Annotated in this window: 61 protein-coding genes (2 of these 61 running past the window's edge); 21 read left to right on the forward strand and 40 right to left on the reverse strand. The window is 67.5% G+C overall.

The window, feature by feature from the left end; all coding sequences use genetic code 11:
- The 9 genes from ybgC to ruvC all read right to left on the reverse strand — a co-directional run.
- Nucleotides 1-195, reverse strand: partial view of a tol-pal system-associated acyl-CoA thioesterase gene (gene ybgC / locus IEW01_RS16070; RefSeq protein WP_188529680.1) — the beginning only. 195 nt of this gene lie to the left of the window's left edge; only the first 195 of its 390 coding nucleotides appear in the window; it begins with the start codon at nt 193-195; its stop codon lies off the left edge, out of view.
- A complete protein-coding gene (gene thpR, locus IEW01_RS16075; RefSeq protein WP_188529682.1) occupies nt 192-746 on the reverse strand; it encodes an RNA 2',3'-cyclic phosphodiesterase in 555 nt (184 codons plus the stop codon). The genes ybgC and thpR overlap by 4 nt, the downstream gene beginning before the upstream one ends.
- Entirely contained in the window at nt 743-1363 is a 621-nt protein-coding gene (locus tag IEW01_RS16080; protein WP_188529684.1) for a hypothetical protein, read from the reverse strand. The genes thpR and IEW01_RS16080 overlap by 4 nt, the downstream gene beginning before the upstream one ends.
- Before the next feature lie 81 nt (nt 1364-1444).
- The gene (locus tag IEW01_RS16085) at nt 1445-1792 is read right to left on the reverse strand and encodes an Ivy family c-type lysozyme inhibitor (protein WP_188529686.1); all 348 of its coding nucleotides are present in this window, start codon (nt 1790-1792) and stop codon (nt 1445-1447) included.
- The gene (locus IEW01_RS16090) at nt 1738-2229 is read right to left on the reverse strand and encodes a hypothetical protein (protein ID WP_188529688.1); all 492 of its coding nucleotides are present in this window, start codon (nt 2227-2229) and stop codon (nt 1738-1740) included. The genes IEW01_RS16085 and IEW01_RS16090 overlap by 55 nt, the downstream gene beginning before the upstream one ends.
- Before the next feature lie 22 nt (nt 2230-2251).
- Nucleotides 2252-3280, reverse strand: a complete 1029-nt coding sequence (gene ruvB, locus IEW01_RS16095; RefSeq protein WP_188529690.1) for a Holliday junction branch migration DNA helicase RuvB — start codon at nt 3278-3280, stop codon at nt 2252-2254.
- A gap of 1 nt (nt 3281) precedes the next feature.
- Nucleotides 3282-4115 (reverse strand): GIY-YIG nuclease family protein, encoded by an 834-nt coding sequence (locus IEW01_RS16100; RefSeq protein WP_188529693.1) that lies wholly within the window; start codon nt 4113-4115, stop codon nt 3282-3284.
- Nucleotides 4116-4176: 61 nt separating this feature from the next.
- Nucleotides 4177-4851 (reverse strand): Holliday junction branch migration protein RuvA, encoded by a 675-nt coding sequence (gene ruvA / locus IEW01_RS16105; protein WP_188529695.1) that lies wholly within the window; start codon nt 4849-4851, stop codon nt 4177-4179.
- Nucleotides 4848-5354: a crossover junction endodeoxyribonuclease RuvC gene (gene ruvC, locus IEW01_RS16110; RefSeq protein ID WP_188529697.1), complete on the reverse strand. Its 507-nt coding sequence runs from the start codon at nt 5352-5354 to the stop codon at nt 4848-4850. The genes ruvA and ruvC overlap by 4 nt, the downstream gene beginning before the upstream one ends.
- 222 nt (nt 5355-5576) lie before the next feature.
- Here ruvC and IEW01_RS16115 point away from each other — a divergent pair, with 222 nt between their 5' ends.
- Entirely contained in the window at nt 5577-5783 is a 207-nt protein-coding gene (locus tag IEW01_RS16115; RefSeq protein ID WP_188529699.1) for a DUF1127 domain-containing protein, read from the forward strand.
- A gap of 91 nt (nt 5784-5874) precedes the next feature.
- Here the strand turns inward: IEW01_RS16115 and IEW01_RS16120 are convergent, their stop codons facing one another.
- The 15 genes from IEW01_RS16120 to IEW01_RS16190 form a co-directional block, all read right to left on the reverse strand.
- Nucleotides 5875-7284 (reverse strand): DegQ family serine endoprotease, encoded by a 1410-nt coding sequence (locus tag IEW01_RS16120; RefSeq protein ID WP_229738344.1) that lies wholly within the window; start codon nt 7282-7284, stop codon nt 5875-5877.
- Between the two features lie 289 nt (nt 7285-7573).
- Nucleotides 7574-7768 carry a DUF2065 domain-containing protein gene (locus tag IEW01_RS16125; protein WP_188529704.1) on the reverse strand — a complete coding sequence of 65 codons (195 nt, stop codon included), beginning with the start codon at nt 7766-7768 and terminating at the stop codon, nt 7574-7576.
- On the reverse strand, nt 7768-8640 hold the full coding sequence (gene hflC, locus IEW01_RS16130; protein WP_188529706.1) for a protease modulator HflC: 873 nt from the start codon (nt 8638-8640) through the stop codon (nt 7768-7770). The genes IEW01_RS16125 and hflC overlap by 1 nt, the downstream gene beginning before the upstream one ends.
- Nucleotides 8640-9794 (reverse strand): FtsH protease activity modulator HflK, encoded by a 1155-nt coding sequence (hflK, locus tag IEW01_RS16135; RefSeq protein WP_188529708.1) that lies wholly within the window; start codon nt 9792-9794, stop codon nt 8640-8642. The genes hflC and hflK overlap by 1 nt, the downstream gene beginning before the upstream one ends.
- A gap of 84 nt (nt 9795-9878) precedes the next feature.
- Complete coding sequence (gene gor, locus IEW01_RS16140; protein ID WP_188529711.1) at nt 9879-11237, reverse strand: glutathione-disulfide reductase; 1359 nt, start codon at nt 11235-11237, stop codon at nt 9879-9881.
- Nucleotides 11238-11334: 97 nt separating this feature from the next.
- The gene (locus IEW01_RS16145) at nt 11335-11805 is read right to left on the reverse strand and encodes a hypothetical protein (RefSeq protein ID WP_188529713.1); all 471 of its coding nucleotides are present in this window, start codon (nt 11803-11805) and stop codon (nt 11335-11337) included.
- Between the two features lie 6 nt (nt 11806-11811).
- A complete protein-coding gene (gene rpiA, locus IEW01_RS16150; RefSeq protein WP_188529715.1) occupies nt 11812-12594 on the reverse strand; it encodes a ribose-5-phosphate isomerase RpiA in 783 nt (260 codons plus the stop codon).
- 93 nt (nt 12595-12687) lie between these two features.
- Nucleotides 12688-13647, reverse strand: coding sequence for an extensin-like domain-containing protein (locus IEW01_RS16155; RefSeq protein WP_188529717.1), 960 nt, complete (start codon nt 13645-13647; stop codon nt 12688-12690).
- Nucleotides 13644-14573 (reverse strand): prephenate/arogenate dehydrogenase family protein, encoded by a 930-nt coding sequence (locus IEW01_RS16160; RefSeq protein WP_188529719.1) that lies wholly within the window; start codon nt 14571-14573, stop codon nt 13644-13646. The genes IEW01_RS16155 and IEW01_RS16160 overlap by 4 nt, the downstream gene beginning before the upstream one ends.
- On the reverse strand, nt 14566-15675 hold the full coding sequence (gene hisC / locus IEW01_RS16165) for a histidinol-phosphate transaminase (RefSeq protein ID WP_188529721.1): 1110 nt from the start codon (nt 15673-15675) through the stop codon (nt 14566-14568). The genes IEW01_RS16160 and hisC overlap by 8 nt, the downstream gene beginning before the upstream one ends.
- Nucleotides 15676-15799: 124 nt before the next feature.
- Complete coding sequence (locus IEW01_RS16170; RefSeq protein ID WP_188529723.1) at nt 15800-16195, reverse strand: rhodanese-like domain-containing protein; 396 nt, start codon at nt 16193-16195, stop codon at nt 15800-15802.
- Between the two features lie 179 nt (nt 16196-16374).
- Nucleotides 16375-16995: a 30S ribosomal protein S4 gene (gene rpsD / locus IEW01_RS16175; RefSeq protein WP_188529730.1), complete on the reverse strand. Its 621-nt coding sequence runs from the start codon at nt 16993-16995 to the stop codon at nt 16375-16377.
- Nucleotides 16996-17251: 256 nt separating this feature from the next.
- Nucleotides 17252-18319: a Hint domain-containing protein gene (locus IEW01_RS16180; RefSeq protein WP_188529732.1), complete on the reverse strand. Its 1068-nt coding sequence runs from the start codon at nt 18317-18319 to the stop codon at nt 17252-17254.
- 108 nt (nt 18320-18427) lie between these two features.
- Entirely contained in the window at nt 18428-19372 is a 945-nt protein-coding gene (locus IEW01_RS16185) for a lipid A-modifier LpxR family protein (RefSeq protein ID WP_188529734.1), read from the reverse strand.
- A gap of 32 nt (nt 19373-19404) precedes the next feature.
- The gene (locus IEW01_RS16190) at nt 19405-20316 is read right to left on the reverse strand and encodes a lipid A-modifier LpxR family protein (protein ID WP_188529736.1); all 912 of its coding nucleotides are present in this window, start codon (nt 20314-20316) and stop codon (nt 19405-19407) included.
- 254 nt (nt 20317-20570) lie between these two features.
- Between IEW01_RS16190 and IEW01_RS16195 the strand changes: the two genes are divergently transcribed.
- From IEW01_RS16195 to modC, 4 genes are all read left to right on the forward strand, one after another.
- Nucleotides 20571-20936, forward strand: a complete 366-nt coding sequence (locus tag IEW01_RS16195) for a winged helix-turn-helix domain-containing protein (RefSeq protein WP_188529738.1) — start codon at nt 20571-20573, stop codon at nt 20934-20936.
- 92 nt (nt 20937-21028) lie between these two features.
- Nucleotides 21029-21820 carry a molybdate ABC transporter substrate-binding protein gene (gene modA, locus IEW01_RS16200; protein WP_188529740.1) on the forward strand — a complete coding sequence of 264 codons (792 nt, stop codon included), beginning with the start codon at nt 21029-21031 and terminating at the stop codon, nt 21818-21820.
- A 3-nt stretch (nt 21821-21823) separates the two neighbouring features.
- Entirely contained in the window at nt 21824-22492 is a 669-nt protein-coding gene (gene modB / locus IEW01_RS16205; RefSeq protein WP_188529747.1) for a molybdate ABC transporter permease subunit, read from the forward strand.
- Nucleotides 22492-23595 (forward strand): molybdenum ABC transporter ATP-binding protein, encoded by a 1104-nt coding sequence (gene modC / locus IEW01_RS16210; RefSeq protein WP_188529749.1) that lies wholly within the window; start codon nt 22492-22494, stop codon nt 23593-23595. Before modB ends, modC begins: the two co-directional genes overlap by 1 nt.
- Nucleotides 23596-23602: 7 nt before the next feature.
- On the opposite strand, the gene IEW01_RS16215 is transcribed toward modC, so the two are convergent.
- Nucleotides 23603-23926 carry an ArsR/SmtB family transcription factor gene (locus IEW01_RS16215; protein ID WP_188529751.1) on the reverse strand — a complete coding sequence of 108 codons (324 nt, stop codon included), beginning with the start codon at nt 23924-23926 and terminating at the stop codon, nt 23603-23605.
- A gap of 220 nt (nt 23927-24146) precedes the next feature.
- On the opposite strand from IEW01_RS16215, the gene IEW01_RS16220 reads away from it, so the two are divergent.
- The 5 genes from IEW01_RS16220 to IEW01_RS16240 all read left to right on the forward strand — a co-directional run bounded on the left by IEW01_RS16220 (nt 24147) and on the right by IEW01_RS16240 (nt 26698).
- A complete protein-coding gene (locus IEW01_RS16220; protein WP_229738316.1) occupies nt 24147-24494 on the forward strand; it encodes an AtpZ/AtpI family protein in 348 nt (115 codons plus the stop codon).
- Nucleotides 24484-25230, forward strand: a complete 747-nt coding sequence (locus IEW01_RS16225; RefSeq protein ID WP_188529753.1) for a F0F1 ATP synthase subunit A — start codon at nt 24484-24486, stop codon at nt 25228-25230. Before IEW01_RS16220 ends, IEW01_RS16225 begins: the two co-directional genes overlap by 11 nt.
- A gap of 49 nt (nt 25231-25279) precedes the next feature.
- On the forward strand, nt 25280-25516 hold the full coding sequence (locus tag IEW01_RS16230) for a F0F1 ATP synthase subunit C (protein WP_188529755.1): 237 nt from the start codon (nt 25280-25282) through the stop codon (nt 25514-25516).
- A gap of 86 nt (nt 25517-25602) precedes the next feature.
- Nucleotides 25603-26136 (forward strand): F0F1 ATP synthase subunit B', encoded by a 534-nt coding sequence (locus tag IEW01_RS16235; protein ID WP_188529757.1) that lies wholly within the window; start codon nt 25603-25605, stop codon nt 26134-26136.
- Between the two features lie 4 nt (nt 26137-26140).
- Nucleotides 26141-26698 (forward strand): F0F1 ATP synthase subunit B, encoded by a 558-nt coding sequence (locus tag IEW01_RS16240; RefSeq protein ID WP_188529759.1) that lies wholly within the window; start codon nt 26141-26143, stop codon nt 26696-26698.
- A gap of 57 nt (nt 26699-26755) precedes the next feature.
- On the opposite strand, the gene IEW01_RS16245 is transcribed toward IEW01_RS16240, so the two are convergent.
- A complete protein-coding gene (locus IEW01_RS16245) occupies nt 26756-27868 on the reverse strand; it encodes a CaiB/BaiF CoA transferase family protein (protein ID WP_188529761.1) in 1113 nt (370 codons plus the stop codon).
- Between the two features lie 9 nt (nt 27869-27877).
- The gene (locus IEW01_RS16250) at nt 27878-28438 is read right to left on the reverse strand and encodes a cupin domain-containing protein (RefSeq protein ID WP_188529763.1); all 561 of its coding nucleotides are present in this window, start codon (nt 28436-28438) and stop codon (nt 27878-27880) included.
- Between the two features lie 95 nt (nt 28439-28533).
- Here IEW01_RS16250 and IEW01_RS16255 point away from each other — a divergent pair, with 95 nt between their 5' ends.
- Nucleotides 28534-29748 carry an acyl-CoA dehydrogenase gene (locus tag IEW01_RS16255; protein WP_188529765.1) on the forward strand — a complete coding sequence of 405 codons (1215 nt, stop codon included), beginning with the start codon at nt 28534-28536 and terminating at the stop codon, nt 29746-29748.
- Here the strand turns inward: IEW01_RS16255 and IEW01_RS16260 are convergent.
- The 10 genes from IEW01_RS16260 to IEW01_RS16305 form a co-directional block, all read right to left on the reverse strand.
- On the reverse strand, nt 29745-30686 hold the full coding sequence (locus IEW01_RS16260; protein WP_188529767.1) for a hypothetical protein: 942 nt from the start codon (nt 30684-30686) through the stop codon (nt 29745-29747). The genes IEW01_RS16255 and IEW01_RS16260 overlap by 4 nt on opposite strands.
- Before the next feature lie 57 nt (nt 30687-30743).
- Nucleotides 30744-31613, reverse strand: a complete 870-nt coding sequence (locus IEW01_RS16265; RefSeq protein ID WP_188529769.1) for a C40 family peptidase — start codon at nt 31611-31613, stop codon at nt 30744-30746.
- 169 nt (nt 31614-31782) lie between these two features.
- Entirely contained in the window at nt 31783-32769 is a 987-nt protein-coding gene (locus IEW01_RS16270; RefSeq protein ID WP_188529776.1) for an aldo/keto reductase, read from the reverse strand.
- Nucleotides 32770-32780: 11 nt separating this feature from the next.
- Entirely contained in the window at nt 32781-33995 is a 1215-nt protein-coding gene (locus IEW01_RS16275) for an aminopeptidase (protein WP_188529778.1), read from the reverse strand.
- A 7-nt stretch (nt 33996-34002) separates the two neighbouring features.
- A complete protein-coding gene (deoD, locus tag IEW01_RS16280; RefSeq protein WP_188529780.1) occupies nt 34003-34710 on the reverse strand; it encodes a purine-nucleoside phosphorylase in 708 nt (235 codons plus the stop codon).
- A gap of 127 nt (nt 34711-34837) precedes the next feature.
- Nucleotides 34838-35200 (reverse strand): H-NS histone family protein, encoded by a 363-nt coding sequence (locus IEW01_RS16285; RefSeq protein WP_188529782.1) that lies wholly within the window; start codon nt 35198-35200, stop codon nt 34838-34840.
- A 157-nt stretch (nt 35201-35357) separates the two neighbouring features.
- Nucleotides 35358-36620, reverse strand: coding sequence for an MgtC/SapB family protein (locus IEW01_RS16290; RefSeq protein WP_188529784.1), 1263 nt, complete (start codon nt 36618-36620; stop codon nt 35358-35360).
- A gap of 145 nt (nt 36621-36765) precedes the next feature.
- On the reverse strand, nt 36766-37395 hold the full coding sequence (locus tag IEW01_RS16295) for a hypothetical protein (protein WP_188529786.1): 630 nt from the start codon (nt 37393-37395) through the stop codon (nt 36766-36768).
- 54 nt (nt 37396-37449) lie between these two features.
- Nucleotides 37450-39405 carry a DNA topoisomerase IV subunit B gene (gene parE, locus IEW01_RS16300; protein ID WP_188529788.1) on the reverse strand — a complete coding sequence of 652 codons (1956 nt, stop codon included), beginning with the start codon at nt 39403-39405 and terminating at the stop codon, nt 37450-37452.
- An 83-nt stretch (nt 39406-39488) separates the two neighbouring features.
- Nucleotides 39489-40694, reverse strand: a complete 1206-nt coding sequence (locus tag IEW01_RS16305) for a hypothetical protein (protein ID WP_188529790.1) — start codon at nt 40692-40694, stop codon at nt 39489-39491.
- A 126-nt stretch (nt 40695-40820) separates the two neighbouring features.
- On the opposite strand from IEW01_RS16305, the gene IEW01_RS16310 reads away from it, so the two are divergent.
- From IEW01_RS16310 to IEW01_RS16340, 7 genes are all read left to right on the forward strand, one after another.
- Nucleotides 40821-41723 (forward strand): NAD-dependent epimerase/dehydratase family protein, encoded by a 903-nt coding sequence (locus IEW01_RS16310; RefSeq protein ID WP_188529792.1) that lies wholly within the window; start codon nt 40821-40823, stop codon nt 41721-41723.
- A gap of 190 nt (nt 41724-41913) precedes the next feature.
- Nucleotides 41914-43014, forward strand: a complete 1101-nt coding sequence (locus tag IEW01_RS16315) for a 4Fe-4S dicluster domain-containing protein (protein WP_229738317.1) — start codon at nt 41914-41916, stop codon at nt 43012-43014.
- 1 nt (nt 43015) lies between these two features.
- The gene (locus tag IEW01_RS16320) at nt 43016-43483 is read left to right on the forward strand and encodes a cyclic nucleotide-binding domain-containing protein (protein WP_229738318.1); all 468 of its coding nucleotides are present in this window, start codon (nt 43016-43018) and stop codon (nt 43481-43483) included.
- Complete coding sequence (locus tag IEW01_RS16325) at nt 43470-44306, forward strand: FAD/NAD(P)-binding protein (RefSeq protein WP_188529796.1); 837 nt, start codon at nt 43470-43472, stop codon at nt 44304-44306. The genes IEW01_RS16320 and IEW01_RS16325 overlap by 14 nt, the downstream gene beginning before the upstream one ends.
- A gap of 1 nt (nt 44307) precedes the next feature.
- Nucleotides 44308-45081 carry an NADH-quinone oxidoreductase subunit B family protein gene (locus IEW01_RS16330; protein WP_188529799.1) on the forward strand — a complete coding sequence of 258 codons (774 nt, stop codon included), beginning with the start codon at nt 44308-44310 and terminating at the stop codon, nt 45079-45081.
- Nucleotides 45074-46372, forward strand: coding sequence for a Ni/Fe hydrogenase subunit alpha (locus IEW01_RS16335; RefSeq protein WP_188529801.1), 1299 nt, complete (start codon nt 45074-45076; stop codon nt 46370-46372). The genes IEW01_RS16330 and IEW01_RS16335 overlap by 8 nt, the downstream gene beginning before the upstream one ends.
- 88 nt (nt 46373-46460) lie before the next feature.
- On the forward strand, nt 46461-46904 hold the full coding sequence (locus IEW01_RS16340; protein ID WP_188529803.1) for a hydrogenase maturation protease: 444 nt from the start codon (nt 46461-46463) through the stop codon (nt 46902-46904).
- A gap of 87 nt (nt 46905-46991) precedes the next feature.
- Here IEW01_RS16340 and IEW01_RS16345 read toward each other — a convergent pair whose 3' ends face one another.
- Nucleotides 46992-48350 (reverse strand): phospholipase D-like domain-containing protein, encoded by a 1359-nt coding sequence (locus IEW01_RS16345; RefSeq protein WP_188529805.1) that lies wholly within the window; start codon nt 48348-48350, stop codon nt 46992-46994.
- 217 nt (nt 48351-48567) lie between these two features.
- Here IEW01_RS16345 and IEW01_RS16350 point away from each other — a divergent pair, with 217 nt between their 5' ends.
- Together IEW01_RS16350 and IEW01_RS16355 are read left to right on the forward strand one after the other, a co-directional pair.
- Nucleotides 48568-49374, forward strand: coding sequence for an HAD-IIB family hydrolase (locus IEW01_RS16350; RefSeq protein ID WP_229738319.1), 807 nt, complete (start codon nt 48568-48570; stop codon nt 49372-49374).
- A 3-nt stretch (nt 49375-49377) separates the two neighbouring features.
- Nucleotides 49378-50601, forward strand: a complete 1224-nt coding sequence (locus tag IEW01_RS16355; protein WP_188529807.1) for a glycosyltransferase family protein — start codon at nt 49378-49380, stop codon at nt 50599-50601.
- Nucleotides 50602-50619: 18 nt separating this feature from the next.
- Here the strand turns inward: IEW01_RS16355 and IEW01_RS16360 are convergent, their stop codons facing one another.
- Together IEW01_RS16360 and IEW01_RS16365 are read right to left on the reverse strand one after the other, a co-directional pair.
- Nucleotides 50620-52365 (reverse strand): sugar phosphorylase, encoded by a 1746-nt coding sequence (locus tag IEW01_RS16360; RefSeq protein WP_188529809.1) that lies wholly within the window; start codon nt 52363-52365, stop codon nt 50620-50622.
- A 160-nt stretch (nt 52366-52525) separates the two neighbouring features.
- Nucleotides 52526-53860, reverse strand: coding sequence for a tetratricopeptide repeat protein (locus tag IEW01_RS16365; protein WP_188529811.1), 1335 nt, complete (start codon nt 53858-53860; stop codon nt 52526-52528).
- Nucleotides 53861-54019: 159 nt separating this feature from the next.
- Here IEW01_RS16365 and IEW01_RS16370 point away from each other — a divergent pair, with 159 nt between their 5' ends.
- Nucleotides 54020-54248, forward strand: partial view of a UbiA family prenyltransferase gene (locus IEW01_RS16370; protein WP_188529813.1) — the 5' end (the start) only. The gene runs 1022 nt beyond the window's last position; the window shows 229 of its 1251 coding nt (coding positions 1-229); the start codon lies at nt 54020-54022; its stop codon lies off the right edge, out of view.

Consider the following 54248-nt stretch of genomic DNA (forward strand, 5'->3'; position numbering starts at 1 on the left):
GAGGTAATCCGCCTCGACATGGCGCACGGCGAACACGATCCCCTCCGCCTCGCGCAGCGCCCGCTGATCCACCCCCCGCGCCCGCACGAACTCGGTGCGCCCGCGCTCGATGAAACGCAGGTAGTTGGCATAATAGACGATCCCGGCGGCATCGGTGTCTTCGTAGTAAACGCGCAAGCGGAGGCGGTGGGTCATGTCATCTCCTGATTGCCGAGCGGGAACTCTGCCAGCGGCTCGTGGATGGCGCCTTCCTCGCGCAGGTGGGAGCGGAAGAGCGTGAAGCTTTCGGCGGTGGCCGCCGGCAGGGTCACCGTGCCGTTGAGGGCGAGAAATTCGCCAAGCCGGGCGCGGTCGCGCGCGGGCATTTCGCGGGGCAGGCGCGCGAGGGTCACGTGCGGGCGGAAGCGGCGGCGTTCCAGCGCCACGCCGGCGGCGCGCACGGCGTGGGCCACCTTGTCGTGCAGCCGCTCAAGCCTCTCGCCCCGGGCGGTGATAACCAGGGCTCCGGCATTCTTCCCGCCGAACAGATCAAGCCCGCCGAGCACAAGCTCCACCGGCGGCAGCCGAAGCGTCATGAGCACTTCGGCCACATCGCGCGCCTTCGGCTCGCTGATCTCGCCGAGGAAGGCGAGGGTGAGGTGCAGGTTTTCCTCGGGCAGCGCACGGCCCACCGTCAGCCCCGCCTGCAGCCGCGCCAGCGCGTCGGCCAGCGCCTCGGGCAGGTCGAGGGCGATGAAGGCCCTCATCCTTGCATCCTCGCCCAGAGCCGGAGTGCGTGGGCCGGATCGGTGCTGGCCGGGGGCATCACCGGGTCGTAGCCTGCCCGGATCAGGGCCGCGAACTCGGGGCGCAGCACCGCCGCGCCGGTCTCGGGGTGACTGCCGACCGGCGAGGCCTCGGCGAAGGCCGCCTCGCCCCATGTGAGCATCACCCGCACCGCCTCGCCCAGCGCCAGCGTTTCCGCCGGCAGAGCGGCCATCTCGCCCGACATGCGCAAGAAGGAAAAACAGGCGCGGATCGCCCCGGTCTCGTCGAAGCGGAAAGCGCGGTATTGGCTGGCCCCGGCCCGCTCCAGCCGCGCGACAGTGTCGGCAAGGCCGGGCAGCATCGCGTCGAGGTTGGGCACGTCGATCAGCTCACCCCAGTCGCGCAGGAAGAACAGCATCAGGTTGGCGCCCAGTTCCGGGTCAGTTTCGGCAACCTCGACGCCGGCGAGCGCCGCCACCGCCTCGATCGCACCCTTGATCACCGGCAGGCTCTCGTCCTCGACGCCGAACACCACCGGCACGATTGGCCGCCCCCAGCGCGCAAAGCCGTAGCCAGCATCGCGCGTGAACAGGGCCTGAACCTCTTCGGGCGTCATCGCTTTCCCCCCATCGTGCCGAAATCTGCCGCGCGCAGGCATAGAACCTCGCCCGCGGGCGCGCAACCGGCCCGGATGCGCTTATTCGCCCGCCAGCAGCCCGATGATCGTGCCCGGCAAGGCTCCGCCCGGGCTGCCGTAGAGCCGCGCGCCCTGCTCCGGGCTGGTCAGCACCACGATCACGCGCCCGTCCGCGCGCGAAACCGCCACGGCGCCGCGCTCGCTCTGGCAGGAGAACTTCACGCAGCCCTCCCCCACGATCCAGTCGCCCTCCACCCGGAACGGCGACGACAGGTCAATCAACCGATCCGCCTCGATCAACGCCTCCGCGTCCATGATCGCGGCGAGACGGTCCTGGTAATCGGCCGCCTCGATCAACTCGAACGGGTAACGGCCGATCCAGAACTCGGGGCCATCTCCCGGCGCCATACCCGAAGCCGGGCGCGGCGCGTCTTCTTCCCACACCGGGTGCCATCCCAGAGGTAGGTCACCGGCGGGCGGCCCGGCTCGACGCGCGGCATGGTCACAGCCAGCACGCCATCGTCGCGCGCGCGCACCTCATTGGCCTGGGCGCAGGTGCCGAAATCCGGTGAGAACCGCAGATCACCCGGCGCGGCATGGAACCACACGTATTGGCCGTTGCAGGCATTGCCACCTTGCGAAACGAGGATCAGCACCCAATCGCCGAACTGCTCTTCGAGAAAGGCGAGGAAGGGCTGGGTGGGCAGCGCAATCACCTCACCGCCCGCGACCAGCGCCCTTTCACCGGACGCCCCCTCGACGATCTCGAGCGGCCCCGCCCGCGTGTCGAATGCCGTTGCGGGCGCGGCCAGGATCAGGGCGAGGAAAAGGATCAACCGGCGCATCGGGCCTCCTTGCGGCACGCTGTCATCCCTCGAAAAGTTCCGCCTGCCCCGGCGCGCGCGGTGGTGGAAGGCCGAGGTGGGTCCAGGCCCGCTGCCCCAGCATCCGGCCGCGCGGGGTGCGCTGGATCAGGCCCTGCTGCAACAGGAAAGGCTCGATCACTTCCTCCAGCGCATCGCGGCTTTCCGAGAGCGCGGCGGCGAGGGTTTCGATCCCCACCGGGCCGCCGGCGTAATGCTCCGCCATCAGCCCGAGATAGCGCCGGTCGGCCCCGTCGAGGCCGAGGCGGTCCACCCCGAGCCGGGTCAGCGCGTTATCGGCGATCTCGCGGGTGATGTGGCCCTCACCTTCGACCACGGCGAAATCCAGCACCCGGCGCAGCAACCGCCCGGCAATCCGCGGCGTGCCGCGTGCGCGCCGGGCAATCTCGCGCGCGCCCTCGGCATCGGCCGGGGCGCCGAGCTTCACCGCGTTGCGGGTGACGATCTCGTGCAACTCGTCCTCGGTGTAGAACTCGAGCCGCGTCGGGATGCCGAAGCGGTCGCGCAAGGGGGTGGTGAGCAAGCCGAGCCGGGTTGTCGCCCCCACCAGCGTGAAGGGCTGCAACTCGATCCGCACGGTGCGCGCGGCGGGGCCCTCGCCGATCACCAGGTCGAGCTCGAAATCCTCCAATGCCGGGTAGAGCACCTCTTCCACCACCGGGTTCAGCCGGTGGATCTCGTCGATGAACAGCACGTCGTTGCGCTCGAGGTTGGTGAGGATCGCGGCGAGATCGCCCGCCTTGGCCAGCACCGGGCCGGAGGTCATGCGGAAATTCACCCCCAGCTCGCGCGCCATGATCTGCGCCAGCGTGGTCTTGCCCAGGCCGGGCGGGCCGTGAAACAGCGCGTGATCCATCGCCTCGCCGCGCTGGCGGGCGCTTTCGATGAACACGGCCAGATTGGCGCGCGCCTCGGCCTGGCCGATGAAATCGACCAGCCGCTGCGGCCTCAGCGCGCGGTCGACATCCTCGGGGCGCGGTTCGGGGCGCAAGGTGGGGTCGGGTTCGGTCATATCAATTCTCATTCAACCCGAATTGGCGGGTGTGCAACCGCTCTTTCCATCTGTTTTCGGTCTCGATGACGTCCGACGCATCGAGGCTGGGGTTCAACAGCTCGAGAATCGAGAAGCGGAATGTCCTCGGATCGCGCGCGATCAGCCGAGCGGTGATACCCTTGTCGCGCGCCACATGTCCGCGCCAGCGAGACAGGAGGTTCTCCTCGCCATAGGCCGACCCGACGTAGCGGGCACCGTCACGTTCATCGACGATCAGGTAGACCGCGCGCCATTCTCGCAGTCTGGCCGCCCAGCTTTCCGGCAGCGCCCGAAGAAACGGGGCGTGGACCACCATCGCGTCCCAGCGCGGCGGGGGAGGCATCAGAAGATCGTCGACACTGAGCGCCACGATCTCGGGGTCGAGGTTGGCGGCGACCCGCACATAGGCACGTCCGGGTGGCTGCGCGATCTGGAGCCGGCCGATAAACCCGGAAAGCAGATCGACGGGCTCAGTCTCGAACCGGACCTGATGGGAAATGCGTGCAATGTTGCGACTTGGCGCCGTGTCACTTGCACCATAGACGTCCTCAAGCTCATTGAACCACTCGTCGCCATAGATCTCGGCGGTTGGAAGGTCACGCGCATCCGTAATCCGGAACAATCCGGCGAATGTCTGTCGCCCGCTTGGATGGCGGATGAAACTCGCCATGAAATCGCGGCGCAAAAGGGTCTTGGTCGCGGGTTCGGAATGCACCGATTGATAGGCGGCAAAGAGTTCTGGCCTGTCGTGCACGATCACCGGGAGGAGCGCGCGAAGTTTGGCCGGTTGCGGCGTATGGAGAACGATCGCCACGCGGTCGGCGTCAAGGCCCTCCGCCTCCAGTAGCGCATTGAACCTGAGCCGCGCCAAAGCCCTACCCTTTCGGTGCCAGCAGCCGCAAGGCGGCGCGGATCAGGGCGGCGGTGTCGGCTTCCGGTGTTTCGTTCAGCACCGTGGCGACGGCGGAGGCGGCCTCGCCCGGGGCGTAGCCGAGGTTGCGCAGGGCCGAGAGCGCTTCGGACTGGGCGGCGGCATCGGGTCTGGCTGCGGGCATCGCGGCCGGGGCGGCGGCGGGTGGCACGCCCGGCGCGTCATCCTCCACCAGCGGCGGCGCCTCGCCCGCGCCGGCGCCCGCCATCGCCATCACCGCAGGCGCCTTGTCCTTCAGCTCGTTGACCACGCGCTGCGCCGTCTTCGGCCCGATCCCGCGCGCGGCCTTGATCGCGTTCCAGTCGCCCAGCGCGATCGCCCGGCTCACGCCGTCGGCCCCGAGCGCGCCGAGAATGGCGAGCGAGGCCTTCGCCCCCACGCCCTGCACGCTCATCAGCAGGCGGTGCCATTCCTTTTCCATCAGCGAGGTGAAGCCGAAAAGCTGCAGCAGGTCTTCGCGCACCAGGAGGTCGGTCCAGAGCGTGACCGCCTCGCCCGGCCCGGGCAGCGCGGCCATGGTGCGCTCGCTGACATGGACGATGTAGCCCACCCCGCGCACGTCGATCAGCACGTGGTCGTCGCCCCGGTAGTCGAGCCGCCCGGCGATCCGCCCGATCATGCCGAGGCCCGCCGCAGCGCCTCTTCAAGCTTACCGCCGGCACGGGAAAAATGGGCATGGGTCAGCGCAATGGCGAGCGCGTCGGCGGCGTCGGGCCCGGCGATCTCGACGCCGGGAAGCTGCAGCCGCACCATGTGGGCGATCTGGCGCTTGTCGGCATGGCCGACGCCGACAACGGTTTTCTTCACCTGGTTCGGGGCGTATTCGCCCACCGGTATGCCGGCCCGCGCCGGCACCAGCATCGCCACCCCGCGCGCCTGCCCGAGCTTCAGCGTGCCGGCGCCGTCACGGTTGACGAAGGTCTGTTCCACCGCCGCGGCATCGGGCGCATGGCGTGCGACGACCTCGCTCAGCCCCTCGAACAGGGCAAGCAGCCGCTCGGCAAGCGCCGAACCTTCGCCGTGGAGCACCCCGTTGGCGACATGCGAAATCCGCGTGCCCTCGGTTTCGATCACGCCCCAGCCGAGGTTACGAAGCCCCGGGTCGATCCCGATCACGCGCATGTGCCACCCTGCCCTGTTGGTTTTCCTCCGGTTAGCACGAAAGGCGAACATCCGCCAAGGGAAATCCCGCCACGCCACCGCCGCGCGCCCGCGCGACCCATGCGAAATGCGCATGTGGGCCTTGCGAATCCGGACATTGTGCAAGCGCAGAAAGAGGATCATATGCGCTCGGCAGCCAAGAGGCTGAGCACCCGGATTTCCTCCTATCGAGAAGAGACAGACATGAGCGTGATCGACACCACCACCCCGCGCAGCCACGGCTTCGGCTTTGCCTTCGCCCCGCGCCTGACCCGCGCCATCGCAACCCTGACGGCGCAGGTCGCCGAAGCACGTGAACGCCGCGCCACGCGGCAGACGCTGGAAAAGCTCACCGACCGCGAGCTTGACGACATCGGCCTGACCCGGGGCGACATCCACCGCCGGTTCTGATCTTTCGGGGCAGGACAGCAGGCAAAAGAAAAGGCCGCCCCGAAGGGCGGCCCTTGCAAGGCCCCCGCCAGTCGCGGGGGCTTTTACATTGTCATTCGGCCACGGAGAGCGCGACGAAGCGCGGATCGCCGTCACGACGGACGAGCAGCAGGATGGATTGCCGTCCGCCATCGCGCGCCGCCGCGATCTTGTCTTCGAAATCGGCGATCGTGGTCACGCGGCTCTGCGCCGCTTCCTCGATCACATCGGCCGGGCGCAGGCCCTTGTCCCAGGCTTCGCTGCTGGGGTCGACGTCGCGCACGGCCAGGCCGGTCGCATTGGCGTCGAGGCCGAGCTCGTCGCGCAGCGCGTCGGTGATCTCGGCGAGTTCCAGTCCGAGCACGGTCTTTTCCACCGGCGCCGGCGGCGTCGACGGCGTGCTGCCGTTGTCGGACGCGGCCACGGCTTCCTCGCGCCGCCCGAGCGTCACCCGCAGGGTCTGCGTCGCGCCATCGCGCAGCACCACGACGCGCACGGTCTTGCCCACCGGCGCATCGCCGACGATGCGCACGAGGCCGCGCGTGTCGGGCACATCCTGCCCGTCAAAGCTGATGATGAGGTCACCCGCCTCGATGCCCGCATCCTTCGCCGGGCCATCGGGAACGTCGGTCACCAGCGCGCCCGCGGTGCTGTCGAGCCCCATCGCATCGGCGAGATCCTCGGTCATGTCCTGGATCCGCACGCCGAGCCAGCCGCGCCGGGTTTCGCCGAACTCCTTGAGCTGGGCGACAACCTTGGTCACCACGTTCGAGGCCATCGAGAAGCCGATGCCGATCGAGCCGCCGGTGGGCGACAGGATCGCGGTGTTGACCCCGATCACCTCGCCGGCCATGTTGAACAGCGGCCCGCCCGAGTTGCCCCGGTTGATCGCGGCGTCGGTCTGGATGAAATCGTCGTAGGTGCCGCTGAGCTCGCGCCCGCGCGCCGAGATGATCCCGGCCGACACCGAGAAGCCCTGGCCGAGCGGGTTGCCCACCGCCATCACCCAGTCGCCCACCCGCATCACGTCCGAATCGCCGAAGTTGACGAAGGGCAGAGCCTCGCTCGGTTCGACCTTGAGCAGGGCGATATCGGTGTTGGGATCGGTGCCGATCACTTCCGCAGTCAAGGTGCCGCGGCCGTTGAAAAACTCGATCAGGATCTCGTCGGCCCCCTCGATCACGTGATTGTTGGTGACGATGAAGCCGTCTTCGGAGATCACGAAGCCCGAGCCGAGCGCGCTCGAGCGGCGGCTGCGCGGCTGGTCACCGCGTTCATTGTCCAGGAAATCGCGAAAGAAGTCTTCGAACGGCGAGCCCTCGGGCACCATCGGGTGCGGCTGGGTTTCCTGCGCGATCAGCGTCGAGGTGGTGATGTTCACCACCGCCGGACTGACCCGTTCGGCGAGATCGGCGAAACTCTCCGGCACGCCGCGCGCCTCGGCGCGCAGGGCCGGAACCAGAGCAAGCGCCACGGCCAGCATCAGCGCAAGGAACGCCTGCGACCAGCGGGCGCGGTGGAAATCGGGTATGGATTGAACCTGTGCGGTCACCTGAGCCTCCTTCTTGGCACGCGCGGAGCACATGTTACTCGGCGCTCCGCCTTTGAACATGGAGATAGTGCGGCATCGGCGCAACACAAAGAAACGCAACGCTTTTCACGGACAAGTGAAATGGCGAGGTTTCGCCGGTCGCGCCGCGGGATGCCGCCATGGGGCTGCGAAACGGCCTGTGCGGGCCGCGGTTCGGGTCACGTCGGCGCGGCGCGCCAGCTTACACCCCGAGGCTGCGCCCCAGCCAGACCAGCCCCACGCCGAGCGTGATCGCGATGAGCCCGATCAGGCGGCGCTGCTCCGGCGAGAGCGCGGCCATCATCGCCACGATCCCGTCCAGACGCGAAGGGGCCAGTGCGAACACCAGCCCCTCGATCACCAGCACGAGGCCGAGGCCAAGTGCGATCCAGCCCATCACTCGCGTCCGGTATCAGACTTGAGATAGTCGAAGAACTCGCTGTCGGGCGAAATCACCAGCGTGGTATTCTCGCCCTTCATGCTCTCCTCGTAGGCGCTGAGCGAGCGGTAGAAGGCGAAGAACTCCTGGTCGCGCCCGAAGGCGTCGGCAAAGATCGCGTTACGCTGCGCGTCGGCCTCGCCTCGGGTGATGTCGGCCAGACGCTGAGCCTCCGAAGTGGTCTCGATCACCGTCCGGTCGGCCTGCGCGCGCACCCGCTGCGCCGCCTCACGACCGCGGGCGATCTCGTCCGCCGCCTCGCGTTCACGCTCGGCACGCATCCGCTCGAAGGTCGCCGTGAGGTTCTGCTCGGGCAGATCGGCGCGCTTGATCCGCACGTCGATCACCTCGATGCCGAGGCCTTCCGACTCAAGGCGCGCGCCGTCGCCAATCCGGGTCATCAGGCCCGCTCGGTCAACAGACAGCACTGTGCCGGAATCGACCTGGCCGAGCACCTGGCGCACCTGCGCGTTCAGGATCCGCTCCAGACGCTGGCGCGCGCCCTCGATCCCCGACGCCCCCACCGCGCGGCGGAACTGCGTGGAGTCGACGATGCGCCAGCGCGCGAAGGCGTCGACCACGAGACGACGATCGTCGGCCGGGGTGACTTCCAGCGCCGCGGTTTCGATCGGGAGGATCCGGTCGTCGTATTTTGCGATCTCGTGGAGCAACGGCACCTTGAAGTAGAGCCCGGGTTCACGGATTTCGGCCGTTACCTCGCCAAACCAGAGCCGGAGCGCGCTTTCGCGTTCGTCGACGATGTAGAAGGAATTGAGCCCGAGCACGGCGAGCACAACGGCGAGCCCAAGCAGGATTTGTGAGCGGCGCATCAGTTGGACCCTCCTGAAGTGGTGGTGGACGACGGCGCGCTGCGGCGCAGTTCGTTCAGCGGCAGATAGGGCACCACGCCCTGGCCACCCTGCGCGCCCTCGTCGATGATGATCTTTTCGACCCCACCGAGAACACGTTCGAGGGTTTCGAGGTAGAGACGCTTGCGGGTGACATCTTCGGCCTTGGCGTATTCCTCATAGACCGAGATGAAGCGCGCGGCCTCACCCTCGGCCTCGTTCACCACCTGGGCGCGGTAGCCTTCGGCCTGTTCGAGCAACTGCGCGGCTTCACCGCGCGCCCCGGCAACCACCTGGTTGGCGTAGGCATCGGCCTGCTTTTCCAGCGTGTCGCGGGTCTGCTTGGCGGCCTGCACGTCGCGGAAGGCGTTGATCACCTCCGGCGGCGGGTCGGCCTTGTCGAAGTTCACACGCACGATGTTCACGCCGCTTTCATAGCTGGTCAGGGTGCTCTGGATCAGCGCCTCGACTTCCTGGGCGATCGATTCACGGTCACGGTTGAGGATCGGCGCGAGGTTGGAGCGCGCCACGATCTCGCGCATCGCCGATTCCGAAACGGCGGTGATCGTGTTCACCGGTTCGGCGAGGTTGAAGATGAAGTCCTCGATGTTGCCGATGTTCCAGACCACCTGGAAATCGATATCCACGATGTTCTCGTCCCCGGTCAGCATCAGGCCGTTATCGAGTTGCGAGCCGACGTTGATGATGTTTTCGCGGGTGACCGGGTAGATTTCCTTGGTCACGATCGGCCAGGGCGCGAAGTTCAGACCCTCGGTGCCGACCTTGTAGCGCTCACCGAACAGAAGCTCGATCGATTGCTCCGAGGTATCGACCCGGTAGAACGAGGCGAAAGCCCAGGCCGCGACCAGCGCGAGCGCGATCAGGCCAAGGCTGCCGCGTCCGAACTTCGGCCCGCCGCCGCCGCCTTCACCACCGCCGCGCCGGGCATCGCCGCCGCCGCCCATGAGCACCCGCAGGCGCTCCTGGCCCTTTCTCATCAACTCGTCGATCTCGGGGACCTGCGGCGGCTCGTTGCCATCGCCCGGGCGCCGGCCGCCCCCCCCGCTGCCATTCGTGCCGCCCGGGCCGCCGCGGTGTCCGCCGCCGCCCCAGGGGCCGCCATTGTCGCTGGCCATGTGGTTTGTTTCCTCTCTTCTGGTCTCAAGGGGTTCGGGGCAGAAATGTGGCCCCCGCCCCCGGTTTTCAACCCGCAAGCCGGTTCAGTGGCTGCGGGTGGGTTGTTTCATCAGCACGATTTCCTCGGCCATCGTCGGGTGCACCGCCACGGTGCGGTCAAAGTCTTCCTTGGTCGCGCCCATCTTGATCGCTACCGCCGCGAGCTGGATCATCTCGCCCGCACCGTCGGCGACGATATGGCAGCCCAGAACTTTCCGGGTTGCCTTTGAAACAACGAGCTTGAACAGGACACGCTCGCTGCGGCCGATGAAACTCGTCTGCATCGGCCGGAAGGCGGCGCAGTAAACGTCAATCGGCTCCTGTTCGCGTGCCTGCTCCTCGGTCAGCCCGACGCAGCCATATTCGGGCGTGGTGAACACCGCCGAGGGCACGAGATCGTGATCGGGTTTGGTCGGGTTGCCTTTGAACACCGTCTCGACGAAGGCCATGCCTTCGCGGATCGCCACCGGGGTGAGCTGGATGCGGTTGGTCACGTCGCCCACCGCGTAGACCGACGGCACGCTGGTCTGGCCGTAATCGTCCACCTCCACCTCGCCCCAGCGCCCGAGGCGCACGCCGGCTTCGGCCAGCCCGAGCCCGTCGGTGTTGGGGTGGCGGCCGGTGGCGTAGAGCACCTGGTCGAACACATCCTCGCGCCCATCGGTGCCCTTGACCCAGATCCGCCCGTCGCGCCGTTCCATCCGCTCGACTTCGAGCCCGACGTGCAGATCGACGCCGTGGCCGCGGATGATCTCGGCAAGATGCCCGCGCACCTCGTCGTCGAAGCCGCGCAGGATCTGCGCGCCGCGATACCATTGCGCCACATGCGCGCCGAGGCCCTTGAAGATGGTGGCGAATTCGCAGGCGATGTAGCCGCCGCCGACGATCAGGATGCGCTCGGGAAAAGTATCGAGCGAGAATATCTCGTTCGAGGTGATCGCAAGATCCGCCCCCGAGGTTTCCGGCACGTAGGGCGCGCCGCCGGTCGCGATCAGGATATGTTTCGCGGTGAAGCTCTCGCCGGTGGAAAGCGCCACGGTATGCGGGTCGGCCAGCGTGGCGCGGACATCGTGAATCGTCACGCCGGCGCGTTCGAGGTTGGCGCGGTAGATGCCCTCGAGCCGGGCGAGTTCCTCGTGCAGCTTGGGCCGGAACCGGTTCCAGTTGAAGCGGCCGCCCTCGTAATCCCAGCCGTAGTCACGCGCCGCTTCGGCCGCCGGGCCGTAGTGGCTGGCGAAAACCATCAGCTTCTTGGGCACGCAGCCGCGGATCACGCAGGTGCCGCCCATGCGGTGCTCTTCGGCGAGCGCCACCTTTGCCCCGGTCTCCGAGGCCACGCGCGCGGCGCGCACGCCGCCCGAGCCGCCGCCGATCACGAAAAGGTCGTAGTCGAATGTCGTCATGCCTGCGCCTTCGTCCTGTCCGCCGCCTGACTAGCGCAACCGGCCCCGGTTGGAAAGCGCGGTGCGGATCGGGGCAAGCGGTTGTGAACCCGCGCGGCTAGGGTTTGCGCGCCCTGAGGCTGGGCACCCGGTATTCGATCTGCGGCAGCCGCGCCTCCAGCGCCGCGATCAGCCGCTCGGCGGCTTCCGGCCCCATGTCGCGGGTGGCCACGGGCAGGATGCGCACCCGGGCGTTGCCGCCGGCGCGCAGCACGAGCCCGCCAAGGCCGCGGGCCGGGTCGATCGTATGGGCCTCGATGTCGCTCCATTGGCCGTGCATCTCGCGCCCCGTGGGCAGGCAGACCGACACGCCGGTGGCATCCAGCTTGGCCACGTAGCGCATCCGCGCCAGCGAGATCAGCTTGCCAACCGCCATCCCGAGCAGCAGGCCGGCCAGAACCCAGAAGGCCCAGCCCTGGCCCGTCGCCGCGAGCCAGCCCGCGCCGGCGCCGAGCAGGGCGAAGACCAGCGCCTGGATCGCCTTCAGCCGCTTGCGCGCGGGCAGAACCGGAAACAGTTCCCCGTCCATCGCGCCTCAGAGATCCTTGAAGATGTTGTCGTCGTCGGCGAACTCGATGAGGCTTTCCTGGTGCGTGCCCTCGTTGATGTCGATCACCTCGACGCGCCCGTCCTGGTGGCCGATCACCACCCGGTCGCAAATGTCGATGAACAAGCCGTTCTCGACCACGCCGGGGATCTGGTTGAGCACCAGGCTCAACTTGCGTGCATCCTCGATCCGTTGCAGGTGCAGATCGACGATATGGTTGCCTTCGTCGGTCACGAAGGGCGCCTCGCCGTTCATCCGAAGCGTGCCGCTGCGCCCGAGCACATCCATCGAATCCAGGCTTTCCTCGATCAGCGCCTTGGTGGTCTGCCAGCCGAACGGCACCACCTCCACCGGCAGCGGGAAGGCACCCAGATGCTCGACGTGCTTGGAGGGATCGGTGATCACCACCATCGTGTCGGAGGCCGTCGCGACGATCTTCTCCTGCAGCAGCGCACCGCCGCCGCCCTTGATAAGGTTGAGATCGTCGTCGAACTCGTCGGCGCCGTCGATTGTCAGATCGAGCCAGCGCGCCTCGTCGAGGCTCACCACCTTGATGCCCACCTGCGCCGCCAGCTCCGCCGTGCGCGTCGAGGTCGGCACGCCAACGATGCTCAGCCCTTCCTCGCGCACCCGCTCACCCAGCGCGCGCACCATCCACGCCGCCGTCGAGCCGGTGCCGAGGCCCACGCGCATCTTGTCTTCGACGAAATCGACCGCCTTCTTCGCGGCGACGAATTTCGCGGTATCGATCGGTGAAAGGTTGGATGACATCCCCGGCTCCTTCATGCCCCATTGCGCCGCTTATAGAAAAGTTGCGCGGCAGAGGCGAGTGGCAATTGCGCGCGGCGGCTGGCCGGCGGGGCCTCAGCGGCAATAGGAACCGCCGCGGTAGCGCGCGGTATCGACGTGCAGGTGATCCTGGTGGAAGCGGTCGGAATTCGGCCCGAGGACAGTGCCGAAGGGGCCGCAGGCGGAGCTGTGCATCGCCTTGATGATCCTGCCGAACCGCGCGCTGCGCCAATGCTCGAGCACGGTCAGGGTGCTGCCGTCCTTCAGCGTCACGCCCGAGATGTCGACGGCCCGGCCGAAGGCATGTTCCGAGAGCTTCGCGCGCGTCTGGTTGTTGCGGCCACGGCAGGCGTAATGCGCCACCACGTTGATCCGCGCGACACCGCCGCCGGTGTTGCCCACGGCCGGGATCACACCCTTGCGCACCCAGTCGTTCAGCGCCTTGGCGGTGGTGCAGTCGATCGTCGGCGGCTGGCGCAGCGCCACCCCGGAAACGGAGGTAACCCGCACCGGCGCCTCGATCCCACAGGCCCCCGCGCCGTTGACTGGCGCGATCGCCTCGCCCTTGATCTCGGCCACGCCGCAGACCGAGCCCTTGCGCGACGCCGCGCGCGGCGTGGTCACGGCAGCCGAGGCGAGGCGGACGAAGTCGTTCGGCCGCGGCGCGGGGCGGGCGGAACGCGCCACCGCGAGAGCGGTGGCATCGGACAGCGCCACGTCGGGCACGTCAGGCGCGGCGGCCGCCGCGGCGGGGCGTGTGCCGGTGAGGCTCTGGAGCAGCGCGCCGACCGGGTCGCGCGGCTGCACCGTGGCGGCGACGACGGCGGCCTCGACGGCCTCCGCCAGCGGCGGCGCCGGGCGCGGCTGCGGCCGCAGCGAGCGCCGGGGCGCGGTGGGGCTTGCGGTCACCAACTCCTGGACTCCGAACACCGCCGGGCGCGGCATCGGGCGCGGCGCGCTCTCGGGGGCCTCGGCCCGGGCCGCGAAGGCGCCGAGCAGCATGGCTATTCCGAGACCCCACGCCCAGTGCCTCATCGTGGCCCTCCGCTGCGGCCGAAATCGGGCGCGTCGGTATCCTGCCCGGCCTCGATGATGCTGCGCCGGATTGCGCGGGTGCGGGTGAAATACTCGTGCAGCATGTCGCCGTCGCCCATCCGGATCGCGCGCTGCAGCACGAATAGCTCCTCGGTGAAACGCCCGAGAATATCCAGCGTGGCCTCCTTGTTGGTGAGGAACACGTCGCGCCACATCGTCGGGTCGGAGGCCGCGATCCGGGTAAAATCGCGAAAACCGGCGGCGGAATACTTGATCACTTCCGAGTCGGTCACCCGGCGCAGGTGATCGGCCACGCCCACCATCGTGTAGGCGATGAGGTGCGGCGCGTGGCTGGTCACCGCGAGCACCAGGTCATGGTGATCGGGGTCCATCTCGTCGGTATGGCTGCCCATGGCCTGCCAGAGCGCCTCGACCCGGTCGACGGCCGCGCGGTCGGCGCCTTCGGGGGGCACGATCAGGCACCAGCGGTTGTCGAACAGCGAGGCGAAGCCGGAGCGCGGGCCGGAATGCTCGGTGCCCGCGAGCGGGTGCGCCGGCACGAAATGCACGCCCTCGGGGATATGCGGCGCCACCGCGTCGATCACCGCGCGCTTGACCGAGCCGACATCGGTGACGGTTGCGCCCGGCGCGAGGTGCGGCGCGATCTCCTCGGCAACCGCCTCCATCGCCCCCACCGGCACCGCGAGCACCACGAGATCGGCGCCCTCGACCGCTTCGGCGGCAGTGTCCGTCACCCGATCGACCAGCCCGATCTCGCGCGCCACGTCGCGGGTTTCGGCCGAGCGGGCGGTGCCGACGATCTCGCCCGCGAGCCCGCCGCGGCGCATCGCGTGCGCCATCGACCCGGCGATCAGGCCCAGCCCGATGAGCGCGACGCGGTTGTAGATCGGGACGCGCTCAGTCATCGGCCTGCGCCCCCGCAGCGCCCGCGCCCTTGAACAAGCCGATCAGGTGCGCGACCCGGCGGCAGGACGCCTCGTCGCCCACGGTGATGCGCAGGCAATCGGGCAGCTTGTAGCCCGCGACCCGGCGCACCAGAACGCCTTCGCTGCGCAGGTAGGAATCGCAGGCTTGCGCCTCTTCACGCGAGCCGAAGCGGGCGAGCACGAAATTGGCGCTCGACGTGTCGGACGGCACGCCATGCTCGGCGAGCGCGGTGGCGAGCCACGCGCGCAGGCGGGCATTATCGGCGCGGCACCGTTCGACATGCGCGCGATCGCGCACCGCCGCCTCGGCCGCCGCCAGCTGCGCGGTCGACAGGTTGAACGGTCCGCGCAGGCGGTTGAGCACGTCGATGATCTCGCGGCTGGCATAGCCCCAGCCGATGCGCAGCCCCCCGAGCCCGTAGATCTTCGAGAATGTCCGCGTCATCACCACGTTCGGGAACCTGTCAACCAGCGAAGCCCCGCCGTCGAACCCCTCGACGAACTCGGCATAGGCCCCATCGAGTACCAGAACCACCTCGCCGGGCAAAGCCGAGGCCAGCCGCACAAGCTCTTTCTTGCCGACCATGGTGCCGGTCGGGTTGGCCGGGTTGGCGATGAACACCAGCCGCGTCGCCTCGGTGACCGCGTCGAGGATCGCGTCGACATTCACCACCCGGTTGTGCTCGGGCACTTCCACCGGGGCCGCGCCGGCGGCCAGCGCCGAGATCCGATACATCGAGAACCCGTGCTCGGTGTGGATCACCTCGTCGCCCGGGCCGGCATAGGCCTGGCAGAGGAAGGTGATGATCTCGTCCGATCCCACGCCGCAGATGATCTGGTCGGGGTCCAGCCCGTGCACCTCGCCGATGGCGGTGCGCAGGGCGGCGTGATCGGTGTTGGGATAGCGGTGCAGATCATGAACCGCGCGCTGGAACGCGTCGGCGGCCTTCGGTGAAGGCCCCCACGGGTTCTCGTTCGACGACAGCTTGATGACGTTGGACATGCCCTCGACCGTCGAGGCGCCGCCCACGTACAACTCGATGTCCATGATGCCGGGTTGCGGCTTCGGAGGCTTGTTCATGTTCTTCCCCGTCCTGTTGCGCCCCTATTAGCCGGGCCGGGGGGAAAGGGCTAGAGCCAACGCGCTCAACGAAAAACCCCGCGCGGGGGCGGGGTTTTCCAGGTGTTGCAGAAAGGCCAGAGGTTCAGGCGGCCGCGACCGGCTTCTGGGCCATGCGCTCGGGGGCGCCGGTGGCCATGTTGGTGCCGAGGTAGGGCGCGCCCGAGGCCTTCCAGTTGGCGAAGCCGCCCTCGAGGTGGGCGATCTTCTCGAACTTGCTGGAGAGGCACTGTTCGGACACCTTGCGCGAGCGCACGCCCGAGCCGCAATAAAGCACCACGTGCTTGCCAAGCTCCGCCGGCAGCGCCTTGGCGCTGAAATGGCTGAGCGGCGCGAGCAGCGCATCCTCGATGCTTTCGAACATGTATTCCGCCGGGGTGCGCACGTCGATCAGCACGATCTCGCCCTTCTCCAGACCCTCGCGCACTTCCTGCGGGGTCCAGGTTTCCAGCACCCTGCCGTTGATATTTTCGGTCTGCATGTCATCTCTCCTGTTCACGCGGGCTGTCGCCCCTTGCGGTTTCTTCGCTCTATCTAGGTGATGCGGGACGGGTCGAAAAGACTAATTCCATAAATTGAATGTGATATTTCCCCGAGGCGCGGCCCAAATGAAAAGGGCCGCCCCATCGGGCGGCCCTTCGAAACGCAGGCGCGGAACGCTTAGTTCTGCGCGTAGTATTCGATCACGAGGTTGGGTTCCATCTGCACCGCGTAGGGCACATCCGAAAGACCGGGAGTGCGCACGAAGGTGGCGGTCATCTTCGCGTGGTCCGCCTCGATGTAATCGGGCACGTCACGCTCGGGCAGGCCGGCGGCTTCGAGTACCAGCGCCATCTGCTTCGACTTCTCGCGGACTTCCACGACGTCGCCTTCCTTCACCCGGTAGGACGGGATGTTGACGCGCTGACCGTTCACCAGCACGTGGCCGTGGTTGACGAACTGGCGCGCGGCGAAGACGGTGGGCACGAACTTGGCGCGGTAGACGACCGCGTCGAGGCGGCGCTCGAGCAGGCCGATGAGGATTTCACCGGTGTCGCCACGGCGGCGTTCGGCCTCGGCGAAGATCCGGCGGAACTGCTTCTCGGTAAGATCGCCGTAGTAGCCCTTGAGCTTCTGCTTGGCGCGGAGCTGCAGACCGAAGTCCGACATTTTCGCCTTGCGGCGCTGACCGTGCTGGCCGGGGCCGTATTCGCGGCGGTTCACCGGCGACTTCGGACGTCCCCAGATGTTTTCGCCCATGCGGCGGTCGAGTTTGTACTTGGCAGAGGTGCGTTTGGTCACCGTCTGATCTCCTTCTATGGTTTGGCTCCCCAACGCGATCCGAAAACCGGCTCCCGTTCTTCGGGTTGCGGACGCTGGCGCGACGCGACCCCCGATCGGGTTCTGGCTTCAAACCGGTCCTGGAACCGCTATGAAGGGCGTTGTCCTCTTGGGCGCGAACCCATGACAGGCTTCCCCTTGCGGGGGCCACCAACACCAATGAAGCCGCGCTTATAGCCGGGCTGGTCGCGGAGTCAACGGCTTTCGGGCGCGCGCCTCAGTGCTGCGTCGCCGCCATGATCGCGGCCTCGGCGCGGCTCAGCGCGCGGCGGGCGTAATCGCCGTAGGCCATCGGGTCCTGGTCGAGCGCGGGCATCATGCCGATCAGCCGCGCGCGGCTATGGGCCTCGACACTGTCGAGCGCAGCGCCGGCGGGGTGGAAGCTCTCGGTTTCGAGGCCATTGGCAAACACCACCTCGTGGCGCGGCAGCAGCAGGTGAACGTAGGTGACGCAGGCGAAGGTGAGATCACGCAGCACGAGGCGGTCGTCGATCAGGTCGGACGCACGCACCAGCACCTCGTCGGCGTTGAACAGCGCCCGCGCTTTCGCGCCCTTCACCAGCATCCGGTGAGACGGCGACACGACGAGATCGTCCTGCGGCCGGTCGACACCGAGCGCGCCGGCGCGCAGCCGGATCGGCCGGAGTTCCGGCATCGCGTAGAGCCGCGCGCCGGAAATGCGCCTTTCGCCCTTCCAGAGCACCTCCTGGAGCCCGTTGTCCTTGGTCTGCACCCGGTCGCCCTCGCGGATCGTCTCGACCGGCACCGCGCCACGCCCGGTGCGGATGAGGGTGCCGGGGGTGAAACAGATCACCCCGGTGGGCTGGTCGGTCACCCGGTTGGTCTCGCGTGCCTCGAGGCTCGCGCGCACCACCCAGAGATCGGTGTCGGCGGGGGGCATCTGGCCGTTGACCATCAACAGCGGAGCGAGGCCGGGGCCGAGGTCGATCAGCGAAATGTTGTAGAGGGCGAGGCCATCAGTCACGTCGAACCCGTGCTGGAACAGCGGCCCATCATCGTCCGGCGGAGCCGCCGCGCCCTCGCGAACGCTGGCCCCCAATCCCACGACTTTCCTGACCCGACGCGCGGCGCGCGCCCGGAAAACCGCCTCTCCTTCCGCCACTCCGAGACTCAGAAGATCGCCCGGCCCGTCGATCCGAACCGCCCGGCCACGCCAGCGCCAGCTTGCGCCAACGCCGATCGCACCTCGCGGGGCCTGCTCGAGCCCATCCACCTCGGTTTGTGTCCAGGAGATGACGAACGTGCCACGAGAGCCCGTTATCATGCCTGTATGCCTGCTCTTTAGTTTTTTATTGCCGACAGCGTAGCACGGACGAATCGGCTTGTTAAGAGCCCGCTGGCATCCGGGGTCGGCTGTCGCGGCCCGGCGCGGTCAGAACCGCAGGCGCAGCTGGAACACCCCTGTCACCTGCCCGCTGGGCTGGGCGTCGAATTCGGGGCCGAGCCAGGCAACCCCCTGGAACAGCGAAAGCCGCCGCCCCTCGACCATCACGCCGGCCCGCGCCCGGTGCCGAAGGGGGGTGAGCTGGTAGCCGTCGGACGCCGGCAGCAGCGCCGAGGAGAATACCCGCGCGGTGTCGGCCCCGAAGACCAGCGACACGCCGGGGCGCGCGCCCGCGTCGAGCCCGCGGTAATTGAAGCCGGTTGTGCCGTCACGCAGCAGCACGCCACCGTCGAAGGCCGGGCCGATGAACAGGTCGCCGCCGACCCGCGCAAAGCTCTCCACCCCCGCCTGTCCCTCGACGAAGGGGCGCAGCGTGGCGTGATCGCTCAGCCGGATCCGGCGCGCCGCCGTGCCCTGAAGCGTCGGGTAGATCCCGTTGCCGATCTGCGCCGCCTCGACCGCGGCAGGCACTTTCGGATCGTCCGCCGGGGTCAGGTCGTGGATGAAGTTCTGGAACCGGATCAGACCGGTTCGTGGCCCGGTGAAGGCAAGGCCCGCCCCGGCCGAAAGTTCGAACCCGTTCTGCTCGACATGGCTGTTGAGCGTGCTGGTGATCACCCCGGCGGCGCGTCGATCCCACGCCGCGGGAGCGGTGTAATTGTCGGGCGATATCACCTGGATGCGGGCGCGCAACTCGATCAGGCGGCCCCATTGCGCCGGTGCCTCGGTGATCCCCTCGGGGCCGAACATGAACGAATGGCTCGACCCGCCGCTCTGCCAGCGGTCATCGCCATCGCCGATCCAGTCGTTGTTGCTCAGCCGCGCCCAGCCAAGGAAGCCGAAGCTTCCCGTCTCCTCGGCGGAGGCCGGGACGGCCACGGCGAGCGCGGCGGCGAATCCGAGGGCAAAGCGGAAAAAGCGGCGCATTATCATGATGTCCCGACCAAAGGGCCCCGAGCCCGCGCTCAAAACCTGACCTGCAGTTGCACCGCCCCCACCACCTGACCGGAGGGCTGCGCGATGAATTCGGGCCCAAGCCAGGCCGCGCCGTAGAACAGCCCGACATGCTCGCCCTGCCAATGTGCCCCCGCTCGCAGCCGATGGCGCAACGGCGTGAGGCTGTGCGCCGGTTCGGGCAACCAGGCGGAGGAAAACACCTTCGCCGCGTCATAGCCCACGAGGAACGAAAGCCCCCTGCCCGGCGCGTCTTCGAGCGTCTGATACAGGAAACCCGTGGTCTCGTCACGCGCCGTTATCCCGCGGGTGAAATTCTCGCCGAACATGAGGTCAACCCCCGCCCGGGCATAGGTTTCGTCGCCCGCGCGGACCTGCACGAAAGGGCGCAGCACCGCGCCTCCCAGCGCCACCGGTCGCGCCGCTTCGAGGCCGATGGTCGGGTAGACCGCGTTGCCGAACTGCGCCGCGCGCACCGCAGCCGAGGGGCGCGGCATCCCGACCGCCTCGTGCGTCGCATCATGCAGCACGTCTGTCCGCGTCATCGGCCCGACCGCCACCAACTCGCCGCCCAGCGCGAACTCGATCCCGCCGCGCGTGAAGTGGCTGTAGGCGCCGAGCGCCATGATCCCGGCATAGCGCCGGTCACCCGGCGTGGGGCTCGTCAGGTCGGCCGGGGCGAGAATGCGGTGCCCGAAGCGGTATTCGATCACCTCGCCCAGACCGCCGGGGCGCGCCATGGTTCCCTCGGCGCCCCGCATCCAGCTCATCGAATAGGACCCGGTGCGCCAGCGGTCCTGCCCGTCGCCAATCTGGTCATTTGTGAACAGCCGCCCGACCCCGAGCGTCACGCGCTCCTCGGCGGCGGCCGGAAGGCAGGTCAGAACAAGCGATGAGAGAAGGGCTAGGACGGCCGCGCGCATGAAAAATCCAAGTTCAAGGCCCCCACCTGCCAAAGTTTGTGCCCCAAATGTCCGATTCGCACTAGGATGGTTTGTTCCGCGCCCCTGCTCCCGTGGCATCATTGCCACGGTGCGCGGGGCCGATCGACCCCGCACGCGGTATCGCGATCCGGCAGCGTCCGACCATCCCGCGCACCGGGTCCGGCGCGCATCCGGCGGCGCCTTTTTCGCCCCCCGGCTTGCGCAACGCCCGGTTTCCTCGCAATGCTCGCGGCATGACACGCACGCCAGCCCCCCCGCCCGAGCGGCACCGCCTGAGCATCCGCCTCGTCTTCGACGACAGCGGGATGATGGGGCCGGGCAAGGCCGAGCTGCTGGAGCGCATCGCGCGCTGCGGCTCGATCGCGGCGGCCGGGCGCGAGATGGGCATGAGCTACAAGCGCGCGTGGATGCTGATCGAGACGCTGAACGCGATGTTCCGCGAACCGCTGGTGGAGCGCGTGCGCGGCGGTCCCGGTGGCGGCGGCGCGGAGCTGACACCCGCCGGGCAGGAGGTTCTGGCCCTCTACCGGGCGATCGTGGCCGAGGCAGAGGCGGCGGGGCAAGAGCGGCTGGAGGCGATGCGCGCGCTCTTGAAGTAGTGGCCCGGTGCGGATCGCGCTTGCCATCACGGCAGCGATCCGCGATATGTTTGACGAAACATAACGAGATGACGCGACTAGTGGAGGACCGTATGCCCACCCCGATTGCGCGACGCAGCCTGCTTGCCGCCGTCGCCGGACTTGGCCTCGCCACCATGGCCTGCGCGGCCGAAACGGCCGACGCGCCGGTTGTCGCAGCCGCATCGGACCTGCAGTTCGCGGTGACCGAAATCGCCGAAGCGTTTCGGGCTGAAACAGGTAACGAGGTGCGGCTCTCGTTCGGCTCGACCGGCAATTTCGCCCGCCAGATCCGCGAGGGTGCGCCGTTCGAAGTGTTCATGGCGGCCGACGAGCGCTTCATCGCCGAGCTCGACGCCGACGGCTTCACCCGCGACTCCGGCGACCTCTATGCGCTTGGCCGGATCGTGCTGATCGCGCCGCATGGCTCGACGCTGACGCCCGATCCCGAGCTTGCGAACCTGGAAGCCATGCTGGCGGCCGGGCAGATCAACCGTTTCGCGATCGCCAACCCCGATCATGCCCCGTACGGCATGCGCGCCATGGAGGCGCTGCAATCGCGCGGAATGTGGGACGATCTGCAGGCGAACATCGTGCTGGGCGAAAACGTCAGCCAGGCGGCCCAGTTCGCGCTGTCAGGCAATGCAGAGGGCGGACTCATCGCCTATTCGCTGGCGCTTGCGCCCTCGGTCAGCGCGCGCGGAAGCTACGCGCTCATCCCCGAAGCATGGCATGCGCCGTTGCGTCAGCGCATGGCCCTGCTCACCGGTGCCGGCGACGTTGCCGAAGCCTTCTACGATTACATCCAGTCACCACCCGGGCGCAGCATCATGGCGCGCTACGGTTTCTCGCTGCCCGGGGAATAAGCCGTGGACTGGGACGCGCTCCGGCTCTCGCTCAGCCTCGCCGCCTGGACGGTGGCGATCCTGCTGCCGGTATCGATCCTGGCCGGGCGCGCGCTGGCCTACCGGCGCTTTGCCGGCAGTGGACTCGTCGAGGCGCTGGTCATGCTGCCGCTCGTCCTGCCGCCCACGGTCTTCGGCTTCTACCTGCTTGTCGCCTTCGGGCGCACTTCGCCCATCGGCCAGGTCTGGCAGGATCTCTTCGGGCAACAGCTGGTTTTCACCTTCGAGGGGCTGGTGCTGGCCTCCGTGATCTTCAACCTCCCCTTCGCCATCCAGCCCGCCCAGCGCGGCTTCGAGGCGGTGCCCCGCGACGTGCGCGAGGCCGCGGCCTGCTGCGGGATGTCGCCGCTTGCCGCGCTGTGGCGGGTGGAACTGCCGCTGGCCTGGCCGGGGGTGATGACGGCGATGGTTCTGACCTTCGCGCACACCCTGGGCGAATTCGGCATCGTGCTGATGGTGGGCGGGTCGATCCCCGGCGAGACCAGGACCATCGCCATCGCGATCTATGACCGGGTGCAGGCCTTCGACGGAGAATCGGCGGCGATCATGTCGGCGGTGCTCGTCGCGATCTCGCTGTTCACCATCGCGGTGACCTATTGGCTGTCGGCCCGCGTCGGGCGAAGGCTGTCCTGATGGCGCTGGAGGTTATGGCACGCGCCGGGGCGCCGATCCCGCTCGCAGCCGAGTTCCGGGTCGATCCCGGCGAATTGCTGGCGCTGGTCGGGCATTCCGGCTCGGGCAAGACCACCCTTCTGCGCACCATCGCCGGGCTCTGGCGGCCCGAGGTGGCGCGGGTGCGGGTGGACGGGGAAACCTGGCTCGACACCGAAACCGGGACCGACCTGCCCCCGCATCGTCGCCGCGTCGGCATCGTGTTTCAGAACTTCGCGCTGTTCCCGCACATGACGGCGGCGCAGAACGTGATGGCGGCGATGGGACGCGCGGTGAAGGCACCCCGCAACGAAGCGGAGCGCCTGCTTGATCTGGTCAACCTCACGGGCTTCGCCGACCGCAAGCCCGCCGCGCTCTCGGGCGGCCAGCAACAGCGCGTCGCCCTCGCCCGCGCCCTGGCCCGCCGGCCCAAGGCCCTGCTGCTCGACGAGCCCTTCTCGGCGGTCGACCGGGCCACGCGCGAGAAACTCCACGGCGAAATCATCGCCCTGCGCGCGCATCTCAACATGCCGGTGGTGCTGGTCACCCACGATGTGAACGAGGCGCAGATCCTCGCCGACCGCATGGTGCTGATCGAGACAGGACGCGTGATTTCGCAAGGCTCCACGGCGGAGGTGATGTCCGATCCGGCGGCGCTGCACGCGATGGGGCTGCGCGAACTCGCCGCGATGCTGCCCGCCACCATCGCCGAACATACCGACGACGGCCTCACCCGGCTCGATGCCGCCAGCGGCCCTCTGTTCCTTCCGCGGATCGACGGCGCCCCGGGCGCACAGGTGCGGGTGCGGATCATGGCGCACGAGGTGATCCTGTCGCGCCCCCGGCCCGAGGGGCTTTCCGCGCAGAATATCCTCGCGGGGCGGGTGACCCGAATCGTGCCGGGGGATGGGCCGGGCGTTATCATCCATGTCGCGATCGGGGCGCACGAGATCCTCGCCCGCATCACCCGCCGGGCGCTCGGGCAGATGGCGCTGGCCCCCGGTGACGAGGTGCACGCGATCGTCAAGTCGCTGTCGGTGGCGCGCGACCAGGTTGCGCCGACGCCGCGGCGGCCGGTTGACTGAGGCGGTTTCACTCGCGGATTTCGTGTTCCAGGAAACGCTCGAAGGCATCGAGATCGACCGCCTCGAACTGGCCGAAAGCCTGCATCCAGATGCTCGCGTCGCGCAGGGCTTCGGGTTCAAGCTTGCACCACTTCACCCGGCCGCGCTTTTCCTGGCTGATCAGCCCTGCGCGTGAGAGGATGGCGAGGTGCTTGGAGATCGCCGCGAGCGACATCGCGAAGGGCTCGGCCACGTCGGTCACCGCCATGTCGTCCTCGAGCAGCATGGTCAGGATCGCCCGGCGTGTCGGGTCGGCAAGGGCGGCGAAAACGAGGTCGAGACGCGGGTCCATGCACAGGGCGATAGGTGACGGGCGCGTTTTCGTCAACCAGACGGTTGAATATGCCCCGCCCGCCGGAATGGGCAGCCGCACCTTCGCGAATTTGCGGCCCCGAACGCCAAGTTCAATCTTTTCAATGCCTTGGCGGCGCTCCTGTTGGCGCTAAACGCCGTTGACTCACGGCCCCGCGCCGCTTAGCAACCTCACAGGCACATGAGGGGGCATTCACGCCGTGGCAGACCCGCTGGACGACCTTTCCCAGGACCGCCTCAAGGCGCTTGAGGAGCGGATCGCGAAGGTCAAGGGCACCGAAGGCGAGATCCCCCATATGAAGAAGGATTATGCCCAGGCGAACCTCGCCTGGCGGATGGTCATCGAGCTTGTGGCCGGTCTCGGGATCGGCCTTGGCGTGGGATACGGGCTGGACTACCTCTTCGGGACGATGCCCCTGTTCCTGGTGATCTTCATTTTCCTCGGCCTCGCGGCGGGCGTGAAAACGATGCTCGCCTCGGCCAGGGAGATCGAGTTGCAACAGGCCGCCAAGGCGGCCTTGGACGAGGAAGAAAGACGTGGCGACTGAAAAAGAAGGCGGCCTGGTATTTCACCCGCTTGACCAATTCATCGTGAAGCCCCTGTTCGGTGATGGCGCGGTCCACTGGTATACGATCACCAACGTGACCCTCTGGCTGGCCCTTGCCGTTGTCGCCATCGTGGCGCTCTTCGTCATCGGCACCCGTGGCCGCGCCATCGTGCCCTCGCGCACCCAGTCGATCGGCGAAGTGCTCTACGGCTTCACCTACAAGATGGTCGAGGACGTGGCCGGCAAGGACGCGGTGAAGTTCTTCCCCTACATCTTCACCCTGTTCATGTTCATCCTGTTCTCGAACTTCCTCGGCCTGATCCCGATGTCGTTCGCCACCACCTCGCATATCGCGGTGACGGGCGTTCTGGCGGCGGCGGTGTTCCTGACCGTGACGATCCTCGGCTTCGTCAAGAACGGCACCAAGTTCCTGTCGCTGTTCTGGGTCTCGTCGGCGCCGCTGGCGCTGCGCCCGGTGCTGGCGATCATCGAGTTGATTTCCTACTTCGTTCGCCCCGTCAGCCACAGCATCCGTCTTGGCGGCAACATCATGGCCGGCCACGCGGTGATGAAAGTCTTCGCGGGCTTTGCCGCCATCGCCGCGATCAGCCCGATCGCCGTTGTCTCGATCACGGCCATCTACGGGCTCGAAGTGCTCGTGGCGGCCGTGCAGGCCTACGTTTTCACCATCCTGACCGTCGTCTATCTGAAAGACGCGCTGCATCCGGCGCACTGACGGGCGAGATACACAAGTTCAACGCAATCCCATCGTAAGGAGAAACATCATGGAAGGCGATATCGCACAAATGGGTCAATTCATCGGCGCCGGCCTTGCCGGCATCGGTTCGGGCGCAGCCGCCATCGGCGTGGGCCACGTCGCCGGCAACTTCCTCGCCGGCGCCCTGCGCAACCCCTCGGCCGCTGGTGGCCAGACCGCGACCCTCTTCATCGGCATCGCGTTTGCAGAAGCGCTCGGGATCTTCTCGTTCCTCGTCGCGCTGCTGCTGATGTTCGCCGTCTGATCCTCGAGGACCCTATCCTTACGATCGGGTGGGGGTGCGCCAGCGCGTAGCCCCACCCTATTCGATCCGGGCTCCAGGAGGACATCATGGCAAGCGGAACCGAAACCACTGCCGACGCCGCGCAAGGCTCCAGCGGCATGCCGCAGCTGGATTTTGCCACGTTCCCGAACCAGATTTTCTGGCTCGTGGTGACGCTGGTTATCATCTACTTCGTGCTCAGCCGCATTGCGCTGCCGCGCATCGCGGGCGTGCTGGCCGAGCGCCAGGGCACGATCACCAACGACATCGCCGCCGCCGAGGAGCTGAAGCAGAAGGCAAAGGAAGCGGAAGAAGCCTATAACCAGGCACTCGCCGAAGCCCGCGTCGAAGCGCAGAAGATCGGCGCCGAAGCCAAGGCCGAGATCCAGAAGGAACTCGACAAGGCCCAGGCCAAGGCCGATGCCGAGATCGCCGCGAGGGCCGCTGAATCGGAGAAGGCGATCGCCGAAATCCGTGCCGGCGCCGTCGAAAGCGTGAAGGCCGTCGCCAAGGACACCACCAAGGAGATCCTCTCCGCGATGGGGTCGAAAGCCGATGCCAAGGCGGTCACCGCCGCCGTCACCGCGCGGATGAAAGGGTAAGATCATGAAACATCTTCTCAGTCTTGCCCTGATCGCCGCCGCAAGCCCTGCCCTCGCCGCGTCGGGCCCGTTCTTCTCGTTGAAGAACACCGACTTCATCGTGCTGATGGCCTTCATCGTCTTCATCGGCGTGCTGGTCTATTTCAAGGTGCCGGGCATGATCGGCGGGATGCTCGACAAGCGTGCCGAGGGCATCAAGGCGGACCTCGCCGAGGCCCGGGCGCTGCGGGAAGAAGCTCAGGCGATCCTCGCCAGCTACGAGCGCAAGCAAAAGGAAGTGGCCGAGCAGGCCGGCCAGATCGTCGAACACGCCAAGCGCGACGCGCAGGCGGCGGCCGACGTGGCCCAGGAAGAGCTCAAGGCCTCCATCGCCCGCCGGATCACGGCGGCGGAAGAGCAGATCAAGTCGGCCCAGGATGCCGCCGTCAAGGAAGTGCGCGATACCGCCATTTCCGTCTCGATCGGCGCCGCGAAAGACCTGATCGCCAAGAACATGACCGCCGCCGACGGCAACAAGCTGATCGACGAGTCCATCTCGGACGTCGAGAGCAAGCTGCACTAAGCTAACGCGGGACAGTGAACCAGGAAATGCCCGGGCCTCGTGCCCGGGCATTTTGGTTCAGCCCTTCGCCTTGGGCAGGATCGGCGCGCTGCGCTCCAGCGACAGATCAGCATCGGAAAAGCGCCATGGCCCGCGCACGCCGGGCACCCCCTCCGGTTCGATCCGCAACCCGCGCGCCCGCACCTGCGGGTCGGCGAAGGTATCGGCGATCTCGTTGATCGGCCCGGCCGGCACCCCGGCCGCCTCCAGCGCCTCGAGAAAGGGCGCGCGCTGCCAAACCTCCGTGGCCTCGGCGAGAATGCCCATCAGCAGATCGCGGTTGCCGATCCGGGCGGCATTGGTGGCGAACCGGGCGTCATCGGCAAGCGCCCCGAGGCCGAGAAGCTCGCACAGGGCGCGAAACTGCCGGTCGTTGCCGACGGCGACGATCACGTGGCCATCCTCGACCGGGAGCGCGTCGTAGGGCACGAGGTTGGGATGCGCGTTGCCCAGCCGCCCGGGGCTGGTGCCGGTGGCGAGATAGTTCATCGCCTGGTTGGCAAGCAGCGCGGTGGCGCTGTCGAGCAGCGCCATGTCGACCATCTGCCCGCGACCGGTGCGGTGGCGTTGCTCGACGGCGGCCAGGATACCGATGGTGGCGTAAAGGCCGGTGACCACGTCGGTCACCGCCACGCCCACCTTCATCGGCTCGCCGCTCTTCTCGCCGGTGATCGACATCAGGCCCGACAACCCCTGGATCATGAAATCATAGCCGGGCTGGCGGGCGCGCGGGCCGTCCTGTCCGAAACCGGTGATCGAGCAATAAATCAGGCGCGGATTGAGCGCGGCGAGGCCGGGATAATCGAGGCCGTATTTCGCCAGCCCCCCGACCTTGAAGTTCTCGATCAGGATATCGGCCTCCGCCACCAGCTTGCGGACGGTTTCCTGCCCTTCGGGGGTGTTGAAATCGGCGATCACCGAGGTTTTCCCCCGGTTGGCGGCGTAGAAATAGGCTGCGGTCCTGTCGCCGTCGCGCTCGATGAAGGGCGGCCCCCAGCGGCGGGTATCGTCGCCCTCCGGGCTTTCCACTTTCACCACCTCGGCACCGAGATCGGCCAGCGCCTGCCCGGCCCAAGGCCCGGCCAGAATGCGCGCGAGTTCGACGACCTTCAGGCCTTCAAGCGGTTTCATGGGCAATCCTCACAGGTAGGGCGGCGTGCAGGCCGAGATGATCCGGGCCAGCCCCGTCCCGGTGTTGCGAAAGCGGTGCGGCGCGCGGCTGTCGAACAGATAAGCGTCGCCGGGGCCGAGCACCGTGCGCTGGTCGCCGACCGTCACCTCGATCTCGCCCTGCACCACGATGCCGCCCTCGTTGGCCTCGTGCGCGAGCATCGCTTCGCCGGTGTCGGCGCCGGGGGCGTAGGTTTCATAGAGGATCTGAAGGCCGTGCGCCGACGCATCGCCAACCTGCGCGATCGCCACCCCGTCACCGAGGTGGCCGGTCAGGTCGGTCAACTCCGCAGCGCGAAAAAATACCTGCGCGCGCGGGGTCTCGTCGGGTTCGAAGAAGGCCGACATGGTGATCCCAAGCCCCCCGAGGATGCGCCGCAGCGAGGCCACCGAGGGCGAGGAGCGCCCGGTTTCGATCATCGAGATCTGGCCATGCGGCACCTCGGCGCGCTCGGCCAGCTGGCGCTGGCTCAGCCCCGCCTCCTGGCGCAGGGCCTTGAGCCGCGCGCCCACGTCGAATTCATCGCTCATCTGGCGCCCCTCCACGGTTTGCGCAAATTTCTCCTAGCATTGCTCAGTATATTGCGCAATACGGGAGCAAAGCCACAGCCGCGACGGAGACAGACATGACCCAAGCGTTGCCCGCCAAGAGCCGCCCGGAGCTTTCCGGCTTCGACTGGGAAGACCCGTTCCGCCTTGATGACCAGCTCGAGGAAGACGAGCGCATGATCCGCGATTCCGCCCGCGCCTATGCCAGCGAAAAGCTTGCGCCGCGGGTGATCGAGGCCTTCGAGACCGAAGCGAGCGATCCGGGCATCTTCCGCGAGATGGGCGAGATGGGGCTGCTTGGCGTCACCGTGCCGGAAGAATACGGCGGGCTTGGCGGCTCTTACGTCAGCTATGGCCTCGTCGCGCGCGAGGTGGAACGGATCGACTCGGGCTACCGCTCGATGATGTCGGTGCAATCCAGCCTCGTGATGTATCCGATCTACGCTTACGGCTCCGAGGAACAGCGGCGCAAATACCTGCCCGGCCTCGCCTCGGGCGAATTGATCGGCTGTTTCGGCCTGACCGAGCCCGACGCCGGCAGCGACCCCGGCGCGATGAAAACCCGGGCGGAAAAAACCGCCACCGGCTACCGCCTCACCGGCTCGAAAATGTGGATTTCCAACAGCCCGATCGCGGATGTCTTCGTGGTCTGGGCGAAGTCCGACGCCCACGGCGGCAAGATCCGCGGCTTCGTGCTGGAAAAGGGCATGAAGGGGCTTTCGGCGCCGAAGATCGCGGGCAAGCTGAGCTTGCGCGCCTCGATCACCGGCGAGATCGTGATGCAGGGCGTCGAGGTCGACGACGACGCGCTCCTGCCCAACGTCGAAGGGCTGAAAGGCCCGTTCGGGTGCCTCAACCGCGCCCGCTACGGCATCTCCTGGGGAGTGCTCGGTGCGGCCGAGTTCTGCTGGCACGCCGCCCGGCAATACGGGCTCGACCGGCACCAGTTCGGCAAGCCGCTCGCGGGCACGCAGTTGTTCCAGAAAAAGCTCGCCGACATGCAGACCGAGATCAGCCTCGGCCTCCAGGCCTCGCTCCGGGTGGGGCGGCTGATGGACGAGGGCAAGGCCGCGCCCGAGATGATCTCGCTGATCAAGCGCAACAACTGCGGCAAGGCGCTCGACGTTGCCCGCCATGCCCGCGACATGCACGGCGGCAACGGCATTTCCGGCGAGTTCCAGGTGATCCGACACATGATCAACCTCGAAACCGTCAACACCTACGAAGGCACCCACGACGTGCACGCCCTGATCCTCGGACGCGCGCAAACCGGGTTGCAGGCGTTCTTCTAGCGCATTGAGCGCGGCGCGCTCGGGGTGCCGGGAATGCCCCAGTAGGCGGCAATATCGACCATCAGCGCATAGGTGCTGCGGTAGGCAAAGCCGGGGCCGTCATTGCCCAGCACGTAAACCACTATATCGAGGCCCTCGCCCCGGATCGCCTGCGCGGCAAGATCGTCGGGCAGGATGGTCGGCTCGCCGTAAACCACCCGCCGGGTCAGGCCGACCGAGGGCATGGCGTAGTCGACCAGACCGGTGCAGACGAAGCTCTCGTTGTTCGGGTCGATCGAAAGGCCGAAATTGAACGGCTGTCCCATCTGCGAGAACAGACGGCGCACGGCGTCCCGCCGCTCGCCCGGCGAAAGCCGGGGCCGCATCGCCAGCACCCGGTCGACCTCGAAGGCATCGCTCGGGCGGGTCAGTTCAACCGCCGGAGAGACGCTCTGGATCATGGTTTTCCCGGCGCGGATCTCGTCGTGGTAGGGCACGATCTCGGGCAGGTTCCAGTAGCCCGCCGCTCGCATCTCGGCCTCGGTGCCGACATAGACGAAGGCATGGCTGAACCGGCCTGGCATCAACCGGCCAAGCTGGTGCGAGGTATTGCCGATGACCAGAATATCGAGCGGGCGCAGCCGCGACAGGATCGCCGCTTCCGCATCGGCCTTGCCGGTGAGCTTGCCGGGATAGGAGCTTTCCTCGAAATCACCGTAGGCGAGTTCCGAGGCCTTGACGCCAAACTGGTTGCCCAGCGCCGTCGCCAGTTTCGCCACCGGGGCGGGATAGAACTTCTCCGGCTCGAAGCAGCATTCGAAATTGTCCGCCCTGAGCGCCTTGGCATCCTCGGGGAAGGTGGGGCCGAAATCGGGCTGGGAACACGCCGAGACGATCACGGCAAGCGCCAGAACTGCCAGCGCCCTGATCGACGGGATCGGGTTCTCGGGTCGAAACATCGCCAGTCCTCGCACAGGTTTCACCATAGCCTAGCGCGGCCAATCGCCCCTGCCAACTCACGCTTCGGGGGGCGGCCCCCAGAAAGCGGCAATATCTTCCATCGCCGCGCGCGCATCCTCGACGACGAAGCCGCCGCCCTTCACACCGCGCACGTGTTCGACGAAGCCAAGCCCCTCGCCCCGGATGGCCTGCGCCACCATCGCGTCGGGCATCACCGCCGGCCGACCGTAGGAAACCGTCTCGTCGAAGGCGATCCAGGGCATCGCGTATTGGATCAGCTCGGTGCAGGCGAGTTCGTCCGGGGTGCGGTTGTCGAACCAGTAGTCGAACGGCGCGCCGAGCCGGGCAACACCCCGGCGCGCGGCCTCGCGGCGTTGCGCTTGGGTGAGTGCCGGGCGCAGGATCGCAACGGCGTCGGTTTGCAGGAGCTTCGCCGGCTCGATCAGGCGCACCACGGGGCGGAAGGCTTCGAGAAAGACCCGCCCCGCCCGGATATCGTCTTGCAGCGGCAGGACGGCGGGATCGTTCCACAGCCCGATCGCGCGCAGCTCCGCCTCGGTGCCGAGGTAGATCGCCGAATGGGTGAAGCGGCCGGGCACGAAGCGACCGCCGATATAGGTCTTGTTGGCGAACAGCAGCAGATCGAGCGGGCGGGCCGTTTTCACGATATGGGCATGGGCCTCGGCCTTGCCGGTGAGGGTGCCGGGGATCTCGCCGGTATCGAGCGGATTGAGTTCCAGCGCGACGGGCGCAACGGCGAGCGAGAGATTGGCGATCGCCTCGGGCCAGCGCTCGGGATCGTGGCAACAGGCGAAGCTTTTCGGATCGGCGTCGGGCGCAAGGCCGGTGAAATCGCGGTGCACCTGCGGCAAGCCGCAGCCGGCGAGCGCGAGCGCGAGAGACACCAAGGCGAAACGGCGTATCATCCGGCGTCCGGAACTTGGTTCGGTTGTGCGGTCATCGAAAGCTCCCTGCGGACTGCGCGCAATTCAGCAAAGCCCCTGCCCGCGCGCAATCGCAAAACGGCCGCGCGTGGGGCGGATGCGGCGCTGAACCGGGCGGGAACCACGGACAGGAACGGACCCTCCCCCACGCTCAGCAATACCGCTCGATGCCAACGAGTTGCTGGTAGGAATAGCGGTCGCCCATCGCCCAACCGGGCGGCAGGATGCGGGCCAGTTCGGCCCGGTCGGCTTCGCTGAACGCGATCTCGTCCGCCCCGGCCCAGTCCTTCAGGTGCTCGGGGCTGCGGGTGCCGGGGATGGGGATCAGGTGCGCGCCCTGGTCGAGCGTCCAGGCCACCGCGGTGGCCGCCGTGGACCAGCCCCGGTCATGCGCGAAGGCGCGCAGGGCGCGCACGTGTTCCATGTTGTGGGCGAAGTTGCGGCCGATGAACCTCGGGTTGGGTTTGCGGAAATCGGTATCGCGGAAGCTGTGCGGGTCGAGATCTATGTCGCCGAGAATGCCGCGTCCGAGCGGCGAGAACGGCACGAAGGCGGTGCCCAGCTCGGCGCAGGCCTGGATCATCCCGAGCTCCGGCTGGCGCGTCCACAGCGAATACTCGCTCTGCACCGCCGCCACATGCGCCACCGATGCCGCAAGCCGCAGCGAGGCGGGTGATATCTCGGAATAGCCGAAAGCGCCGATCAGCCCATCCTCGCGAATGGTTTCCAGCGTTTCGGTCACCGCTTCGATCGGGATCGACCAGTCGCGGCGGTGAATATAGTAAAGCTCGACGTGATCGACCCCGAGCCGGTCCAGCGACCCCTCGATGGAGGCGCGGATATGTTCCTCGGAATTGTCGTTGGTGCCGCGCGGCGCACCCAGAACGATGCCGCCCTTGGTGGCGATCTTGAACCGCTTGCCGCGCTCCTTCTGCCATGCGCCGATGATCGTTTCGCTCAGACCGCCGCCGTAAAGCTCGGCGGTGTCGAGAAAGTCGATGCCCGCGTCCCAGGCCGCATCCAGCGTGGCGAAGCTCACCTCGCGGCTGGTTTCGCCGTAGAACCCGGCAAAGCTCATGCAGCCAAGCCCGATGGCCGACACTTCGGGACCGTTCTGCCCCAGTTTCCTTTTCTTCATCGCCATTCCCCTCAGATCACGAATTCACCGTCTGCCATGATCGGGTGCCGCGCGCCATCCGGGCCGATGCCGGTAACGGCAATCGCGGGCGAGCCGATCATGCAATCCATGTGGATGTTGCTCTTGTTCATGCCCGCTTCTTCCGGGTCGGCCCCCTCCGAAAGGTTCATCGCGTAGGCATTGCCGAAGGCGATGTGGCAGGCGGCGTTCTCGTCGAACAGGGTGTTGAAGTAGAGCACGCCCGAGCGCGCAATGGGCGAGCTTTCGGGCACCAGCGCGACTTCGCCGAGGAACGAAGCGCCCTCGTCGGTGGTGAAATACTCGCGCGCCACGTCGCCACCCTTCTCGGCCTCGATCGAAACCGCGCGCCCGGCCTCGAAGGTCACCACCAGCCCCTCCACGATGCTGCCGCCGATCACGGCGGGCTTGGTGAACACCGCGCGGCCCTCGGTGCGGGCGCGGTCGGGCATGGTGAAGATCTCCTCGGTGGGCAGGTTGGGCGCATAGGTCGTGCCGTCTTCCAGCGTCTGCGCACCGCCCACCCACTTGTGGCCGCGCGCCAGCCCGACGGTCAGATCGGTGCCGCCGCCCTCGAAATGCAGCGCGTCAAGCGCAAGGCCCTGAAGATGCGCCCGCCGCCGCTCCAGTTCGGCGAAGTTTTCGCGCCAGGCCGCCACGGGATCGTCGCGGTCGAGCCGGAGCGCGGCGAAAACATGGCCCCAGAGCCTCTCCACCGCGGCGTCGGGCGCGAGATCGGGGAAAACCTGCCGCGCCCAGCCCTCGGTGACGAAGGGCACGATATTCCAGTTTGTCGCGCCTGAGGTGATCGCCTCCAGCATCGGCCGCGCGGCGGAACTCATCGCCTTGTTGGCGCGGGCGACCTTGGCCGGGTCCTGCCCCGCGAGCAGCCCCGGCGTGTTGCCGGCAATCGCGAGCCGCGCGGCGCCATTCCGGAACGCCCCCGCCATGGCATCGTAGAGCCAGCCCGGCGCGGTCTCGAGCGCGGTCTCGCTGCCGTGGGTGTAGCGCGCGAGCGTGCTTTCGTCGTCGGCATAGAGCGCCAGCACGTTGCTTGCCCCGGCGGCATAGGCCTCGCGGGTGATCCGGCGCACCAGGTCGATCGCGCCGATATCTGCGGTCAGCACCAGTTCCTGCCCGGGCCGAAGCCCAAGGCCGAATTGCACGCAAAGCCGCGCGAGGCGATCGAGGTTTTTCTGGGTATTCATGTTTTCCTCACGCAAATGCCGCTTCGAGGGCGATTTCGATCATGTCGCCGAAACTCTGCTCGCGTTCCTGCGAGGTGAGCGGCGGCGCCTCGGTGACCAGGTGGTCCGACACGGTGAGCACCGCGAGCGCGCGCACCCCGTAACGCGCGGCGAGAATATAAAGCTCGGCCGCTTCCATCTCGACCGCCAGCACGCCATGCCGGGTCATCTGTTCGTTCAGGTCGGGGCGCTCATCGTAAAACACATCGGCCGAGTATATTCCACCCACATGCGTGGCCACGTCGCGCCGGGCGGCGGCGGCATGGGCCGCCGCGAGCAAGCCGTAATCGGCGGCAGGGGCGAAATTGAGGTCACGCAGAATACCCACCGACGGCGTTGAAATCGACGTCGCCGTCATCGCCAGAACCACGTCGCGCAGCGCGATCTTTTCCTGCATAGCGCCGCAGGAGCCGACGCGGATCAGGGTTTTCGCGCCGTATTCGCGGATCAACTCGTTGGCATAGATCGACAGGCTCGGCATGCCCATGCCGGAGCCCTGGATCGTCACCCGGTTGCCGCGCCAGGTGCCGGTGAAGCCCAGCATCCCGCGCACCTCGTTCACCAGTTCCGGCGCATCCAGAAAGGTTTCCGCCGCCCATTTGGCGCGCAGCGGGTCGCCCGGCATGAGCACGGTTTCGGCGATGTCTCCGGGCTTTGCCCCGATGTGAATGGTCATGGCTCTCTCCTTGCAGTCCGCCGGATCATAGCCATCGGCATGGCGAAGGGTAGCCGGTTTTCAGGACGCGGGCGCGAAACGGCCCGGCTTCCACCGGGCCGCTTCGAACCACCGGCACAGCCGAGGCTCAGATCGCCAGATCTTCCTTCGATCCGCCTTGCGCGATATGGGCCTCGACCCATTTCGGCGCGCGCCCCCGGCCCGTCCAGGTTTGTTCGGGGTTTTCGGGATTGCGGAATTTCGGGGCAACCTTGGCCCGGCCGTCGCCCTTGGCCTTGGGCGCCCGGGCTGGCGCGCTTTCCCTGGCGGCGCTCGCGGGTTTTGCGCCGGTCAATTCCTCAAGCGAAAACCCATGCGCTTTCGCCGCCTTTTTCGCGGCGTCGAGGGCAAGCTTCTTCTCGGCCTGCGCCAGCTTGTCGAGCGCCTTGTCGACATCGCCGCGGAGTTTTTCCAGTTCTCGGCGCTTCATATCCTTGAGGTTGAATTTCATTTTGGTCGGCTCGCCTTTCTGTCCAGTCGTTCAAATGCAATGACGTTGCTGGAACGAATACGGGGAATAATCCCCTTCGGTTTTCACGAGCGCCAGAATATTGATTTTCGGAAAACCCACAACGCATTTTTTCGCGGTTGGGGATTGACTGTCGCAATCAAACGCCGAGCCAGAGGCTCGCGCCGCCCGCCGCGATCACCGCGAGATAAACCACGATCACCCGAAGGCCGAGCCGGCGATCACCGGCGACGAGTGAAATCCCCGCCTTCACCGCGGTATTCACCGCGACCGCGATGAATATCGCGATCGCCCCGGTGCCGAGGGCGAGATCCCCCCCAACCAGTCTCGAAACCGAAATCGTCAGGGCGTCGACATCGGTCACCCCCGACATCGCGGCGGCGGCGTAGACGCCGCTGGTCCCGAGCCAGTCGCGCAGGTAGAACACGCCCAGCAGCACCACCGCGAGCACCGCGCCGAAGGTCAGCGCGGTTTTCAATTCGAGCGGGTTGGCGATGCCCTCGATCTCGTCCTCGGTCTTGCCATTGCGGTCAGACAGAAGGTGGATCGCGGCGGCGCCGAGCAGCCCCGTCGCCGCCATCACCCCCATCGGCAGCGCCAGCGGGGCCACCAGCCGGGGCTGGAAAATCGCCGCCAGCACGAGGATGCGCAAGAAGGTGACCGAGCCTGCCAGCACCACCCCCACCGCCGCCACCGGCGCCAGCGCACCCTGGCTGCGCACGAGGCGGGCAAGCGCGAGGGTGGTGGAGGTCGACGAGGCGAGGCCGCCGAACAGGCCGGTGGCGAGAATGCCGAGCCGTGCCCCGACCAGCCGGATCGCGAGGTAACCCGCAAAGGACAGCCCGGCCACCACCACCACGGCCCACCACAGCTCGTAGGGGTTGAGCGTCTCCCCCGGGCCATAGCCCTGATCGGGCAGCAGCGGCAGCACCACGACCGAGATCAGCGCCAGCTTGAACGCCGCCTCCAGCTCGAACCGCTCGATCTGCGCCACCCAGCGATGCAGCGGCCGTTTCATCGCGAGCAGCAGCGCCGCCACCACCGCCACAGCCGCGGCATGGGCCATCTCGCCGAGCATCGACACCGCGCCGAGCACGAAGGTGAGCAGGAGCGCGATCTCGGTGGTCAGGCCAAGGTCTTCATCGCTCCGCGTCTGCAGCCAGTAGCTGACGGCGAGCAGCCCCGCGAGCGCGAGCAAGACCGCCGCGAGGAAGATCGGGGCGGTCACGGTGACCAGCCAGCCGGAGATCCCGCCGAGGAGCCCGGTCAGCGCGAAGGTGCGGATCCCCGCGATCCGATCGCCCTCGGCCTGCTCACGCGCATGCCAGCCCCGTTCGAGCCCGAACAGAAGGCCGATCGCCAAAGCCAGCAGGAGCCGCCGGAAGATCTCCACATCATCCATACGCTGCAATCTATGGATGGATCAGGGACATGGCCAGAGGGAACGGCGGGAGGGGGGAACTTGCGCGCCGTGGGTCGGGCGTCAGACCGGCACGTAAGGGGGGAGTGGGAATGGCGGGCGAACGCGCGAGCTAACGAGATTATATTCATTCAGATGAGAATAGAAATCCTGCACCCGTCTTTGTCCATATTCCTTCCTTGAAAGACACTCTGTGCCTTTCGCCATCCAATTCCAGAACGGAAAAAGCTCTGGGTTCACCGTTCAGATATGCGCCACCGAAAGTTACAGTCCCGATCGAACCGCGAATCGAAAAATCAACCCCTTGGAATTCATCTGGCGTTATCATGAAATTGATATCCGCCATTTCGCTTTTGAACGCTGAAAACGTGCCTGAGGGCATTAATCGAACAAGATGGTTGTTTCCGCCTTGTGGCATCACTTCTACGAACCACGGAGCGCCGGATCTTGGTATGGAAGACGAAAGAGCTAACTCGCCTTCGATTTCGATCCTGTAACTGTCCGAACTTATCTTTGTTTCAATGTCGGCATCAGGGAAGTACTTGCCCAGAACGATCTCAATCGCTTTGATCGTGGCGCGCTTCTCGTCGTCGACATCCGACATGCTTTCGCCGATTTCAGCCTCGAATTCCACGTATTCCGATTCACCCGAGGCGGCTGAAATCATCTGTTCGGAGGAAATGCTTACTTCAAGTTCTTCAGCTTGGCACCCCACGAGAAGGCTCACAAGCCCTGCCAGAACGAACGTCTTTTTCATGCCCTCTCCCCCCAAGTTAGGATAACTTTCCCAACCCAATATACATGTCCCCCCTCAAACATCCAGCTCCTCAACGAACCGCGCATTCTCCTGGATATACTGGAAGCGCAATTCCGGCTTCTTGCCCATCAGACGTTCCACCAGGTCGCCGGTCTCGCCCGGTTCGTCCTCGTCGATGGTCACCCGGATCAGCTTGCGGGTGCCCGGGTCCATCGTGGTTTCCTTGAGGTCCTTGGCGTCCATCTCGCCGAGGCCCTTGAAGCGCTGGAAGTCGATCTTGCCCTTGCCGCCGAGGCCCTTCTCGAGCCACAGGTCCTTTTCCGCCTCGTCGGCGACGTAGACCCGTTTGGCCCCTTGCGTGAGCCGGAACAGCGGCGGGCAGGCGAGGTAGAGGTGGCCGTGGTCGATCAGCGGCCGCATCTGGCTGAAGAAGAAGGTCATCAGGAGCGCCGCGATATGCGCGCCGTCGACGTCGGCGTCGGTCATGATGATGATCTTGTCGTAGCGCAGATCCTCGACGTTGAACTTGGTGCCCATGCCCACCCCGAGCGCCTGGCACAGGTCGTTGATCTCGGCGTTCGAGCCGAGCTTGGAGCTGGCCGCGCCGAGCACGTTCAGGATCTTGCCCCTCAGCGGCAAGAGCGCCTGAGTGCGCCGGTCGCGCGCCATCTTGGCCGAGCCGCCCGCGCTGTCGCCCTCGACGATGAACAATTCGGTGCCCTCGCGCGCGCTGGTCGAGCAATCCACCAGCTTGCCGGGCAGGCGCAGCCGCTTGGTGGCGGTCTTGCGTTGGGTTTCCTTCTCGGCCCGGCGCCGCAGCCGCTCCTCCGCACGCAGCACGAGAAAATCGAGGATCGCGCCGGCGCTCTTGGTGTCGGCGGCCAGCCAGTTGTCGAAGTGGTCGCGCACAGCGCCTTCCACCAGCTTGGCGGCACTCTCCGAACTCAGCCGGTCCTTGGTCTGGCCGACGAAGGCCGGATCGGCGATGAAGGTGGAGACCAGCGCGCAACCCCCGGCGAGAAGATCGTCGCGGGTGATCTGCGCCGCCTTCTTGTTGCCGACAAGCTCGCCGTAGGCCTTGATCCCCTTCAGGATCGCGGCCCAGAACCCGGCGACGTGGGTGCCGCCCTCGGGCGTCGGCACGGTGTTGCAATAGGACTGGATGAAGCCGTCGCGCGCGGGCGTCCAGTTGATCGCCCATTCGACGTAGCCCGGCTCGTTGAACTTCTCACGGAACTCCACCTTGCCGTGGAAGCCGCCCTCGGAATAGGTGCTGGCGCCGCCGAGGCTCTCCTTGAGGTAGTCCGAGAGACCACCGGGAAAATGGAAGGTGGCCTCGCGCGGGGTTTCGCCGTCGTCGACCGCCGATTTCCAGCGGATCTCAACGCCCGAGAACAGGTAGGCCTTGGAGCGCGCCATGGTGAACAGCCGCTTGGGCTTGAACTTGTGCGAGCCGAAGATCTCCGCGTCGGCGTGGAAGGTCACCTCGGTGCCGCGCCGGTTCGGGGCCGCGCCGATCTTCTGCACCGGGCCGAGCGGCAACCCGCGTGAAAACCGCTGCTCGTGCAGCTCCTTGTTCTTCGCCACCTGCACGACCATCGAATCGCTGAGCGCGTTCACCACCGACGAGCCGACGCCGTGAAGCCCGCCCGAGGTCTGGTAGGCCTTGCCGGAGAACTTGCCGCCCGAGTGCAGCGTGCACAGGATCACCTCGAGCGCGGATTTCTGGGGAAACTTCGGGTGCGGGTCCACCGGGATGCCTCGGCCGTTGTCGCGCACCGTTACCGAGTGGTCGGCATGAAGTTCCACCTCGATGCGGTTGGCGTGCCCCGCCACCGCCTCGTCCATCGCGTTATCGAGAATCTCCGCCACCATGTGGTGCAGCGCCCGCTCGTCGGTGCCGCCGATATACATGCCCGGGCGCTGGCGCACGGGCTCCAGCCCCTCCAGCACCTCGATCGAGGTGGCGTCATAGGTGTCTTGTCCGCCGGTGAGGAGATCGCTGGCCATTGCTCGAACTTTCTTGCTCTTGTTGAGCCGGCATTAGACCATCCGGGGCGGGCGGTAGCAATATCTTGCGGGTGACGGCGCGCTCAGAACGAAAGCAGCCCCGCGTTATAGGTCTCGAGCCCGATCGTCGCGGGGCCGTCGCCCTTCTGTTCCATCTCGATATGCGCAGGCGGATGGCCAAGGCCGCTCGCCAATCCGCCCGCCGCGCTACCGCCGGGTGTCAGGCCGAGCCGCACGCCGCCGCCGAAATTGTCGAAGCTCGCGCCATGCGTGGGCGAGAAATGCCCGTCGCCGGTGAGGTAGGGCGTGACCGGGCCTAGGCTGGGGCCCGCCTCCACGCGCACGTCGACGCTGCCGTCGCCGTTCACCTTCACATGGGCCGAAAACCCCGGCACGCCGATCGAGAACCCGGCGTTCAAGCCCGGGATCATGATCCCGTAGTCGGGAAAATCCTCGGCGCAGTCGTAGGAGGTCGGGTAGGGTTCGCCGGCCTCGCAGGCCATCTGGGCCGAGGCGTTCTCCATTTCGCAGGTCACCGACATCAGCCCGCCGATGATGCTTTTCGGGCAGATCTCCTGGCAGCGGAAATTGACGTTGCAGCTTTTCGCAAGCTCGTCGCGATAGGGCGCACCGATGTCGGGAAGCTGGGCGACGGCTGTGAGCACCGGCAGCCCGTTCGGCTCCAGCGCGTGGGCCTTGGCGAGCGCCGCGGCCGCGGCCCCTGGAATGCCCGCGGCGTCGAGCGCGCGGGCGAGGTTGGTGAGGTAGAGCGGTTCTCCCGGCGCGAAGGCGGTGGCCAGAAGCAAGTCCTTCGTTGCCGCGGTGGTATCGCCGAGCGCGAGCGCGGCAAGGCCCAGCGTGTTGCGATAGGCTGCCTCCTGCGGGCGCAGCGCGCTCGCCTCCTGCGCGGCCATCCGCGCGGCCTCGACCCAGTCGGCGGGATAGGCCTCGGGATCGTGGAGGTGCAGCTCCACCAGCAGCGCCGCAAAATTGTTGAGCGAGGCCGGGTCGGTGGGGTCGCGTGCTGCATCGGCGCCGAAGAACCATGCCGCCTTGTCGAACTGCCTTCGGGCGTAGAGCAGGTGACCCAGCGTGTCGCCCGACACCCCGTCCGGCGCGTTGTCGAGAACTTCGGCGAAGCCTTTCGCCTCCCCGGCGGGAAAAGTCTCGCCGAGCGATGTGACCGTTTCCGAAAGCGTCTCGGCGAGCCCCTGGGCCGCGGCGGGCAGCCCGCTTGTTGTCATGATGACCAGGATACCGGTTACGAACCCCGCGATGGACCGTCGCATTGGCTGTCCTCCCTGTCAGGTTGGCAGGCAGTATAGCACGATTTCGCGGCTTTTTCGCGCGTTTCTGGGCTCATGGCTTGCTTCCGCCTGCCCCACGTCGTCAATTGGGCGAAAAAGGAGCCAGCCATGCGCATTCTCTTCACAGGCGGGTCCGGCAAGGCGGGCCGCGAGGTCATCCCCTACCTGCTCGACCAGGGCCACCGGGTGATGAACGTCGATCTGACACCGCTCGACCTGCCCGACGTCGACAACATCATCGCCGACATCACGGATTCGGGCCAGATGTTCAACGCGCTCTCGATGTATGCCAATTTCGGCGAGCTCGAGCCGGGCACCGGCGTGCCGCGCTTCGACGCGGTGGTGCATTTCGCCGCCATCGCCCGCATCCTGCTCACGCCCGACAACGAGTGCTACCGGGTGAACGTGATCGGCACCTACAACGTGTTGGAGGCGGCGCTGAAGATGGGCGTGCGCAAGGTGGTGATCGCCTCGTCGGAAACCACCTACGGCGTCTGCTTCGCCGACGGCGAGCGCAAGCCCCTCTATGTTCCAGTCGACGAGGCGCACCCGACCGTGCCGGAAGACAGCTACGGCATGTCGAAGGTGGTCAACGAGGTCACCGCGCGCAGCTTCGCCGAACGCACCGGGGCGGACGTCTACGCGCTGCGGATCAACAACGTGATGAGCCCGGAGGATTACGCCCGCGACTGGCCCGCCTATTTCGCCGATCCCGATCTGCGCCGGCGCAACATCTTCTCCTATATTGACGCGCGCGACCTCGGCCAGATCGTCGATCTCTGCCTGAAAAAGGACGGGCTTGGCTACCAGGTGTTCAACGCCGCCAACGACGGCATGAGCGTGGCGCTCAGCCCCAAGGAGGTTCTGGCCCGCTATTACCAGGGGGTGCCGGTGAAACGCGAGATCGGTCCGGGCGAGAGCCCCTATTGCAACCGCAAGATCCGCGAGGTTCTGGGGTTCGAGGAGCAACACCCCTGGACGAGACACGTTACGCCACCGGCGCAAGAGTGACCGGCCGGGATGGGCCCCGCGGCCCGTCCCACCTGCCCGACCGGGAAAACATGCAGGCTTCCGAATTGATTAGGATCAGGGAAGCCGCAACTTTCACGTGCTCTATTGCCTTCGAATCTTGAGCACGAACGGTTTTGCCCGATGGGGCGCAGGAGGCAGGGATGATCTGTGTGACGTCATGAGCGGGGCCGTGAAAACAGGCCCCCGGATGATCGACGCGCAAGGGCTCGATGCGCTGATCGCGGCGCTCGCAAGCGATGGGCGCGAGGTGTTCGGGCCGGTCCGGCGTGAGGGGGCGGTGGTCTACGAGGAAATCTCCTCCAGCGACGATCTGCCGAAAGGCTGGGCCGACGAGCAATCGGGCGGGCATTACCGGCTGCGGCAGGAGGGCGATGCCTTTTTCGGCGCCACGCTCGGCCCCCAGGGCTGGAAGCGCCTCCTGCATCCGCCGAAACAGGTGCTCTGGCGCACCGAGGGCGCGGGGGAGGAGACGAAGATCATCCCCGAGCCGCTCGACACCACCCGCCGCGCCTTCATCGGCGCGCGCGCCTGCGATCTCGCCGCGATCGCCGCGCAGGACAAGGTTCTGACCGAGGGGCCCTACCGCGATCCGCAGTATGCCGCCCGGCGGGCAAACCTGTTCATCGTCGCGGTGAACTGCACCCGGTCGGCCGAGACCTGCTTCTGCACCTCGATGAACACCGGGCCGAAGGCCACGAAGGGCTATGACATCGCGCTGACCGAGCTGGAGGGCGGGCGCTTTCTCGCCGAAGCCGCCAGCGAGGCGGGGGCCGCGCAGCTGGCCGCCCTGCCCTCCCGGCCCGCAACGGCGGACGACGAAGGCGCGGCGGCGGCGGGGATCGACCGCGCCCGCGACCAGCAACGCCGGATCGACACCGACGGCCTGCCCGCGCTGCTCAAGGACCGGCCCGATCACCCGCGTTGGTCGGAGGTGGCGCAGCGCTGCCTCAACTGCGCCAACTGCACCATGGTCTGCCCCACCTGCTTCTGCACCACGGTCGACGAGGTGACCTCGCTGGAAGGCCCCGAGACCGAGCGGGTGAACCGCTGGGCCTCGTGCTTCACCGTCGATTTCAGCCACGTCCACGGCGGCGCGGTGCGCCCCGGCGCGAAATCGCGCTACCGCCAGTGGATGACGCACAAGCTCGCCACCTGGGTCGACCAGTTCGGCGAGATGGGCTGCGTCGGCTGCGGGCGCTGCATCTCGTGGTGCCCGGTGGGGATCGACATCACCGAGGAAGCGGCCGCGATCCGCAAGGGAGGGGGCTGAGATGGCGATTGAAGGACTTCAGCGCATCCTCGCGGGGCATCCGTTGTTCCGCGACCTGTCGCCCGCCTTTCTCGACATGCTGGCGGGCTGTGCGAAGAACGTGCGCTTCGCGGCAGATACCTACATGTTTCACGAGGGTGACGACGCCGATTTCCTCTACCTCGTGCGCGACGGCCACGCGGCGCTGGAAATCTCGGCGCCCGGGCACGGCCGGATGGTCTTCCAGACCGTGAGCGGCGGCGGCGTGATCGGCCTGAGCTGGCTGGTGCCACCCTACCGCTGGCGCTTCGACGCGCGCGCGAAGGAAGACCTGCGCGCCATCGCCTTCGATGCCAAATGCCTGCGCGGAAAATGCGACGCCGACCCCGCGCTCGGCTACGCGGTGATGAAACGGATCCTGCCCGCGCTCGTGGACCGGCTCCACGACACCCGGGTGCAGATGTTGGACCTCTACGATGCACGCCCCTGACCCCCATACCGACCCGATGCTGCCGGTGATCGCCAGGATCACCCGCCGGACCCGCGAGCTTTCCGACGTGGTCACCTTCGAGATGGAGGTGGAAGGCTGGCCGGGCTTCGAACCCGGACAGTTCAACATGCTCGCCGTCTTCGGGGTGGGCGAGATCCCGATCTCGATCTCGGGGCCGGTCTCCGACAGCTCCAAGATCATCCACACGATCCGCGACGTGGGCCCGGTGAGCCGCGCGCTCGCGGCGCTCGAGCCCGGCGCGGTGCTCGGCCTGCGCGGCCCCTACGGCGCGCCCTGGCCGGTGAAGGCCGCGCGGGGGCGCGACGTGGTGGTGGTGGCCGGCGGGCTCGGGCTCGCGCCGGTGCGGCCGATCCTCTACGAGCTGATGGAAAACCGCGATGCCTATGGCAAGATCACGCTGCTCTACGGCGCGCGCAGCCCCTCGGAGATCCTGTTTCGGGAGGAACTGGGCGCGTGGCGGTCGCGGCTCGACATGGGCGTGGAGGTGACGGTGGACCGGGCGCCCGAAGACTGGCACGGCCATGTCGGCGTCGTGACGGCGCTGTTGCGCGCGGCGGATTTTGCCCCCGCCAACACAACCGCCTTCGTCTGCGGCCCGGAAATCATGATTCGTTTCGCCGCGAATGGCCTCACCGATCTCGGCGTCGCCGCCACCGACATTCACCTTTCGATGGAGCGCAACATGCAATGCGGCATCGGGCTGTGCGGCCATTGCCAGCTCGGGCCATACTTCCTGTGCAAGGACGGCCCGGTGTTCGACTGGGCCACGATGAAGCCGCTGATGCGTATCAAGGAGCTGTGACATGACCGGCAGACCAAGGCTCGCGGTTTGGAAGTTCTCGTCCTGCGACGGCTGCCAGCTATCCCTGCTCGATTGCGAGGACGAGGTGCTCGCCGTCGCGGGGGCGATCGAGATCGCCTATTTCCCCGAGGCCACGCGGCGCGAGGACGACGGCGGGCATTACGATATCTCCTTCGTCGAAGGCAGCGTGACCACGCCGCACGAGGCCGAGGCGATCAAGGACATCCGCGCCCGCTCGACCACGGTGATCACGCTCGGCGCCTGCGCTACCTCGGGCGGCATCCAGGCGCTGAAGAACGGCGCCTCGACGAAGGATTTCATCGACGCGGTCTATGCCCACCCCGAGTTCATCGACACGCTCGACACCGCCACGCCGATCTCCGACCACGTGAAGGTCGATTTCGAGCTGCGCGGCTGCCCGATCTCGAAAACCCACCTGATCGAGCTGATCGCTGCCACGCTGGCGGGGCGCGCGCCGCAGACCCCAGCCCACGCCACCTGCATCGAGTGCAAGATGGCCGGGCATGTCTGCGTGATGGTGGCCGAGGGCAAACCCTGCCTCGGTCCGGTGACGCACGCCGGCTGCGGCGCGCTCTGCCCGGGCTACGCCCGCGGTTGCTACGGCTGCTTCGGCCCGAAGGAAACGCCCAACACCGCCGCGCTCTCGGCCCGGCTGGCCGAGAACGGTGCCGACCGGCGGCAGATCAGGCGGCTCTACTCGACCTACAACACCAACGCGCCCGCGTTCCGCGAGGAGGCCAAGGCCCATGACTGACACAACGATCAAGGTCGACATGCTCGCCCGCGTCGAGGGCGAGGGGGCGTTCAAGGTGGTGGTGCGCGAGGGCAAGATCGTCGGCACCGAGTTCCGCATCTTCGAGCCGCCGCGCTTCTTCGAGGCCTTCCTGCGCGGCCGCGACCATTCCGAGGCCCCCGACATCACCGCGCGGATCTGCGGCATCTGCCCGGTGGCCTACCAGATGAGCTCGGTGCAGGCGATGGAAATGGCGCTTGGCGTCGAGGTGAGCCAGCCGATCAAGAACCTGCGCCGGCTGCTCTATTGCGGCGAGTGGATCGAGAGCCACATCCTGCACGCCGCCATGCTGCACGCGCCCGACTTCCTCGGCTACGCCAGCGCGATCGACATGGCCAACGACGGCCACGCCGACGCGGTGAAACTGGCGCTTGATTACAAGAAGATCGGCAATTCCATCGTCACCCTCGTCGGCGGGCGCGAGATCCACCCGATCAACGTGAAGGTGGGCGGCTGGTGGAAGGCCCCGAAAAAGCGCGACATGATGAAACTGCGCGAAGACCTCCTGCGGGCGCTCGACATGGCGGATGCCTTCGTCGATTTCACCGCCGCGCTGCCCTTCCCCGACAAGGAGCGCGACTACACCATGGTCTGCATCGAGGAGCCGAACGGGCGCTACCCGATGTACGAGGGCACGCGGCTGATCTCGAACCGGGGCATGGACATTCCGGCAACCGCGTTCAACGACCATTTCGACGAGCATCATGTGAAACAGTCGAACGCGCTGCAGGGGCGGATGAAAGCCGGCGGCGCCTATCTCACCGGCCCGCTGCCGCGCTACAACCTTGCCTATGACAAGCTTTCCGAGCGCGCGAAGGCGGCGGCCGAGCGGTCGGGCCTCGGGCGCGAGGTGAAGAACCCCTATCGCTCGATCGTGGTGCGCGCGGTCGAAAGCCTGTTCGCGGTGGAAGAGGCAATCCGGCTGATCGAGGATTACGAGGAATTCGATCCGGCAGCGATGGAGATCACCCCGCGCGCGGGCACCGGCATGGGCGCCTCCGAAGCCCCGCGGGGCATGCTCTTTCACCAGTATACGCTGGAAGAGGACGGCAGCATCGCCAAGGCCCAGATCGTGCCGCCCACCGCGCAGAACCAGCCGTCGATCGAGGAAGACCTCGCCGAGCTGATCGCCGATGAGCTTGACCGGCCGCACGACGAAATCCAGTGGCTGTGCGAGCAGACCATCCGCAACTACGATCCTTGCATCTCATGTGCCACGCATTTTCTCGATCTGACCATCGACCGGGGATAGGTTTCGGGTCGCCTGAAGGCGACCCGACCGGGTGGGGGGGCGCTGCCCCCCCACTCCCCCCCGAGGTATTTCTGGACCCAAGAAGACCATGAAGCCGCTTCTGATCGGTGTGGGCAACGATTTTGCCGGGGACGATGCCGCCGGGCGGCTGGTGGCGCGCGGGCTCAGGGGCGCGTCCGGCTTCGATCTGGCCGAGTGCCATGGTGCGGCGGCCGATCTGGTGACGCTGATGGAGGGCCGGGAGCGGGTGCTGATCGTCGACGCGTGCCGCGCGGGCGCCCCGCCCGGCACGCTGCACCGGCTTGACTCGGGCGCGGGCGAGCTGCCGCCCTGGCTGCGGTCGGTCTCGTCGCACGGGATCGGGCTGGCCGAGGGGGTTGCGCTGGCCCGGGTGCTCGGGGTCTTGCCGCCCGAGGTCGAGGTCTGGGCGATCGAGGGCGCGGACTTCGCCACAGGGGCGGCGATGACCCCGGCCGTTTCGGTCTGCGTCGCGGCGGTTTGCGCGGAAATCCCCGGGCATCTTGCCGGCTGATCTTGATCTAGGTTGAAAGACCTGAGGGCAGCGACATTGATGGCGTGGCGCCGGCCAGGGCAACCTGTGCGCCGCAGGTGCGCGCATTCACAGGAGCGGCGCGCCGAGGCGGAAGGCGGATTCGGCCAGGCGGCGGGGCAGGCTCGCGGGCCTGGTGCCGGTTTCGCAATCGCTCTCAAGCCCGGCGAACCACTCCGCCAGAAGCGCCACGCTCGCCGCGTCGTAGAGCGCCAGCGCGGTTTCGAAATTGAGCAGCATCGAGCGCACGTCGAGGTTGGCCGAGCCGATGATGGCGGCGTCGTCGAAGATCGCCGCCTTGGCGTGCAGCATCGGCCCGGTATGGCGCAGGATCCGGCACCCGGCGTCTTCGAAGTGGCGCAGGTAGGCGCCGCGGGCAAAATCGGCGAGGTGCTGGTTGGAACGCGCGGGCACGATCAGGCGCACGTCGCGGCCGAGGCGGGCGGCGGTGATGAGGGCGTGCTGAAGCTGGTCAGTGGGCAGGAGGTAGGGGCTGGCGATCCAGATCCGCTCGCGCGCGGTGTGGATGGCGTGAACCAGCGCATCGTGCAGCCCGTCATGCGGCAGATCCGGGCCGGAGGGAATGAGCTGGGCGACGGCGCCCCCATCGGGGGGCGTGGTGCCGGCCGCCGGCGTGGGGTGGGCAGCGCCGTTGTCCTTGGCCCAATCGGCCTCGAAGACCTCGCAGTAGCGTTGCACCACCGGCCCGGTGATGAGGAAACTCAGGTCGAGCCAGGTGCCGGGGTGATCCTGTGGCCCGAGATAGCTGCGGCCGACGTTGCGCCCGCCGGACCAGATCTTCGCGCCGTCGGCGATGACCATCTTGCGGTGGTTGCGCAGGTTGAGCCGCCCGGTGGCGACGAGGTTGTGCACCGGCGAGAACAGGCGCATCTCGCCGCCCGCGGCGCGCAAGGCTGCGAGCGCCTTGCGCGGCCTGCGCCAGGTGCCGACCTGGTCGAGGATCAGCCGCACCCGCACCCCGCGCTCGGCCGCCTCGGTGAGCCCGGTGACGAACTCCTCGCCGTAGGGGTCAGGGTCGAGCCGGTAGAGCACCACGTCCAGCGAGTTGTGCGCGCCGGCGACGAGGTTGGCGAGGTTCGCGCGCGCGGTCTGCGGCTCGGTCTCGAACAGGATCTCGTGCCCCGGCGCGGCGGCGGGCAGGCCGAGGCGGGTGAGCTGGTCGTCGATCCGGTGCAGGGGGGGCGTGGATTCGGTCGGGGCGAAGGCGATCTCGTCGTAGCGGGTGCCGCGCTTGCGGATGCCGAGCACGAAGAACAAGGGCACGCCGAGGTAGGGCACCACGACGATGAACAGGATCCACGCCAGCGCCGATTGCGGGCTGCGCGGCTGTTGCAGCACCCACATGATCGCCAGGCCGGACGCGAGGACGCCGAAGACGATCACGCCGTGGGTCAGAAAGACGGACATGCTCATTCCCCTCGCCGGTCCACCGGGATGGCGGCACATGGCTGCCCTAGACATAGGGTGCCCGGGGCACGCGGTAAAGCCAGCCCCCGCGCCGGGGCTTTGCGCCTTGCCCGTTTTCTTAGCAACATGGCGCGCATTTCGGCAGGGCCTGTCCGCGATGCGGGCGCAGGCGCCGAGCACGGTTCCGTCGAGGCGCAGCGCGGCCTAGGCTCGCCCCATGAAGACATTCGCGCCCCAGCCGGTGCCGTTGCTGGTGTTCTCCGATCTCGACGGCACCTTGCTCGATCATGCCGGCTACGGCCATGCGCCGGCGCGCCCGGCCCTTGCCGCGTTGCGAGCGCGCGGCGTGCCGCTGGTGCTCGCAAGCTCCAAGACCGCCGCCGAGATCGCCCCGTTGCAGGCGGACCTCGGCCTCGACCCGGCCCCGGCCATCGTCGAGAACGGCGCGGGCGTGATCTGGCCCGAGGCGGCGCCAGGCGAGGATGACAGCGCCTACCGCCGCCTGCGCGCGGCGCTCGCCCGGCTGCCCGGTCCCCTGCGGGCCGGCTTCACCGGGTTCGGCGACATGAGCGCGGCCGAGGTGGCGAATCTCACCGGCCTCTCGCCCGACGCCGCCGCCCGGGCGAAAGCGCGGGCCCATTCCGAGCCCGGCCTGTGGCGCGGCGCGGCGGCGGGGCGGCGCGCCTTTTGCGCGGCCCTCGCGGAGCAGGGCATCACGGTTCAGGCCGGCGGGCGCTTCCTGACGCTCGGCTTCGGCGGCTCGAAGGCCGAGCGGATGGCCGAGATCGCCGCCGCCTACGGCACCCCGCGCACCCTTGCCCTGGGCGACGCGCCGAACGACATCGGGATGCTCGAGGCCGCCGACCATGGCGTGATCATCCGCAACGACCACGGCCCCGGCCTGCCCCCGCTCGCGGGCGAGGCGACGGGCCGGATCACCCGCAGCACCCTGCCCGGCCCCGAGGGCTGGAACGCCGCCGTGCTCGACTTTCTCTCCACCCATGATCCCAAGGGAAAGGGCTGACCCATGGCCGACTTTCACCAAAACGGCAATATCGCCCAGTTTCACAACCTGCGCGCGCGTCCGGTCGAGGAACTGGCCTACGAGCTTGAAGCCTTCGCCCAGACACGCAAGATCACGCTGATCCTGCCCTCGCTCTATTCCGAACTGGAGGGCGAGGCGCTGCCGCGCATCCTCGACGAACTGGCGAAGGTGCCCTACCTGCACCGGATCGTCATCGGGCTGGATCAGGCCGACGAGGAGCAATACCGCCACGCCCGCGCCTTCTTCTCGCGGCTGCCGCAAAGCCACGTGGTGCTTTGGAACGATAGCCCCCGGATGCGCGCGATCGGCGTGCGGCTGGAGGCGCTGGGGCTCGCGCCCGAGGAGCCGGGCAAGGGCAAGAATGTCTGGACCGCGATCGGCTATCTCATCGCCTGCGCCGACAGCGCCGTGATGGCGATCCACGATTGCGACATTCTCACCTACTCTTCCGAGATGCTGACCCGGCTGGTCTACCCGGTGGCGCATCCGGGCTTTTCCTACCAGCTGTCGAAGGGCTTCTACCCGCGGGTGGGCGGCGGCAAGTTGAACGGGCGGGTCACGCGGCTTCTGGTTTCGCCCCTGCTGATCGCGCTCAAGAAGGTGATCGGTGATCGCGATTACATCGACTACCTGCGCGCCTTCCGCTACCCGCTCTCGGGCGAATTCGCGATGCGGGCCGGGGTCTTGCCCGATCTGCGCATCCCCTCCGACTGGGGCCTGGAAATCGGCGTGCTCTCGGAAGCCTGGCGCAACCTCGGGCCGCAGGCGGTCTGCCAGGTGGAGATCGCCGACAGCTACGATCACAAGCACCAGGACATGAGCCCGCAGGATGCGAACGCGGGGCTCAACCGGATGTCGACGGATATCTGCAAGGCGATATTCCGCAAGCTCGCCGCCGACGGCACGGTGTTCACCAACAACACCTTCCGCACGCTGCGCGCCACCTACTACCGCACCGCGCTCGACCTGCTCGAAGCCTACGCCAACGACGCGCGGATGAACGGGCTCACGCTCGACCGCCACGGCGAGGAACAGGCGATCGAATTGTTCGCCGAGAACATCGTGCGCGCGGGCCGGATCTTTCTCGAGAACCCGCACGAGACACCCTTCATCCCCAACTGGAACCGGGTGAACGCCGCCGATGCGACGATCCTGCCCGATCTGCGCGTGGCGGCGGCAAAAGACGATGCGGAGTTTGCGCCCTGAGGCGGCGCAAGCCCGCGATCAGACGAAATTCGCGATCCAGCGGCACTGGTAGGGCGCCAGCGTGATCCGGTCCTCGCCGGGGCGCAGCGGCTCGCCGCTCAGCAGATCCGCCCAGGCCTCGCCGGCGATCAGGTTCAGCGCGGTCGTGGGCACCTCGATCCTGTCCGACGAGACATTGTGCAGCGCGAAGATGGATTGCCCCCGGTCGAGCGACTGGCGCCACAGACCGAAGACGCGGGCATCGAGTGCGAGGGTGAATTGCGTGGCATTGGGGTGAAAGGCCGGCTGCCGGGCGCGCAGCCGCAGGCGCCGCGAAAGCGCCGCGAGCACGCGGGCCTGGTCGCTGCCCGGATCGGCGAGACGGTCGCGCAGGGCGGGGTAATGCCAGCGGTGGCGGTTGATCGCCCGGTTCAGGCCGCGCCGGGCCACCGCTTCGGTATCGTTGGGCGTGGCCAGCAGCGAGTGGATGTAGAACGCCGGGATACCTTCGAGTGACATCATGATCGTCTGCGAACAGAGGAATCGCTCGATCTTGAAACTCTCATCGCCCGCGAAGGTCTGGCCCATGGCGTCGAACCAGGAGGTATTGAGTTCATACACCGCCTCGCCGCCACCGGGCAACGCGCGCATCGACGCCAGCCCGCCGCTGGCCTTCACCGTCTCGATCATCCGGTCGATCTCGCCCTCGGGCAGGAGCCCCTCGGCCGGCCGCATCCCGATCCCGTCGTGGCTGGCGGTGAAATTGAGATAGGCGCAGCCGAGCGGCGCGGGCGGCATCGCGCGCTGCCACTCCAGCAGGTAGGCCGCCGAGCCGGAGAGCATGGCGTGAAGCACGAGCGGTGGCAGCGGGAAATTATAGATCGAGTGAGCCTCGTCGCGCTGGCCGAAATAGCTCAGGTTCTCGGCCTTGGGAACGTTCGTTTCGGTCAATATTATGACGTTCTCAACGGCGAAATTGGCCAGCAAACGTAGCAATTTTACAATTGCGTGGGTTTCCTCGAGATGAATGCACCGGGTGCCTTCGCGCTTCCAGACAAAGGCCACCGCATCGAGGCGGACGATGCGCACGCCCGCGTCGACATGCAGCCGGATGATCCGCAGGATTTCCAGCAGCACCTCGGGATTGGCGAAATTGAGATCGACCTGGTCGTGGCTGAAGGTGCACCACACGTGCCGCACCCCGCGCGAGGTTTCGACCTCGCGCAGAAGCGGCGTGGTGCGCGGCCGCACGACCTGCGCGTGGTCGGCCTCCGGATCGGCCTCGATGAAGAAGCCGTCATACGGCGGGTGGCCCTGGAGATAGGCGTGAAACCACGGGCTCTGCGAGGAAACATGGTTGAGCACGAGGTCCGACATCAGGTGAAACCTGCCACCGATGCGGGCGATGTCGGACCAGTCGCCCAGCGCGGGATCGACCTTGCGATAATCGGTCACCGCGAAACCGTCGTCGGAGGTGTAGGGGAAGAACGGCAGGATATGCACCCCGTTCACCACGCCCGCGAGATGGGTGTCGAGAAAATCGTGCAACAGGTCGAGCGGCTTGTGGGTGCCGTCGGTGATCGAGTTGCCGTAAGCGATCACCAGCGCGTCGCGCTGCGACCACAGGCTGTTGCCCGGCTTGCGGCCGCGCTTGCGCCGGTGGCTGCCCTCGGGCCAGAAGGCGTCGATCACCTGGCTGGCGAGGATCGCGCTGTCGGCCTCGGGGTAGATCCGCGCCAGCAGCTCTTCCAGCCGCGCGGAGAAGGGTGTCGCCTTTTTCGTCATCTCTGGCTCGGGTTTCGAGGGCGGCGGGCCTGCCTCCCGCGCGCAACGAGGTTAGCTGGGCGGGGCGCAGCCGGTCCAGAGATCGCCGGGGTTGGTCCTGCCGAGGCATGGCGCGAGGGGCCGGGGCGGCGCGGGATTGGGCAGAACGGCGCGACTTTGATCAGCCCGGGGAAAGCCCGCGCGCCGCCGCTGCCGTGCCCGAACCGACGATCCCGTCTAGCGCGCCGGTGTAGAGCCCGCGCTCCCGGAGAATGGCCTGGAACGCGAGCGCGGTCTCGCGGTCCCATCCGCCCGGCGCGCCCTGGCGCAGCGTCTCGAAAGCAACCTTGCCGCTCTCAAGCGCGCGCACGTAGAGCTGCGCCGCGACGTCGGGGTCATACTCAACGCCGTCCCCGGTTTCGTAGAGCACCGCCATGGCGGCGATCGCCTCGGGCAATCCGCTGCGCGAGGCAAGGCTGGTCAGCTGCGCGCGGGCCTTCGGGTTGTCCTCGAGGCCCGACGCGGGATCGCCATACAGCGCGGCGAGCTCGAGCGCGGCGGTGACGTTGCCGGCACGGGCGGCAGCAGTATAGAGCGCCGCGCCGCGCACCGGGTCGGGAATGCCGAGGTCCGCGTCGGCGCGGTTGGGAATGCCCTCGCCGGTCAGCAAGGTCTGACCGAGGCGATACTGCGCGAAGTGATAGCCCGCGTCGGCCGCGGTCTGCAGCAGGTCCACCATCCGGGCCGGATCGCGCGGCACGCCCTTTCCGACGCGATACATCATCGCCAGCGTGGTCATGCCCGCCGGGTCGCCCATCCCGGCGGCGCGCTGGAAGTGGGCAATCGCCGCCTCGGTGTCTTCCCCGCCCGGGGCGACGCCGAACAGGTGATAATCGCCCAGCCGGGTCACCGCGGCGGCGAGCCCCGCGTCCGCCGCGCGCTCCAGCAGGGTGAAGGCGGCGGGTAGATCGCGCCTGGCCTGCGCCACCTCGGCGGCGAGAAAGAGGACATCGGCGGGCGCATCGTCGGCACGCGCCGCGGCGGTGCAGGCCTCCGCCGCCTCGGCGATCGCGGCACGCCGGCGCGCGGCGCTCTCGGCATTGGCGGGCACGCCTGCATCGGCCGGCCCGGCGATCTCGCGGCACCGCGCCGCCTCGGGAGAAAGCGTGGGCGCCGGATCGGTCGCCACGTCGTCGCGGACTGCGTCGGCGCCCTCCATGTCGTCGGCCAACTTCCCGGCAGGCGGCTCGGCCGTGCCCGCGCCGGGGGCAGCCGCTTCGGCTTCGTCGTTGGCGGAAAGCACCACCGGCGCGGGCGCATCGCCCGGATCTTCACTCGTGGTGGTCAGCGATTGCGTGGCCGCAAGCTGCGGCGCGGGATCGTCATGGCCATTCGCCTCCGCCGCCGGGGCCGACAGCACCGGGACAGGTTCAGCCGTTGCGACAGACGTGTCCTGCGCGAGTCCCGCGCCGGGAAAACACAGCGCAATCACCCAAGCCCGAGCCGATGTTTTCACCGCGACATCCCCCTTGCAGCTTCTCCCCAATGGGTAGCGGCCACGGGGCGGCATGTCCATGAAAACAAGCCCTTGCCCGCAATCACAAAAGGTTTGCCCTCAACCGGAGGGCATGCCACGATTCCGTCCGAGGCAGAAGCAAGACGGGGCACGGCAGGCATGAACAAGGCAGCGGCGCAGGAACCGGAAACCGGCCAGGACGATACTCCGCTCATCGTCGACCTCGACGCCGATCTCCTGCGCGGCAACCTGTCGGCGGAAATCTTCTGGAGCGCGATGCGGCAAGACTGGGCGCGCGCCCTGTCCCGCCGCGGCCTCGACCAGGCGGCCGATCTGCTCGACATCGCCCACCTGCCCTACCACCGACCGACCTTGGATCGCTGCGAGG

This window comes from Sinisalibacter lacisalsi (assembly GCF_014640115.1).
GTDB lineage: Bacteria > Pseudomonadota > Alphaproteobacteria > Rhodobacterales > Rhodobacteraceae > Sinisalibacter > Sinisalibacter lacisalsi.

Bases quoted from the DNA above. Each gene is read 5' to 3' on its own strand.
- thpR (WP_188529682.1), bottom strand. From the start codon at position 746: ATGAGGGCCTTCATCGCCCTCGACCTGCCCGAGGCGCTGGCCGACGCG.
- IEW01_RS16080 (WP_188529684.1), bottom strand. From the start codon at position 1,363: ATGACGCCCGAAGAGGTTCAGGCCCTGTTCACGCGCGATGCTGGCTAC.
- IEW01_RS16085 (WP_188529686.1), bottom strand. From the start codon at position 1,792: ATGGCGCCGGGAGATGGCCCCGAGTTCTGGATCGGCCGTTACCCGTTC.
- IEW01_RS16090 (WP_188529688.1), bottom strand. From the start codon at position 2,229: ATGCGCCGGTTGATCCTTTTCCTCGCCCTGATCCTGGCCGCGCCCGCA.
- ruvB (WP_188529690.1), bottom strand. From the start codon at position 3,280: ATGACCGAACCCGACCCCACCTTGCGCCCCGAACCGCGCCCCGAGGAT.
- ruvA (WP_188529695.1), bottom strand. From the start codon at position 4,851: ATGATCGGGCGGATCGCCGGGCGGCTCGACTACCGGGGCGACGACCAC.
- ruvC (WP_188529697.1), bottom strand. From the start codon at position 5,354: ATGCGCGTGATCGGGATCGACCCGGGGCTTCGTAACCTCGGCTGGGGC.
- IEW01_RS16115 (WP_188529699.1), top strand. From the start codon at position 5,577: ATGAGCGTGATCGACACCACCACCCCGCGCAGCCACGGCTTCGGCTTT.
- IEW01_RS16120 (WP_229738344.1), bottom strand. From the start codon at position 7,284: ATGCTGGCCGTGGCGCTTGCTCTGGTTCCGGCCCTGCGCGCCGAGGCG.
- IEW01_RS16125 (WP_188529704.1), bottom strand. From the start codon at position 7,768: ATGGGCTGGATCGCACTTGGCCTCGGCCTCGTGCTGGTGATCGAGGGG.
- hflC (WP_188529706.1), bottom strand. From the start codon at position 8,640: ATGCGCCGCTCACAAATCCTGCTTGGGCTCGCCGTTGTGCTCGCCGTG.
- hflK (WP_188529708.1), bottom strand. From the start codon at position 9,794: ATGGCCAGCGACAATGGCGGCCCCTGGGGCGGCGGCGGACACCGCGGC.
- gor (WP_188529711.1), bottom strand. From the start codon at position 11,237: ATGACGACATTCGACTACGACCTTTTCGTGATCGGCGGCGGCTCGGGC.
- IEW01_RS16145 (WP_188529713.1), bottom strand. From the start codon at position 11,805: ATGGACGGGGAACTGTTTCCGGTTCTGCCCGCGCGCAAGCGGCTGAAG.
- rpiA (WP_188529715.1), bottom strand. From the start codon at position 12,594: ATGTCATCCAACCTTTCACCGATCGATACCGCGAAATTCGTCGCCGCG.
- IEW01_RS16155 (WP_188529717.1), bottom strand. From the start codon at position 13,647: ATGAGGCACTGGGCGTGGGGTCTCGGAATAGCCATGCTGCTCGGCGCC.
- IEW01_RS16160 (WP_188529719.1), bottom strand. From the start codon at position 14,573: ATGACTGAGCGCGTCCCGATCTACAACCGCGTCGCGCTCATCGGGCTG.
- hisC (WP_188529721.1), bottom strand. From the start codon at position 15,675: ATGAACAAGCCTCCGAAGCCGCAACCCGGCATCATGGACATCGAGTTG.
- IEW01_RS16170 (WP_188529723.1), bottom strand. From the start codon at position 16,195: ATGCAGACCGAAAATATCAACGGCAGGGTGCTGGAAACCTGGACCCCG.
- IEW01_RS16180 (WP_188529732.1), bottom strand. From the start codon at position 18,319: ATGATAACGGGCTCTCGTGGCACGTTCGTCATCTCCTGGACACAAACC.
- IEW01_RS16185 (WP_188529734.1), bottom strand. From the start codon at position 19,372: ATGATAATGCGCCGCTTTTTCCGCTTTGCCCTCGGATTCGCCGCCGCG.
- IEW01_RS16190 (WP_188529736.1), bottom strand. From the start codon at position 20,316: ATGCGCGCGGCCGTCCTAGCCCTTCTCTCATCGCTTGTTCTGACCTGC.
- IEW01_RS16195 (WP_188529738.1), top strand. From the start codon at position 20,571: ATGACACGCACGCCAGCCCCCCCGCCCGAGCGGCACCGCCTGAGCATC.
- modA (WP_188529740.1), top strand. From the start codon at position 21,029: ATGCCCACCCCGATTGCGCGACGCAGCCTGCTTGCCGCCGTCGCCGGA.
- modC (WP_188529749.1), top strand. From the start codon at position 22,492: ATGGCGCTGGAGGTTATGGCACGCGCCGGGGCGCCGATCCCGCTCGCA.
- IEW01_RS16215 (WP_188529751.1), bottom strand. From the start codon at position 23,926: ATGGACCCGCGTCTCGACCTCGTTTTCGCCGCCCTTGCCGACCCGACA.
- IEW01_RS16230 (WP_188529755.1), top strand. From the start codon at position 25,280: ATGGAAGGCGATATCGCACAAATGGGTCAATTCATCGGCGCCGGCCTT.
- IEW01_RS16235 (WP_188529757.1), top strand. From the start codon at position 25,603: ATGGCAAGCGGAACCGAAACCACTGCCGACGCCGCGCAAGGCTCCAGC.
- IEW01_RS16240 (WP_188529759.1), top strand. From the start codon at position 26,141: ATGAAACATCTTCTCAGTCTTGCCCTGATCGCCGCCGCAAGCCCTGCC.
- IEW01_RS16245 (WP_188529761.1), bottom strand. From the start codon at position 27,868: ATGAAACCGCTTGAAGGCCTGAAGGTCGTCGAACTCGCGCGCATTCTG.
- IEW01_RS16250 (WP_188529763.1), bottom strand. From the start codon at position 28,438: ATGAGCGATGAATTCGACGTGGGCGCGCGGCTCAAGGCCCTGCGCCAG.
- IEW01_RS16255 (WP_188529765.1), top strand. From the start codon at position 28,534: ATGACCCAAGCGTTGCCCGCCAAGAGCCGCCCGGAGCTTTCCGGCTTC.
- IEW01_RS16260 (WP_188529767.1), bottom strand. From the start codon at position 30,686: ATGTTTCGACCCGAGAACCCGATCCCGTCGATCAGGGCGCTGGCAGTT.
- IEW01_RS16265 (WP_188529769.1), bottom strand. From the start codon at position 31,613: ATGATACGCCGTTTCGCCTTGGTGTCTCTCGCGCTCGCGCTCGCCGGC.
- IEW01_RS16270 (WP_188529776.1), bottom strand. From the start codon at position 32,769: ATGAAGAAAAGGAAACTGGGGCAGAACGGTCCCGAAGTGTCGGCCATC.
- IEW01_RS16275 (WP_188529778.1), bottom strand. From the start codon at position 33,995: ATGAATACCCAGAAAAACCTCGATCGCCTCGCGCGGCTTTGCGTGCAA.
- deoD (WP_188529780.1), bottom strand. From the start codon at position 34,710: ATGACCATTCACATCGGGGCAAAGCCCGGAGACATCGCCGAAACCGTG.
- IEW01_RS16285 (WP_188529782.1), bottom strand. From the start codon at position 35,200: ATGAAATTCAACCTCAAGGATATGAAGCGCCGAGAACTGGAAAAACTC.
- IEW01_RS16290 (WP_188529784.1), bottom strand. From the start codon at position 36,620: ATGGATGATGTGGAGATCTTCCGGCGGCTCCTGCTGGCTTTGGCGATC.
- IEW01_RS16295 (WP_188529786.1), bottom strand. From the start codon at position 37,395: ATGAAAAAGACGTTCGTTCTGGCAGGGCTTGTGAGCCTTCTCGTGGGG.
- parE (WP_188529788.1), bottom strand. From the start codon at position 39,405: ATGGCCAGCGATCTCCTCACCGGCGGACAAGACACCTATGACGCCACC.
- IEW01_RS16305 (WP_188529790.1), bottom strand. From the start codon at position 40,694: ATGCGACGGTCCATCGCGGGGTTCGTAACCGGTATCCTGGTCATCATG.
- IEW01_RS16310 (WP_188529792.1), top strand. From the start codon at position 40,821: ATGCGCATTCTCTTCACAGGCGGGTCCGGCAAGGCGGGCCGCGAGGTC.
- IEW01_RS16320 (WP_229738318.1), top strand. From the start codon at position 43,016: ATGGCGATTGAAGGACTTCAGCGCATCCTCGCGGGGCATCCGTTGTTC.
- IEW01_RS16325 (WP_188529796.1), top strand. From the start codon at position 43,470: ATGCACGCCCCTGACCCCCATACCGACCCGATGCTGCCGGTGATCGCC.
- IEW01_RS16330 (WP_188529799.1), top strand. From the start codon at position 44,308: ATGACCGGCAGACCAAGGCTCGCGGTTTGGAAGTTCTCGTCCTGCGAC.
- IEW01_RS16335 (WP_188529801.1), top strand. From the start codon at position 45,074: ATGACTGACACAACGATCAAGGTCGACATGCTCGCCCGCGTCGAGGGC.
- IEW01_RS16340 (WP_188529803.1), top strand. From the start codon at position 46,461: ATGAAGCCGCTTCTGATCGGTGTGGGCAACGATTTTGCCGGGGACGAT.
- IEW01_RS16345 (WP_188529805.1), bottom strand. From the start codon at position 48,350: ATGTCCGTCTTTCTGACCCACGGCGTGATCGTCTTCGGCGTCCTCGCG.
- IEW01_RS16350 (WP_229738319.1), top strand. From the start codon at position 48,568: ATGAAGACATTCGCGCCCCAGCCGGTGCCGTTGCTGGTGTTCTCCGAT.
- IEW01_RS16355 (WP_188529807.1), top strand. From the start codon at position 49,378: ATGGCCGACTTTCACCAAAACGGCAATATCGCCCAGTTTCACAACCTG.
- IEW01_RS16360 (WP_188529809.1), bottom strand. From the start codon at position 52,365: ATGACGAAAAAGGCGACACCCTTCTCCGCGCGGCTGGAAGAGCTGCTG.